This is a genomic window from Pseudomonas sp. AM14(2022) (genome assembly GCF_036346455.1).
Classification (GTDB): domain Bacteria; phylum Pseudomonadota; class Gammaproteobacteria; order Pseudomonadales; family Pseudomonadaceae; genus Aquipseudomonas; species Aquipseudomonas putida_A.
Genome location: NZ_JAOTNY010000010.1, coordinates 114757 through 172427, shown reverse-complemented (window position 1 = coordinate 172427; position 57671 = coordinate 114757). Strand labels below are relative to the sequence as shown.

Sequence of the window (57671 nt, the reverse complement as noted above, 5' to 3'; positions counted from 1 at the left end):
TGGGCGGGCGGCGTTCCGATGAGGGGTAGATCCAACACAGAACACAAGCCGACCGCATGCTTTTCCACCACTCAACAGGATGAGCGCAAGCTCGGCTGCAGCTTTTGATCTTGATCCACGGGCGACGTCGGAAGGCTGAGTGGAGGGCTTGATCCGGGGGTGGGAGCGCAGCGACCGTTTGGCGCAGCCAAACACAGCGAGAGGAGGTGCAGCGAAGCAAACCGGAGGCGCTGCGCCCGGATCAATCCCGGAGCGAAGGGACCCCGAGCCTTAGCGAGCGGGCCGAACGTAGGAGCAAGCGTTTTTTTGCTTACTTTTTTTAGGCGTTTGTAAAAAAAGTGAGTCGCCGTAAGGGCGAAACCCTAAGCCGCCGTTACCGCAGCAACGGATATGTACCCAATAACCACCAAGGCCCGAGCCCGATAACCGCCCACAAAAAAAATGCCCCGATCTCTCAACCAGGGCATTTCACTCAAACCACGTAATCAGCGCTTAGTGCGAAACCGCCCCACTCGCCCCCAACCCCGTCTGCGAACGCACAAACTGCGGGAAGAACAGCGCCCGCTCGTTTTCGGCCGCCGCCGACTTGTCAGTAATCGAGAAGAACCAGATACCGATGAACGCAATGATCATCGAAAACAACGCCGGGTACTCGTAAGGGAAGATCGCCTTCTCATGATGCAGAATCTGCACCCAGATGGTCGGGCCAAGAATCATCAGCCCCACCGCACTCACCAGCCCCAACCAGCCACCGACCATCGCGCCGCGGGTGGTCAGCTTCTTCCAGTACATCGAAAGCAGCAGTACCGGGAAGTTGCAGCTTGCCGCGATGGAGAACGCCAGGCCGACCATGAACGCGATGTTCTGGCTCTCGAACAGGATACCCAGACCGATCGCCAGCACGCCCAGGGCGATGGTGGTGATCTTCGACACGCGAATTTCATCCTTGTCGTTGGCCTTGCCCTTCTTGATCACGCTGGCATACAGGTCGTGCGACACCGCCGAAGCACCGGCCAGGGTCAGACCGGCCACCACCGCCAGAATGGTCGCGAACGCCACCGCCGAGATGAAGCCGAGGAAGATGCTGCCACCCACCGCGTCAGCCAGGTGCACCGCCGCCATGTTGTTGCCGCCGAGCAGAGCGCCCGCCGCATCCTTGAAAGCCGGGTTGGTGCTGACCAGCAGGATCGCGCCGAAGCCGATGATGAAGGTCAGGATGTAGAAGTAACCAATGAAGCCGGTGGCGTACAGCACGCTCTTGCGCGCTTCTTTCGCATCACTCACGGTAAAGAAGCGCATCAGGATGTGTGGCAGGCCGGCAGTACCGAACATCAGGGCCAGACCGAGGGAGAACGCCGAAATCGGATCTTTCACCAAACCGCCCGGGCTCATGATCGCCTCACCTTTCGGGTGAACCTTGATCGCCTCGGAGAACAGCATGTTGAAGTCGAAGTTGACGTGCTTCATCACCATCAGCGCCATGAACGAGGCACCGGACAGCAACAGCACCGCCTTGATGATCTGCACCCAGGTGGTCGCCAGCATGCCGCCGAACAGCACGTACATGCACATCAGGATACCGACCAGAATCACCGCCACGTAGTAGTCGAGACCGAACAGCAGCTGGATCAGCTTGCCGGCACCAACCATTTGCGCGATCAGGTAGAACGCCACCACTACCAGCGAACCGCAGGCAGACAGGGTGCGGATCTGGGTTTGCCCGAGGCGGTAGGACGCCACGTCGGCAAAGGTGTATTTACCCAGGTTACGCAGGCGCTCGGCGATCAGGAACAGAATGATCGGCCAGCCCACCAGGAAGCCGATCGAATAGATCAGGCCATCGTAGCCGGAGGTGAACACCAGCGCGGAAATCCCCAGGAAGGACGCCGCCGACATGTAGTCACCGGCAATCGCCAGACCGTTCTGGAACCCGGTGATCTTGCCGCCCGCTGCATAGTAGTCGGCGGCCGATTTGTTGCGCTTGGACGCCCAATAAGTGATGCACAGGGTCGCACCGACGAACACCACGAACATGGCGATCGCGGAAACGTTGAGCGGTTGTTTGTGGACTTCGCCGGTCAAGGCGTCAGCGGCCCAGACGGCTGGAGCGAACGCTGCGATGCTCAAAAGAGCCAGTAGACGCCGGATCATTGCTGAGCCTCCTTGAGAATCGCATTGTTCAGGTCGTCAAACTCGCCGTTGGCGCGCCGTACGTAGATCGCGGTCAGGATGAAGGCCGAGACAATCAGACCGACACCAATCGGAATACCCCAGGTAATCGACGAACCGGGACTGAGTTTCGCCCCGAGCACTTGCGGCCCGTATGCGATCAGCAGGATGAATCCGGAGTACAGCCCGAGCATGATCGCCGAGAGTATCCAGGCGAACTTTTCTCTTTTTCGCACCAGCTCCTTGAAGCGCGGGCTGTTTTGAATCGAGAGGTAAATGCTGTCGTTCATTGTTTTTATCCTCGCAGCACAGATTATTGTTGGAACGTATCCACTGTATGCGGCTGCGGAACGGGTTCCAGACGACCTTAGTATTAGAACGACATGACGTTTTCGCCAATTTTTGGACGGTAATTAGCCGAAAGAGTTGGAAAGAGGCTTTGAAACAGCCGTAAACCCTGCAGGTGAGGGTTGCCCAGAAACAAATGTAGGAGTGAGCCTGCTCGCGATGGCGTTGTATCAGTCGACATTTGTATCAACTGAAAGGACGCTATCGCGAGCAGGCTCACTCCTACAGGGGAGCTGCGTTGAGCGGAGTTATTTGGTCCAGTCAGCCACGCGATCCGGGTGCTTGGCGACCCAATCCTTGGCCGCCGCTTCAGGCTTGGCGCCGTCCTGGATGGCCAGCATGACTTCGCCGATCTCGTCTTTCGACGCCCACTGGAAGTTTTTCAGGAACTTGGCGACTTCCGGAGCCTTGGTCGCGAGCTCTTTGCTGCCGATGCTGTTCACGGTTTCAGCCGCGCCGTACACGCCTTTCGGGTCGTCGAGGAAGCGCAGTTTCCACTTGGCGAACATCCAGTGCGGCACCCAACCGGTGACGGCAATCGATTCGTTCTTCTTCTCCGCACGGGTCAGCTCGGCAATCATGCCGGCGCCGGAACTGGCCTTGAGCGTATATTTGTCCAGGCCGTAATCCTTGATCGCCTGATCGGTTTTGAGCATCACGCCTGAACCGGCGTCGATGCCGACGATGCGGTTCTTGAAGGTGTCATCGGTCTTGAGGTCTTCGATCGATTTCGCCTTGACGTACTCCGGCACGATCAGGCCGATTTTCGCGTCCTTGAAGTTCGGGCCGTAATCGACGACCAGATCCTTGTTCTTCGTCCAGTACTCGCCGTGGGTCACCGGCAGCCATGCCGAGAGCATCGCGTCGAGTTTGCCGGTGGCCACGCCCTGCCACATGATCCCGGTGGCGACGGCTTGCAGCTTCACGTCGTAGCCGAGTTTCTGCTTGATCACCTCGGCCGCCACGTGGGTGGTCGCGACGCTGTCGGACCAGCCGTCAACGTAACCGATGTTCAGGGTCTGTTTTTCAGCGCTGGCGAATGTGGAACTCATCGCAAGTACCAGAGCGGCACCTGCGCCTAAAAGTCGTCGCATCTTCATCGTTTACTTCCCCGAAATGCTGCGCCCGACGGATGCCGGGCATCGTCAACGTATTGTTATGGTGCACAGCGCCCCCATCACGCCTGACCGCAAACTCGCTCGAATGCCAGTGGAGTACTGACGCTTTCGATCATCGGCCTGACGCCCACAGCGACCTGCTCTGTCAGCGACCTCAATACAGCGAGAAACGACATCAGAAGGCCATTAATCGCCTCGGAATAATTGGCGCCAGACAATCCGCCCGAACTTTGCATGTGCAAAGCATGCAGGCCACCAACCCGCGGATAAATGCAGGTAACATGCGTCGCTTTGCAGCCACTCGGCCTGACCATGTCCGCGACTTCCCGCTTCCCGTTTGTTCCTTATCTCTTCGCCTGCCTGCTCGGCCTGTTTGCCCTTGGCGGCTTCTGGTACGGCCTCGGCAAACCGGTGATCCTGCCGGACGCCGCAACCCCGACGCACAAGTTGCAATGCGCCTCCTACACGCCATTCGACAAGGACCAGTCGCCGTTCGACGTGCCGTTCAAGCTGCGCCCGGAGCGCATGGACGCCGACCTCGCCCTGCTGGCGACGCGCTTCGAATGCATCCGCACCTACTCGATGACCGGCCTCGAAGCCCTGCCGCAACTGGCGCGCAAGCACGGTCTGAAGTTGATGATCGGCGCCTGGGTCAACAGCAACCCGGTGGACACTGAAAAAGAAGTCGACCTGCTGATTGCTTCGGCCAACGCCAACCCGGATGTGGTCAGCGCGGTGATCGTCGGCAACGAAGCGTTGCTGCGCAAGGAAGTCACCGGCGCGCAACTGGCAAAGCTGATCAACAAGGTCAAAAGCCAGGTCAAGCAACCGGTCACTTATGCCGATGTCTGGGAGTTCTGGCTCAAGCACCCGGAAGTCGCGCCGGCGGTGGATTTCCTGACCATTCACTTGCTGCCGTATTGGGAAGATGATCCGTCGAACATTGACGTCGCTCTGCAACATGTGGCGGATGTACGTCAGGTGTTCGGCAACAAATTCGCGCCCAAGGACGTGATGATCGGCGAAACCGGCTGGCCCAGCGAAGGTCGCCAGCGAGAGACCGCCCTGCCTAGCCGGGTCAATGAGGCGAAGTTCATTCGCGGTTTTGTCGCGATGGCCGAGAAGGAAGGCTGGCATTACAACCTGATCGAAGCGTTCGACCAGCCATGGAAACGTGGCAGCGAAGGTGCGGTCGGCGGTTATTGGGGCCTGTTCGACGCCGATCGTCAGGACAAGGGCGTGCTCGCCGGGCCAGTGACCAATGTGCCGTACTGGAAGGAATGGCTGGGCGTCGGTGGGCTGATTTTCCTCGGAACGCTGCTACTCGGCGGCCGGGTTCGCACCACGCAATCGGCGTTGGTTCTGCCCCTGCTTGCGGCCGTTGCAGCCTGCTCGATCGGCGCCTGGGGCGATCTGGCGCGAGTGACCACGCGGTTTGCCAGCGAATGGCTGTGGGTCGGCTTGCTGACAGCGTTGAATCTGTTGGTGCTGGCGCATGCCGCGCTGACCTTGAGCAACCGTCAGGGTTGGCGTGAACGGGCGTTCCATCTGCTGGAACGGCGTGCTGGATGGCTGGTTGCCGTGGCCGGTTTTGCGGCGGCGGTGATGATGCTGGAGATGGTGTTCGACGCGCGTTATCGCAGTTTCGCCAGCATGGCGTTCATCCTGCCGGCGCTGGTTTTCGTGTGCCGTCCGGTCAGCGTGCCACGCCGGGAAATCGCCCTGCTGACCTTTATCATCGGCGCCGGCATTGCGCCGCAGCTGTATGAAGAAGGATTGTTGAATCAGCAGGCGTGGGGCTGGGCGCTGGTCAGCGGGTTGATGGTGGCGGCGCTGTGGCGCTGCCTGCGGGTTCGCAAAGGCTGATCTCCCGAGGCCAGTCTGGCCCCTTCGCGAGCAAGCCCGCTCCCACATTTAATCGGGTTCCTCCATTTGGAATGCAATCGAATGTGGGAGCGGGCTTGCTCGCGAAGGCTGACTCTTAGGCGCTGCGGGACGCCCGGACCAACCGCAATCCGCCAATCACCAGCGCAAACACCGCCAACGTCGTGTTGTACAACGCCAGCGCCGGCAGCCCGAACACCAGCGCCAGCACCGCCAGCCACCACCCTGCCCGTCCCGGCAGCACAAAACCGAGCAGCGCTGCGCCCAATGCCGTCCAGCCCAGCACCTTGAAGTGAATCATCAGCCCCAGGTTCGAGCGCACCGTGCATTCCCAACGGCTCGCCTCATCGACACAGATGCCGACCCACTGCCCATCTTCCATGAAGCCATAACGCACGCCATAACTGGCGGCCAGCCACAGCGGCAACAGCACGAGCAACAGAATCACGGGCAAGCGGCGGGACATGAATCTCTCCAATCAACGAAATCGGCGGCCAGCTTAATCTGCCCGCACGCATTGGCAAACACTAACAACTGTTAACTGGTCATCCGCGCCTTGCAAAGTGTATCGTCCAGCTACTATTACTCCGAATTCTGCCTGTTTGGTGCCGAGGCATGGCACTTTGGCGCGAGCCCGGTGGTCATAGCCTGCGAACTTCATTCGGCACCTTCCTTTAAGGGATCCAGTCATGCTCCGTTCCTTGCGCTTCGCCGCGCTGTTCAGCGGCCTTATTCTGAGTGCGTCCGCACTGGCGGTGGATATCGATGCCGCCAGTTATGGCTATCCCCTGACCAACCCGTTCGAGGCGACCATCGCCACCACGCCACCGGACCTGCGCCCGGAATTGCCGTCGAACGACGAGATCAATCAGTCCGACCACAGCATCACCCTGCGCCCGGAACGGGCCTTCATCCTCCCGGACAATTTCTGGGCGGTGAAAAAACTCACCTACCGCATCGCCGAGCAGGACAAACCGGCGCCGCTGATCTTCCTGATCGCCGGCACCGGTGCGCGCTATGACAGCACGCTCAATGAGTACCTGAAGAAGCTCTACTACAAGGCCGGCTACCACGTCGTGCAGTTGTCGTCGCCGACCAGCTTCGACTTCATCAGCGCCGCTTCACGCTTCGCCACCCCGGGCATCACCAAGGAAGACGCCGAAGACATGTACCGGGTGATGCAGGCCGTGCGTGCGCAGCATCCAAAACTGCCGGTCACCGAGTACTACCTCAGCGGCTACAGCCTCGGCGCGCTGGATGCCGCGTTCGTCGCGCATCTGGACGAGACCCGACGCAGCTTCAACTTCAAGAAAGTCCTGCTGCTCAACCCGCCGGTCAACCTCTACACCTCGATCAGCAACCTCGACAAGCTGGTACAGACCGAGGTGAAGGGCATCAACAACAGCACCACCTTCTATGAACTGGTGCTGAACAAGCTGACTCGCTACTTCCAGCAGAAAGGCTACATCGACCTCAATGACGCCCTGCTCTACGACTTCCAACAGTCGAAGCAGCACCTGACCAACGAACAGATGGCGATGCTGATCGGCACTTCGTTCCGTTTCTCGGCGGCCGACATTGCCTTCACCTCCGACCTGATCAACCGTCGCGGCCTGATCACTCCGCCGAAATTCCCGATCACCGAAGGCACCAGCCTCACGCCGTTCCTCAAGCGTGCGCTGCAATGCGACTTCGACTGCTACCTGACCGAACAGGTGATTCCGATGTGGCGCGCGCGCACTGACGGCGGCAGCCTGCTGCAACTGATCGATCAGGTCAGCCTGTACGCACTCAAGGATTACCTGCACGACAGCCCGAAAATCGCCGTCATGCACAACGCCGACGACGTGATCCTCGGCCCTGGCGACCTCGGTTTCCTGCGCAAGACCTTTGGCGATCGCCTGACCGTTTACCCACTGGGCGGCCATTGCGGCAACCTTAACTACCGCGTCAACAGCGACGCCATGCTGGAGTTTTTCCGTGGCTAAATATCTCCTGCTGATTGCAGCGCTCCTCAGTGCAGGCGTGGCCCAGGCCGACAACAGCAAAGCCAACGCGCCGGTGGTGGTCGACAGCGATGGCTTCAAGGAGCCGCTGTCCAAACTCAAGTTCAACCCGGGGCTGGACCAGCGTGAGTTCGAGCGCTCGACGCTCAACGCACTCAACGTCTATGACCCGCTGGAGTCGTGGAACCGCCGCGTCTACCACTTCAACTACCGCTTCGACCAATGGGTGTTCCTGCCGGTGGTCGACGGTTATCGCTACGTGACGCCAAGCTTCCTGCGCACCGGGGTGAGCAACTTCTTCAACAACCTTGGCGACGTGCCGAACCTGGTCAACAGCCTGCTGCAGTTCAAGGGCAAGCGCTCGATGGAAACCACCGCGCGCCTGTTGCTCAACACCACTATCGGCATTGCCGGTCTGTGGGATCCGGCGACCGCCATGGGCCTGCCGCGCCAGAGCGAAGACTTCGGCCAGACCCTGGGCTTCTACGGCGTACCGGGCGGTGCCTACTTCGTGTTACCGATCCTCGGCCCGTCGAACATCCGCGATACTGCCGGCCTGGCCGTGGACTACACCGCCGAATCGGCAATCAACTACCTGAATGTGTCGGAAGTCAGCTCCAACCACCCGGAAATCTGGGCCCTGCGTGCGGTCGACAAGCGCTACCAGACCAACTTCCGCTACGGTCAGATGAACTCGCCGTTCGAGTACGAGAAAGTGCGTTACGTCTACACCGAGTCGCGCAAGTTGCAGATTGCCGAGTAACCTCAGCGACAACAAAAAAGGGCCATTCGATGCAAATCGAATGGCCCTTTTTCATGGCACAACCTGGATCAAACGGTGGGAGCGGGCTTGCTCGCGAATGCGGTGAATCAGCCAGCACATTCTTCGACTGACCCACCGCATTCGCGAGCAAGCCCGCTCCCACAGGGGTGATGTGTTTATCCTTTGATCGTGCGCCAGACTTTGCCGACCACCGAAACCACCGCCAGCACTGCCGCGCCCGCGATGATCCCCGCTACGCCATTGAGCAGCACAGGGACTGCGAACCCGGCGCTACCGGCCGCCACACCGACACTTTCAATCCAGTGATGCACCACGGGAATGCCGTGGGTGAGGATGCCGCCACCGACGAGGAACATTGCCGCCGTGCCGATCACCGACAGGCCTTTCATCATGTACGGGGCGGCGCGCAGGATTGCATTGCCAATGTTTTTTGCTGCCGCACCCGATTTCTGGGTCAGCCACAGGCCCAGATCGTCGAGTTTGACGATGCCGGCCACCAGGCCATAAACACCTACAGTCATGACGATGGCGATGCCCGACATGACGATCACTTGCTGGGTCAGCGATGCGTCGGCCACGGTACCAAGGGTAATGGCGATGATTTCCGCCGAGAGGATGAAGTCAGTGCGGATCGCGCCTTTGATCTTGTCCTTCTCGTAAGCCACCAGATCGGTGGTCGGTTCGGCCACCGCCGCGCTCAATTGCGCGTGGTCGGCATCATCTTCGGCCTTGCTGTGCAGGAACTTGTGCGCGAGCTTCTCGAAACCTTCGAAACACAGGTACGCGCCGCCGACCATCAACAGCGGCGTCACCAGCCATGGCACAAACGCACTGATCGCCAGGGCCGAGGGCACCAGGATCAGCTTGTTGAGGAACGAGCCCTTGGCGACCGCCCAGACCACCGGAATCTCCCGCTCGGCGCGCACGCCGGAGACTTGCTGGGCATTGAGCGCCAAGTCATCGCCGAGTACGCCGGCAGTCTTCTTCGCGGCCATTTTGCTCATCAACGCCACATCATCCAGAACGGTGGCAATATCGTCGATCAGCACCAGCAAACTGCTTCCTGCCATGAATCTTGTTTCCTTATGTGAATAATGCCGCGCAGCATACCGCGACTGCGGGCCACACGGGGCATTCTTGAGCCATGCGCGAGGCCGGTGCTACCATGCGCAACCGCCAGAACAGGCAAGGAACCACCGGGTTTATGAGCACAATCCGCGAGCGCAACAAAGAACTGATCCTGCGTGCCGCCAGTGAGGAATTTGCCGACAAGGGCTTCGCTGCGACCAAAACCAGCGACATCGCCGCCAAGGCAGGATTGCCCAAGCCCAACGTTTACTACTACTTCAAATCCAAGGAAAACCTCTACCGCGAGGTCCTGGAAAGCATCATCGTGCCGATCCTGCAGGCCTCGACCCCGTTCAACCCGGACGGCGTACCGAGCGAAGTGCTCAGCGGCTACATCCGCTCGAAGATCCGCATCTCCCGCGACCTGCCCTTCGCCTCCAAGGTGTTCGCCAGCGAAATCATGCACGGCGCCCCGCACCTGAGCGCCGACCTGGTCGAGCAGCTCAACAGCCAGGCCAAGCACAACATCGACTGCATCCAGAGCTGGATCGACCGCGGTCAGATCGCCCCGATCGACCCCAATCACCTGATGTTCAGCATCTGGGCCGCGACCCAGACCTACGCTGATTTCGACTGGCAGATCTCTGCGGTCACCGGCAAGGACAAGCTGGACGAGGCGGATTACGAGGCTGCGGCACAGACGATTATCCGGTTGGTGTTGAAAGGGTGTGAGCCGGATCAGTGAGACCGCGCTGACGCCATCGCGAGCAGGCTCACTCCTACAGGGAAACGCATTCCAAATGTAGGAGTGAGCCTGCTCGCGATCGAGGCGACACGGTTTCGGCTCAAACCCAAATCGCATCCCACAGCGGATAGTCGCCAAGCCTCTCCACCAGTCCAGCCCGCAATGGGTTGGCGACGACATACCTTGCCATCTTCACCAAATCCTCCTCCCGCCGCAGTGCCCGGTCATGAAACCCTCTTTGCCAGAGGCCAATATTTCTACCGGTAGCCTGATTCACCGCTTTGGTACTCAGCGATTTGGTCTTTTGCATCAGTTCGCTCAAAGACCCGCTCTGCAATTCGATTAACCAATGAAAATGATCCGGCATCACCACCCACGCCAGTGAGTTCGCCAAGCCGAGATCTTGTGCACGGCGAAATTGATGAACCACCAATCGACCCAAAGCAAAATCGGCAAAGACCGGTTTGCGATCAAGTGTGTTGGTTGTCAGTAGATAGATTCGATTGGGCTCGGCATAACGTCCGGCTCGCAATCGATGTGCAGCGGGAAAATCCGGCATTCCTTTGCCTCCCATGATCAGGTCATGAGAAGGCTAGCTCGGTGATTTCAAATGGTTGGGCAGACTGTTGGCAGGATGTGTCAGATAGATAGCTATCGCGAGCAGGCTCACTCCTACAGGGGTTTGTGGTGTTCAGACATTTTGTGTCCAACCAAGATCCCTTGTAGGAGTGAGCCTGCTCGCGAAGGCGGTTAATCATCCGCTACAAAATCAAGCAGCCACCCCCGCATCCGCCCTCAAATCCAGCGCCTCCACCGCTTTGATCGCCACCTGCTCATCAATATCCGACAGATCGCCGCTAATCCCGATCGCCCCCAGCACATTCCCCGCCTGATCACGGATCAACACCCCGCCCGGAGCCGGGACGACGCTGCCCTGGCCCATGCTGTTGAGTGCAGCAATGAAGGCCGGGCGTTGTTGGGCGTCCAGCGCCAGCAGGCGTGAGCCCTTGCCCAGGGCGATGGCGCCCCAGGCTTTGCCGATGGCGATGTTCGGGCGCAGCAGGCTGGCGCCATCTTCGCGTTGCAGGGTGATCAGGTGGCCGCCGGTATCGAGTACCGCGATGGTCAGCGGCGCGGCGTTGATCCCGCGCCCGGTGCTGATGGCTTCGTTGACCAGGTTGACTGCGACTTTCAAGGTTAAAGCGCTCATGGTGCCGTCCTCATTTTGTTATTGGGAAAGTCGTGGGGCTGCGCTCAAGTGCCGCAGACCGATGCCACAAATAGAACACAATGAATTATTTTTTTGTATACAATAATTCTCGAAAGGCGCCACATGCGACGAAAAGCCACAGCAAAACCGGCTTCCGACAAATGAAACAGACGCTTGAGAAAATGGATTGACCTGCGCCGTCCGCCGTGAATACACTCTGCGCAAAGCCACTTGTATACAATTACAAAACGTAAAGAGGCACAAAACCATGAGCAAAATGAGAGCAATCGAAGCCGCCGTTCTGGTGATGCGCCGTGAAGGGGTTGATACCGCTTTTGGCATTCCGGGTGCTGCGATCAACCCGCTGTACTCCGCCCTGCAGAAAGTCGGTGGCATCGATCACGTCCTCGCTCGCCACGTCGAAGGCGCGTCACACATGGCCGAGGGTTACACCCGCACCAAGGCCGGCAACATCGGCGTGTGCATCGGTACGTCCGGCCCTGCCGGTACCGACATGGTCACCGGGCTCTACAGCGCCTCGGCCGACTCGATTCCGATCCTCTGCATCACCGGCCAGGCACCCCGCGCCCGTATGCACAAGGAAGACTTCCAGGCAGTCGACATTACCAGCATCGTCAAGCCCGTCACCAAGTGGGCGACCACGGTTCTGGAGCCGGGCCAGGTGCCTTACGCATTCCAGAAAGCCTTCTACGAAATGCGCTCCGGCCGCCCAGGCCCGGTGCTGATCGACCTGCCGTTCGACGTGCAGATGGCTGAAATCGAATTCGACATCGACGCCTACCAGCCATTGCCGCTGGCCAAGCCAACCGCGACCCGCGTTCAGGTCGAGAAGGCGCTGGCCCTGCTTGATCAGGCCGAGCGTCCATTGCTGGTGGCCGGTGGCGGCATCATCAACGCCGACGCCAGCGATCTGCTGGTGGAGTTCGCCGAGCTGACCGGTATTCCGGTGATCCCGACCCTGATGGGCTGGGGCACCATTCCCGATGATCACCCGCTGATGGTCGGCATGGTCGGTCTGCAGACGTCGCACCGTTACGGCAACGCCACCCTGCTGAAATCCGACGTGGTACTGGGTATCGGTAACCGTTGGGCCAACCGTCACACCGGTTCGGTCGACGTCTACACCGAAGGCCGCAAGTTCATTCACGTTGACATCGAAGGCACGCAGATCGGCCGTGTGTTCACCCCGGACCTGGGCATCGTTTCCGACGCTGCTGCGGCGCTGACCGTGTTCATCGAAGTCGCCCGTGAATGGCAAGCCGCCGGCAAGCTGAAAAACCGTAGCGCCTGGCTGCAGGATTGCCAGCAGCGCAAGGCCAGCCTGCACCGCAAGACTCACTTCGACAACGTGCCGGTCAAGCCGCAGCGCGTATACGAAGAGATGAACCAGGTGTTCGGCAAAGACACCTGCTACGTCAGCACCATTGGTCTGTCGCAGATTGCCGGCGCGCAGTTCCTGCACGTCTACAAGCCGCGTCACTGGATCAACTGCGGTCAGGCCGGCCCGTTGGGCTGGACCATTCCGGCAGCGCTGGGCGTGGTCAAGGCCGATCCGAGCCGGAAAGTCGTGGCCCTGTCGGGGGACTATGACTTCCAGTTCATGATCGAGGAGCTGGCGGTCGGCGCTCAGTTCAAACTGCCTTACATCCACGTTGTGGTGAACAACTCGTACCTGGGGCTGATCCGTCAGGCCCAGCGCGGGTTCGAAATGGACTACTGCGTGCAGCTGTCCTTCGATAACCTGAACGCGCCGGAACTCAACGGTTACGGTGTCGACCACATCGCAGTCGCCGAAGGCCTCGGCTGTAAAGCCCTGCGGGTGTTCGAACCATCGGAAATCGCCCCTGCCCTGCGCAAGGCCGAACAGATGATCGAAGAGTTCAAGGTACCGGTGATTGTCGAGATCATCCTGGAGCGTGTGACCAATATCTCCATGGGGACCGAGATCAACGCCGTCAACGAATTCGAAGACCTGGCACTGGTCGGCAACGACGCGCCAACGGCGATTTCGTTGCTCGACTAACTGCTGACTGCTCTCCCTGTGGGAGCGGGCCATGTGGCGAGGGAGCTTGCTCCCGCTCGGCTGCGAAGCAGTCGTAAAGCTTTTGGGGACGCTTCGCGCCCCAGCGGGAGCAAGCTCCCTCGCCACACAAGCCCGCTCCCACAAAGGAGAACCTCACAAGATTTACGGGAGACCACCATGCCGCGTTTCGCTGCCAACCTGTCCATGCTGTTCACCGAACAGGATTTCCTTGCCCGTTTCGACGCCGCCGCCAAGGCCGGTTTCAGTGGTGTGGAATACCTGTTCCCGTACGACTTCAGCTCTGCGGAAATCAAGGCCAGGCTCGATGCCAACGGTCTGACCCAAGTGCTGTTCAACCTGCCGGCCGGTGACTGGGCCAAGGGCGAGCGCGGTATCGCGTGTCTGCCGGATCGGGTTGAAGAGTTCCGCGCCGGGGTCGATCTGGCGATCGCTTACGCACAAGTACTGGGCAACACTCAGGTCAACTGCCTGGCCGGTATCCGTCCGCAAGGCATTGATGACGCAACCGTCGAGAAGACCCTCGTCGCCAACCTCAAGTACGCGGCCGACAAGCTGCAGGCGGCGGGCATCAAACTGGTGATGGAAGCGATCAACACCCGCGACATCCCGGGCTTCTACCTGAACAACACGGCGCAAGCCCTGTCGATTCGCGAGCAGGTCGGCAGTGCCAATCTGTTCCTGCAATACGACATCTATCACATGCAAATCATGGAAGGCGATCTGGCCCGCACCCTGCAATCGCACCTGGCCGAGATCAACCATGTGCAGCTCGCGGACAACCCGGGGCGCAACGAGCCGGGCACCGGTGAGATCAACTACCGCTTCCTGTTCGAACACCTGGATCGCATTGGTTATCAGGGTTGGGTGGGCTGTGAATACAAGCCGCTGACCACCACTGAAGCAGGCCTCGGCTGGCTGAAAACCCACAACGCCATTTAAGAACACTGCAAAAAAACCTGTGGGAGCGGGCTTGCTCGCGAATGCGGTGGTTCAGTCAACACGGATATTGAATGTTCCACCGCATTCGCGAGCAAGCCCGCTCCCACCCAAAGCAACACCCCCTATTTCGCTTGAGCAAGACAAAAACAAGAGGATTTTCTCATGGCTAAAATCGGATTTATCGGCACCGGCATCATGGGCCACCCAATGGCTTCGAACCTGCAGAAAGCCGGTCACAGCCTGTTCCTGTCGGCGCACCACGACGCCGCTCCAGCCGATCTGGTTGCCGCTGGCGCGGTCGCCCTGGCCAACCCGCGCGAAGTGGCGCAGGAAGCTGAATTCATCATCGTCATGGTGCCGGACACCCCGCAGGTCGACGACGTGCTGTTCCGCGCCGACGGCGTTGCTGCCGGCATCGGCAAAGGCAAAGTCGTGATCGACATGAGCTCGATCTCGCCGACCGCCACCAAGGCTTTCGCCAAGAAGATCAACGAAAAAGGCGCGCAATACCTCGACGCCCCGGTATCCGGTGGTGAAGTCGGCGCCAAGGCTGCGACCCTGAGCATCATGGTCGGTGGCGACGCCGATGCCTTCGAACGCGCACTGCCGCTGTTCCAGGCCATGGGCAAGAACATCACCCTGGTCGGTGGCAATGGCGACGGTCAGACCGCCAAAGTGGCGAACCAGATCATCGTCGCGCTGAACATTCAGGCCGTGGCTGAAGCCCTGCTGTTCGCTTCGAAAAACGGTGCTGATCCGGCCAAGGTGCGTGAAGCGCTGATGGGCGGTTTCGCTTCGTCGAAGATCCTCGAAGTGCACGGCGAGCGCATGATCAAAGGCACCTTCGATCCGGGCTTCCGTATCAGCCTGCACCAGAAAGACCTGAACCTGGCCCTGCAAGGCGCCAAGGAACTGAACATCAACCTGCCGAACACCGCCAACGCCCAGCAAGTGTTCAGCACCTGCGCGGCGATCGGTGGCAGCAACTGGGACCACTCGGCGCTGATCAAGGGTCTGGAACACATGGCCAACTTCTCGATTCGCGACAAAAAATAAAGCCTTCATTAAACCTGTAGGAGTGAGCCTGCTCGCGATGAAATCGCCGCGGTGAGTCAGATTTACCGCGCTGCCTGAATCGCGAGCAGGCTCACTCCTACAAGATCCGAGTTGCCCTTTCGAATAACAAGAATTCCGGGAGCCCGCCATGTCGGTCGATCCGCAACAACTGCTGCGCGAGCTGTTTGCCACAGCCATCGACGCGGCCCATCCGAACCAGGTCCTCGAAGCCCATCTGCCCGCCGATCGCACCGGTCGGGTGATCGTCATCGGCGCCGGCAAGGCCGCAGCCGCCATGGCCCAGGCGGTCGAGCGCTGCTGGCAGGGTGAAGTATCCGGTCTGGTGGTGACCCGTTACGGTCACGGCGCTCCGTGCGAAAAAATCGAAGTGGTCGAAGCCGCGCATCCGGTACCGGACGCTGCCGGTCTGGCCGTGGCCAAACGCGTGCTGGAACTGGTCAGCAATCTGACTGAAGACGACCGCGTGATCTTCCTGCTCTCCGGCGGCGGTTCTGCCCTGCTCGCGCTGCCAGCCGAAGGCATCACCCTGGCCGACAAGCAGTCGATCAACAAAGCCCTGCTTAAATCCGGCGCGACCATCGGCGAGATGAACTGCGTGCGCAAGCACCTCTCGGCGATCAAGGGCGGCCGCCTCGGCAAGGCTTGCTGGCCTGCCACCGTCTACACCTACGCAATTTCCGATGTACCGGGCGACCTCGCCACGGTCATCGCCTCCGGCCCGACCGTGGCCGACCCGAGCACTTCGGCCGAAGCGCTGGCGATCCTCAAGCGCTACAACATTGAAGTCCCGGCCTCGGTGCGCACCTGGCTGCAAAGCCCGGAATCGGAAACGGTCAAACCCGGTGATCCGAGCCTCGCTCGCAGCCATTTCCAGTTGATCGCCCGCCCGCAGCAATCGCTGGATGCTGCGGCGGTGAAATGCCGCCAGGCCGGTTTCAGCACACTGATCCTCGGCGACCTCGAAGGTGAGTCCCGCGAAGTGGCGAAAGTCCACGCCGGCATTGCTCGGCAGATCATCAATCATGGGCAGCCACTCGCTGCGCCGTGCGTGATTCTCTCCGGCGGTGAAACCACGGTGACCGTGCGCGGCAATGGCCGTGGCGGACGCAACGCCGAATTCCTCTTGAGCCTCACCGACAGCCTCAAGGGCCAGCCCGGCGTTTATGCGCTGGCCGGCGACACCGACGGCATCGACGGTTCGGAAGACAACGCCGGCGCAATCATGACCCCGGACAGCTACGCCCGCGCCGCCGCCCTCGGTTTGAGCGCCAGCGACGAGCTGGATAACAACAACGGTTACGGTTACTTCGAGGCGCTCGACGCGCTGATCGTCACCGAGCCGACCCGCACCAACGTCAACGACTTCCGCGCCATCCTGATCCTTGAGAACTGCAAATCATGACGCCTGATAAAAAGGTCAAAATCCTCGCCACCCTCGGGCCTGCCGTCGATGGCATCGAAGATATCCGTGAACTGGTCGAGGCCGGGGTCAACATCTTCCGCCTGAACTTCAGCCACGGCGATCACGCCGACCACGCCAAGCGCTATCAGTGGATCCGCGAAGTCGAGCGCCAGCTCAACTATCCGCTGGGCATTCTGATGGATTTGCAGGGACCGAAACTGCGCGTCGGCAAGTTCGCCGACGGCAAGGTGCAACTGCATCGCGGTCAGGCGTTCCGCCTCGATCTGGACGCCATACCCGGCGATGAACGTCGGGTGAATCTGCCGCATCCGGAGATCATCGCCGCGCTGGAAGCCGGCATGGATCTGCTGCTGGATGACGGCAAACTGCGCCTGCGCGTGGTCAGCAAATACACCGACGCGATCGACACCACCGTGCTCGCCGGCGGCGAACTGTCGGACCGCAAAGGCGTGAACGTGCCGCAGGCGGTGCTCGATTTGAGCCCGCTGACCGCCAAGGATCGCCGCGACCTGAGCTTCGGTCTGGAGCTGGGCGTGGACTGGGTGGCGCTGTCGTTCGTGCAGCGTCCGCAGGACATTCTCGAAGCCCGCGAACTGATCGGCGACAAGGCCTTCCTGATGGCGAAAATCGAGAAGCCGTCAGCAGTTGAACAACTGCGCGAAATCGCCGAGCTGAGCGACGCGATCATGGTCGCTCGCGGCGATCTCGGTGTGGAAGTGCCGGCGGAAAGCGTGCCGCAAATCCAGAAGAACATCATCAGCACCTGCCGCGAACTGGGTAAACCGGTGGTGGTGGCGACGCAGATGCTCGAATCGATGCGCTTCTCCCCGGCACCGACCCGTGCTGAAGTCACTGACGTGGCCAACGCTGTGGCTGAAGGCGCGGATGCAGTGATGCTTTCGGCCGAAACCGCGTCCGGCGAATACCCGCTGGAAGCGGTGCAGATGATGAGCAAGATCATCCGCCAGGTGGAGAACGGTCCGGACTATCAGACGCAGCTCGACGTCAGCCGACCGAAAGCCGAAGCGACGGTGTCCGATGCGATCAGTTGCGCGATCCGCCGCATCAGCAACGTGCTGCCTGTGGCGGTGCTGGTCAACTACAGCGAGTCGGGCGCCTCGACATTACGTGCCGCGCGGGAACGGCCGAAAGCGCCGATCCTCAACCTGACGCCGAACCTGCAAACGGCACGACGTTTGAGTGTGGCGTGGGGTATTCATTCGGTGGTCAACGATCGCCTGCGTCAGGTCGATGAAGTGTGTTCGACCGCGCTGGAAATCGCCCAGGCGCAAGGCATGGCCGAGCGTGGCGATACCTTGTTGATCACCGCCGGCGTGCCGTTCGGGCAGCCGGGATCGACCAACTCACTGCGGATCGAGACATTGATCTGACTAGCAACACAAAACCTGTGGCGAGGGAGCTTGCTCCCGCTCGGCTGCGCAGCAGTCGTCGCTTTTAGGGCATGACGGTTTTCACAGAAGAACCGCATTGACCCATTTTAGGGCCGCTTCGCGACCCAGCGGGAGCAAGCTCCCTCGCCACAGTTATTGGCAAGACCTTTTGATTTTCCAACTGCCCAGATTTTCTCAACATGCCTGCCAATCATTTCAACACCCACTGCCCCGACTGGGCCGAGGCTTTGCTCAACGGTTTCAGTCAGATATTCCTTCAGCGCCACCCGCTATGCGGCCTGTTGTGCCTGCTGGCGATCCTGCTCACTGCGCCGGTGCTGTTTGCCGGCGCGCTGCTCGGGGCCGTCGCCGGATTGCTCACTGCACAGCGACGTAACTATGCCAAGGCTGATCGTCAGGCCGGTTTGTTCAGCTACAACGGCGTGCTGCTCGGCTTGTTGCTGAGTCTGTATTTCCCCTGGTCACCGCTGCTGCCGCCGCTGATTCTGGCGGCTGGCGGCGTCAGTGCGATGCTCACTCAGCAATGGCTCAAACACGTATACCGCAGTCGATCGATACCGGCTTATACCTCGCCGTTCGTGGCCATCGGCTGGATCCTGCTGCTGTTCGCCGAGCCGTCCGCGCCGACAGCGCACATCGAGATGAACACGCTGAATTTGCTCGCCGCTGAGTTGCGTGGACTGGGTCAGGTGATGTTCCTTGATCATCCACTGGCCGGCGCATTGATCGGCATCGGCTTGTTGATCGCTGATCGCCGCGCCTTTTGCTGGGCATTGTTCGCGTCAGCCATCGGCCTTGCGTCGAGTCTGCTGCACCACGAAAGCAGCACCGCGCTACTCGGGCTGGGCAGTTACAACGCGGTGCTTGCCGCCCTCACCTTCAGTGCGCAACGCCAGCAACCGTGGCTGCCGCTGCTGGGCATCGTCCTTGCGCTGCTGGTCACCCCGCTGTTCGTCGCCCTTGGTCTGGCGACGCTGACCGCGCCGTTCATCCTCGCTTGCTGGCTGATCCGCGCCGGGATCCAGATGCTTGGCAAAGCGGCCGTCGACGCCACGCCTTGCGCACAGGGGGACAATCAACCTAGGCTGCGCTGATCTTCAATTCAGGCGTTATCCATGGACAGCAGCAACAGTTGGCGCGAACGGCTTTATGTGATGATTTTCCAGAGCGACACCCTCGCCGGGCGGCGCTTCGACGGCACCTTGCTGTTGATCATCCTCGCCAGCCTGGTGGTGGTGATGCTCGACAGCATCGACAGCATTCACCAGAACTACGCCGATGTGCTGGCCTACATCGAGTGGGGTTTCACCGTCATTTTTCTCGGTGAATACATCCTGCGCCTGTATTGCTCACCGAAACCGTTGCGCTACGCCTTCAGTTTCTACGGACTGGTGGATCTGCTGGCGATCGTGCCCGGAATTCTGGCGCTGTATTACAGCGATGCGCAGTACCTGCTGATCATCCGCATCATCCGGATGCTGCGGATCTTCCGCGTGCTCAAGCTCAGCCCGTACCTCAAGCAAGCCAACTATCTGATGTCGGCGCTGCGCGGCAGCAAGCAGAAGATCGTGGTGTTTCTGGTCAGCGTCTGCACCCTGGTGACGGTGTTCGGCACCCTGATGTACGTGATCGAAGGCCCGGAACATGGCTTCACCAGCATCCCCAAAGGCATCTATTGGGCTATCGTGACCCTGACCACCGTCGGCTTCGGCGACATCGTGCCGAAGACCCCGCTGGGCCAGGTGATTTCGTCGCTGGTGATGATCACCGGTTACTCGATCATCGCCGTGCCGACCGGGATTTTCACGGCGGAACTGGCCAACGCCATGCGCGGCGAACAGCTGCAACATGACTGCCCGGTGTGCAAGAAAAACAGCCATGAACATGGCGCGGCGTTCTGCTCCCGTTGCGGTAATGCGCTGTTCAAGAAACTGGAATAAGCACAGAGCTTTTTAATCTTTAAACGACTATGCCAGCCCGGCTATAGTCGCTGGCAAAACGGTATCACCCCCGACCGTTATCACCGACACAACAAGGAATGCGCAGTGAAAAAACTCTTTGGCGCCTCACTTCTCGCCGCCGGTCTTGCCTTTGGCAGCGTGGCTCAAGCCGCACCGACCCTGCTCAACGTCTCCTATGACGTGATGCGCGATTTCTACAAGGATTACAACACTGCGTTCCAGAAACACTGGCAGGCCGAGCACAACGAAAACATCACCGTGCAAATGTCCTTCGGCGGTTCGAGCAAGCAGGCGCGTTCGGTGATCGACGGCCTGCCGGCTGACGTCATCACCATGAACATGGCGACCGACATCAACGCCCTCGCCGACAACGGCAAACTGGTGCCGGAAAACTGGGTCAGCCGCCTGCCGAACAACAGTGCACCATTCACCTCGGCCACCGTGTTCATCGTCCGTAAAGGCAACCCGAAAGCCCTGAAAGACTGGCCGGACCTGCTCAAGGACGGCGTGCAAGTGATCGTGCCGAACCCGAAAACTTCGGGCAACGGCCGCTACACCTACCTCTCGGCCTGGGGCTACGTGCTGAAAAATGGCGGTGACGAGAACAAGGCCAAGGACTTCGTCGGCAAACTGTTCAAGCAAGCGCCAGTGCTCGATACCGGTGGCCGCGCCGCGACCACCACGTTCATGACCAACCAGATCGGCGACGTGCTGGTCACCTTCGAGAACGAAGCCGAGATGATCGCTCGCGAGTTCGGTCGCGATCAGTTCGAGGTGATCTACCCAAGCGTCTCCGCCGAGGCCGAACCACCGGTGTCGGTGGTCGACAAAGTGGTCGACAAAAAAGGCACCCGCGCCGCCGCCGATGAATACCTGAAATATCTGTGGTCGCCGGAAGGTCAGGAAATCGCCGCCGCCAACTACCTGCGTCCACGGGACCCGGCGGTACTGGCGAAGTACACCGACCGTTTCCCGAAAGTCGACTTCCTGTCGGTGGAGAAAACCTTCGGCGACTGGCGTTCGGTGCAGAAGACCCACTTCAATGATGGCGGAATCTTTGATCAGATTTATACCGGCCAGTAAGGCTTAGGCCGTAACGAAAAAGGCGACCTCTACAGGTCGCCTTTTTTGTGGGCATTGGAAATCACCACACTTCCCCCTGTGGGAGCGGGCTTGCTCGCGAAGGTGGTGTGTCAGATACATGTATTTGACTGACACACCGCCTTCGCGAGCAAGCCCGCTCCCACAGGGGATTGTTTGTCAGCCAGTTACATCGGCGGGGTCACGCCATCCTTGCCGGCGGAAATCGATTGCGCGGTCAACGTGCCGTCTGCGTCCTGGGTCACGAAGCTGACAATCTTCACCCCGACCTTGAGCAAGCTGCGATCCCCCGGCGTCAGGTTGACGATCGGCACGTCCTCCGGTACCAGAATCTTCTGCTGCCCGCCCTTGTAGTTGACGGTCAGCACCCGGCCATTGCTGACCACCAGATCACCGACGCTGCCATTGGTCATGCTGCTGCCCTTGGCCAGATCAAACGGCCGATGACCGTCACCGCTGCCGGCCAGTTCCGGCGGGAATACGTGCACTTCCATTGCCTTGAGGGTGCCATCTTCCTGCGGCATGGCGGCCGAGCCAATGTAGCTGCCGGGTTTGATGTCTTCGATATTCGCCAGCGTGACGGCACGCACCTTGGTGTCCGCAGTCAACCGGATCACCACGTTCTCGCCGCTGTTGACGTGGACTTTCAGCGAGTCGGCGCCGACTCCGGTGATCTCGCCGCGCACGCCGAGACGCATGCCCGGGGCATCGGCGGCCTGCGCCGCAGTGGCACTGAGCAGGCCAATCAAGGCAATCGTGGTGGTGTGACGCAGCAGCTGGCGCAACATGGCAATCCTCCGTTGATGAACAGTAAAAGCGCAGCGGTAAACATAAGCACGCTATCGAAGAAGATGTAAGTGAATGTATCATCGACCCTCCCCGGCCGGACGCAAGGTTCGCCGATGGACGACACCCTGTTGGAAGCCAATCATTCCGCAACGGAATAACTGATATCGATACAAGGCTTCTACCGCCGCTTCGGTACGTCCCTTAGCCTCACCGCATTCCCTTTCGCTGGATCGAGAAACCTTATGAACGCCACAACTCACGCAATGACCCGAGGCATGGTGCTGCTGTTCGCCTTCTGCTGCGGCGCGATCGTCGCCAACATTTACTACGCGCAGCCGATCATCGGGCTGATCGCGCCGGACATCGGTCTCTCCGACACCATGGCCAGCTTCATCGTTTCGCTGACGCAGATCGGCTATGCGCTGGGCCTGTTCTTCCTGGTGCCGCTGGGCGACCTGCTGGAAAACCGCCGGCTGATGATCATCACCACCGTGGTGGCGATTGCCAGCCTGCTCGGTGCAGCGTTCACCAGCCAGCCGAATGTGTTTTTGCTGATCTCGTTGCTGGTGGGTTTCAGTTCGGTGTCGGTGCAGATCCTGATTCCGCTCGCCGCGCATCTGGCACCGGAAGAATCCCGTGGCCGGGTGGTCGGCGGGATCATGGGCGGTCTGCTGCTGGGCATTCTGCTGGCGCGGCCGGTGTCGAGCGTGGTGGCTGACCATTTCGGTTGGCGCGCGATGTTCATGATCGCCGCGGCGTTGATGGCAGCGATCAGCGTGGTGCTGGCGTTGACCGTGCCCAAGCGTCAACCGGATCACAGCGCGTCCTACGGCCAGTTGCTCGGCTCGTTGTGGACGCTGCTGCGCCAGCAACCGGTGCTGCGTCAGCGGGCGTTTTATCAGGGCTGCATGTTCGCCACCTTCAGCCTGTTCTGGACAGCGGTGCCACTGGAACTGGCGCGCAACCATGGTCTGTCGCAAAGCGAGATCGCGATCTTCGCGCTGGTCGGCGCCATCGGTGCCATCGCCGCGCCGATCAGCGGACGCCTGGCGGACGCCGGCCACACCCGCGTCGCTTCGCTGCTGGCCATGCTGTTCGCCAGCCTGAGCTTCCTGCCGGCCTTCATTCACCCGGCCTACAGCGTCATCGGCCTCGCGGTGACCGGCGTGGTACTGGACTTCTGCGTGCAGATGAACATGGTTCTCGGCCAGCGCGCGGTCTATTCGCTGGACGCCAAAAGCCGTGGTCGCCTCAACGCGCTGTACATGACCAGCATCTTCATCGGCGGTGCTTTCGGCTCGTCGGTCGCCAGTGCGGTGTATGAGCATGGCGGCTGGTTGTGGATCGTGATTGTCGGTAGCGCGTTCCCGCTGCTGGCGTTGTTGCGGTTCCTGAGTGCGTCGCAGCGTGGTGCTTTGGCAACGGCGTAAGATGTCGAGCAAGCTCGCTCCCACAGGTTGCTCACTGGGCCTGTGAGAGCGATGACGCTTAATACCGAACCAGCTTCTCCATCGCCGCATCTGCCAGAAACGAAGAGCGGCTTTTGACATTGTGTTCACGCACATAACGATCGATGCGCTGGATCACATAGCCTGGCAACGTCACGTTGACCTTCTCGGTCTTGCCCATGTACGGCGAGATATCCAGCTCGAGCATCCCCCAGCCCATGTCGGCAAACTCCGGATTATTGCGATGGGCCGCTGCCGACGTCGGCATCGGAATCGATTCCCCGTCCGCCGCCATCTCCTGCAACATGAGATGGGCGACTTCAACGGCTGCGTTATAGGCGTCCTCGAAAGTATCCCCGGCCGTGACAGCGCCGGGAATGTCAGGTATCTGAATACCGATGGCGGTGTTGTCGTCACCCCATTCGATGCAGATCGGATATTGCATTATGGATCTCCCTTGTAGCTGGCTGGCGGGTGGTACAACCCGGCACGCCTCCTGATGCTTTTGACCGTCCCCAGCGGCAAATCCTTTTTAGGGTGAGGAACGGGAATGGTGTACGGGTTGTAACGATGCGTGAAGATGTGATGACTGCCGGTGACTCGATCCAGCGTCCAGCCTGCCTCCTCCAGCTCCTTGATCAATAGCCTGCTTTGCACCTACCGCCTCCTTGCTTCGGCCGAATAAAAATAACCCTAGAGTTATCTTTACTCAAGCACATAAATCTGCAGGACGACGTTTGGTTGTTTTACCGCATGTGATTGAATGGACGCGGATTACACTCAACACCCTATTCCGTGTGGGAGCGGGCTTGCTCGCGAAGGCGTTGGATCAGCCAATACATGTGCTGAATGTCAGACCGCTTTCGCGAGCAAGCCCGCTCCCACAAGGGGACTACGACAACTTTCAGATTTGCAGGAAGACTGATGGACCGCCTCGCCGCCATGGAAACCTTCGTGTACGTGGTCGAAACCGGCTCGTTTTCCGCTGCCGCCCGACGCTTGAATATCGGCCAGCCCGCCGTGTCGAAAACCATCGCTCAGCTGGAAAAACGCCTGGCTGTGAGCCTGTTGCTGCGCTCGACTCGCGGCCTGACCCCGACCGAAGCCGGACTGGCGTTTTTCGAACGGGCCAGACGCGCCATCGATGAAGCCAACGAAGCCGATAACGCCGCACGTGGCAGCGCCAGTGAATTGCGCGGCAACCTGCGCATCAGCGCTGCGGTGACTTTCGGACGCCTGCACGTCGTGCCGCAGTTGGGGCCGTTTCTCGATCAGCATCCGCAATTGAACATCGACCTGATGCTCGATGACCGCAATATCAATCTGGTCGAAGAAGGCATCGACGTCGCCCTGCGCATGGGCCCGCTCAGCGACTCCAGCCTCACCGTGCGTAAAATCGCCGACTGTCGCCGCGTAGTGCTCGGCACCCCGGCCTACTTCGCCCGCCACGGCGAGCCGAGCTGCCCTGCCGATTTGGATAAGCACCAAGGCATCGTCTACAACCTCAGCGGCGGCGCCACCTGGACCTTCACTCAGGGCAGCGAACAACAGACGCAAACCCTCACCGGCCGCCTGCGGGTCAGCGCCGCCGAGGGTTTGCGCGCCGCCGTGCTGGCCGATCAGGGCCTGACCATCGCCTCGCAATGGATGTTCGCACCGGAGCTGGCAAGTGGTGCGGTCAGGGCGGTGATGAGTGACTGGGTATTGCCGGATCAGGACTTGTGGGCGGTGTTTCCCACGGGGCGGATGGTCAGTGCGAAGGCGCGGGTGTTTGTGGAATACATGGAAAATTTGCTGAAACACCCGACCTGAACAGGCTCTGTTTCGTTTATTGCGATTTTCGTTTAATTCGAATAACGTTTCAGCATCCTCTATTCAGAATGCTGGAATCCATTATGTCGATCGTCCTTCACCCCTCTATCAACCTCCCGGTGGAGCGCGAAGTCAAAGCCGCAATTGAAGGCAAACGCGCGCTCGCCGCCTACCTCGCGACCCAATTCGACACGCAGCACATTCAGATTTTCGACGAGCAGAATCAGGCGCACCAGGTCGAGCTACCCACCTCTGCACTGCGCTTGCTGGTGGATATTCTGGCGGCGCTGGCTGAAGGCAACGCCGTCAAAGTCGTACCGGTGCACGCCGAACTGACCACGCAAGAAGCCGCCGATCTGCTCAACGTCTCACGCCCGCACCTCATAAAACTGCTGGAAAGTGGCGAGTTGTCCTACCACAAAACCGGCAAGCACCGACGTGTGCGTTTCGCCGATTTGATGGACTATAAAACCCGGCGCGACACCGCCAGCGAGCAGGCAATGGCGCTTCTCGCGGAGCAGGCACAGGCGTTAAGGACAGGCTACGAGTGAGGCATTCACCTTTCACCGCTGTATACGATGCATGTGTTTTGTACCCCGCCCCATAGAGAGACTTCCTGATGTGGCTCGCGCTATCGGGGCGATTTCGGGCCCGATGGACTCAGCAGATTCACCGCGAATGGAAACGCAATTTATTGAAAAACCGAACCGATCTGACGATAGAGCAACTGGATCGCACGTCCGAGCTTATGGACCGTGCCATTCCGGATGCCTGTGTCTACGATTTTGAGGACCTGATCACCGGACTTTCCTTACCCGATACCAACGACCGCCATGTTCTGGCCGCAGCCATACGCTGTGGTGCAGGGGTGATCGTGACGTTCAACCTGAAAGATTTTCCCGATACCTGCCTCGCCCCCTATGGCGTCGAGGCCCAACACCCTGATGAGTTTGTCGAAAACCTGTTTCACCTTGATCAGGCAGTTGTTATCGCTGCAGCGCAACGGCAGCGCCAACAACTTAAATTGCCGCCAATAGCCGTTGAGCCGTTTCTGGATCTTTTGCAGCGACAGGGATTGGTTGAGTCAGTTCGGGCGCTAAGCGCCTATCGTGCGATTCTCTGAATAATCATTTTGTGAACACCAGACAAACAAACGGCGATCCAGAGATCGCCGTTTTTCATTACTGCCCGAACTGTTTGCCCAATCCCGGCGGTACGCCGTGGATATCGGTGTCTTCCCAAGGGCCGTTGGGGCTGACGGAGCGAGTCCAGCCGTTGTTCCAGCGGAAGTAGGTGCGCTGGCGGTAGAAGGTGTTGGGCTGGTCGTCGAGGACGTAGACGCCGAGCTTCTGGTCCCAGTGGCTGTTGCCGCCCGGTGGTGGGGCGAAGCTGGCTGAGGTGCGTGGGACTGGCTTGGACGGTTTGGCCGGGATGCTTTTGCCCGGTGTCGGCGAGGTCGACGGGGTCGGGCTCGGTTGTGACGGCGGGATCGGCGGCAGGTTGGTGGTCGGTTCCGGTCGGTGCACCGCACATGCGCTCATGCTCAAGGCCAATGTGATGACGGAGATGCGGGCGAGGCTGTGCATGGCGGTGCTTTCCTGTGGGTTCCGGGGTTATTTGTCGGGGCTGTCGATGGTCAGTGTTTGCGGCGAGGTGGTGCTGCTGGCCAGCGGGCCGCTGCGACCTACCCACTCCCCGGCGGTTGGCTGACCGGCGCGAGAGATGCGTGCAACCAGTTGGACTTCAGGAAAGTTCGACAGTTTCAACTGCGGCATCATGGCGTCGGCATCGCCCAGTTCGACGGTCACCGGCAGATCGGCCACGGTCAGACGCTTGGCCGCCAATGGTGCCGGTGGGCCGGAAACGGCGCGGGCGAAGATGAACACGCTGTCGCCCGGTTGCACCTTGCCTTTGAGTTCGCTGGCCAGATCGACGCGCACCTTGAGCAGCGCGGCAACCTTGGCTGCTGGCGCGGCCGCGTCCTTGCCGCCACTGGCTTGCAGGCGCTCGGTGGCTCGCTCGATCCCGCCCTGCAAGGCGGCGCGGGAGTTGTCGCCCTCTGGCAACTGCGCCAGCAACCGGTTCCAATAGTCGATTGCCTGCTGATAACGCTCACCCTCGAACGCGGCGATGCCGAGCAGGCCGAGGCTGGTGACTTCTTTCGGATCGGCTTTCAGCGCTTCATCGGTCAGGGCCTGGATCTTGTCCGACCACTTTTTACCGTCGGCGAAATACTGCGCCTGCGCCCACTGGCCGAGCAGCTCCGGCTGGCGACCGGCCAGGTTGGCGGCGCGTTCGAACATCTTGGCCGCATCTGCCGGACGATCCTGGGCCATGTAGGTGCGCCCGAGGAAGTACAGGCCTTCCGCCGAATCCGGTTGCGCGGCGACGGCACGCTCCAGACGTCGGGTCATCTCTTCCATCGACTGCGGCGCCTGGGCGAATTCGCGGGTCAGTTCGACTTTATCGGCAGCACCGAAATGCAGGTACAGCCCCAGGCCCAACACCGGCACCAGCACCGCTGCCAACAACGGCAACGGCTTGCCCAGTCTCGATACACGCGGTGCGGCAACGCCTTCGGTATCGGCGAGCAGCTCACGCGCAGCTTCCGCGCGACCGCTGTCCATTTGCGCGGCATCGAGTACACCTTCAGCCTGCTGCGCTTGCAGCTCGGCCACGCGCTCCTGATACAGCGCCACGTTCAGGGCAGTTCGATCCTCTTCACGCTGGGCGCGACGGCCACGCAAAACCGGGATCAGCAGAAAACTCAGGGCGACCAGAAGCAACAGCCCTGCGGCAAGCCAGAAATCAATCATTCTTGGTTTTTATCCAACAGTTGGTCGAGGCGCTGACGCTCTTCGGTGGACAGCGATGGCGGGGTCTCGGTGCGCTGTGCGCGACGCCGGCGAACGATCACTGCGATCACCACCAGACCGCCGAACAACAGGCCGGCCGGGCCGAACCACAGCAGTGCAGTCTTGGCATTAAGCGCCGGTTTGTAGCGGACGAAATCACCGTAGCGATCGACCATGAAATCGATGATCTGCTGATTGTCCTTGCCCTCGCCGAGCATGCGGAAAATCTCTTTGCGCAGGTCGGCGGCAATCGGTGCGTTGGAGTCGGCGATGTCCTGGTTCTGGCACTTGGGGCAGCGCAGTTCCTTGGTCAGTTCACGAAAGCGCTCGCGATCACCTTCCTTGGCGAACTCGTAGGTGTCGATCGCGGCATGCGCCACACCGGCCAGACTCAGGCCCAACAAAACGGTAGCCAGAAAACGCTTCATGGCTTGGCCTCATCGACCAGCGCCTGATACTTGGCTGCGAGTTTTTCGCGCCAGACCTGCTCGTCGATCACACCCACGTACTTGTCGCGGATGATGCCCTTGGCGTCGATGAAGAAGGTTTCCGGCGCGCCGTACACGCCGAGGTTGAGGCCCAGCGAACCTTCGTCGTCACGGATATCCAGCGAGTACGGGTTGTGGAATTCGGCCAGCCACTTCAAGGCATCGACATTGGTGTCCTTGTAGTTGATGCCGTAGATCACCACACCGCGTTCGGCCAGCTTGTTCAGCACCGGGTGCTCGACCCGGCAGGAAATGCACCAGGTGCCCCAGACGTTGACCAGCGCCGGTTTGCCGAGAATGTCAGCCTTGGTCAGGGTCTTGTCGCCCTGCACATTCGGCAGAGTGAACTCCGGGAAAGGCTTGTTGATCATCGCCGACGGTAGCTCCGCCGGATCGAGGTACAGACCGCGATACAGAAACACCGCCACCAGCAGGAAAATCGCCAGGGGTACCAGCATCAACCAACGTCTCATGCAGCCGCTCCTTGCAGGCCGAGGGCTTCACGCACCCGGGCTTTGACCTTGACTCGATAACGCCGATCCAGCGCCGCCAGCAATCCGCCCAGACCGGTCAGCAAACCGCCGAACCAGATCCAGCGCACGAACGGTTTGACGTGAACCCGCACCGCCCACGCGCCGTTTTCCAGCGGCTCGCCCAATGCGACGTAGAGATCGCGGGTGAAACCGGCGTCGATCCCGGCCTCGGTCATCATCGAACTCTGCACGGTGTACAGGCGTTTTTCCGGGTGCAGCACGCTGACTTCCTTGCCGTCGCGGATCACCCGAACGGTGCCCTTGTCGGAGGTGAAGTTCGGCCCTTCGAAGTGCTTGGCACCTTCGAAGATAAAGTGATAACCGGCCAGATCCATCGACTCGCCCGGCGCCAGACGCAGGTCGCGCTCGGCACTGTTCTGACTCGACAGCACCACACCGAGGGCGCACACGGCGATGCCCAGGTGAGCGATCTGCATGCCCCAGTAGCTGCGGGTCAGGGTTGGCAGGCCTTTGATCAGGCCCTTGTGGCGAGTCTTGTCGAAGATGTCGCGCACACCGGCGAGCAACACCCACGCGGCGAGCAGGAACGTCGCGATCACCGCCCAGTTGAAATCGCCGTAAGCGACACCAGCCACCACGGCCAATGCGACACTGCCGAGCAACACCGGGGTCAGCATGTTCGCCAGCCACTTCAGCGGGGTGTCCTTCCAGCGGACGATCACGCCGACTGCCATCACCAGCATCAGCAACGCCATCAACGGGATGAACAGCGCGTTGAAATACGGCGGGCCTACCGACAGCTTGGCGCCGCTGATCGCATCAAGAATCAGCGGATACAGCGTGCCGAGCAGAATCATCGACGCGGCCACCACCAGCACCAGGTTGTTGCCCAGCAACAGGGTTTCCCGCGACCACAGGTTGAAGCCGACCTGGCTCTTGACCACTGGCGCGCGCAACGCAAACAGCGTCAGCGAACCACCGACCACGAACAGCAGGAAGATCAGAATGAACACGCCGCGTTCAGGGTCCGAGGCAAACGCATGCACCGAGGTCAGCACGCCGGAACGCACGAGGAATGTACCGAGCAGGCTCAACGAAAATGCGGCAATCGCCAGCAACACCGTCCAGCTCTTGAACACGCCACGTTTTTCCGTGACTGCCAGCGAGTGAATCAGCGCGGTGCCGACCAGCCATGGCATGAACGAGGCGTTTTCCACCGGGTCCCAGAACCACCAGCCGCCCCAGCCGAGTTCGTAGTAAGCCCACCACGAACCGAGGGTGATGCCGATGCCGAGGAAGGCCCAGGCGACAATCGTCCAAGGGCGCGACCAGCGTGCCCAAGCAGCATCAAGACGACCACCGAGCAGTGCGGCGATGGCGAAAGCGAACGCCACAGAAAAACCGACATACCCCATGTAGAGCATCGGCGGATGCACAATCAGGCCAATATCTTGCAGCAGCGGATTGAGGTCACGCCCGTCGGCCGGAATCTGCGGCAGGATCCGCGAGAACGGGTTGGAGGTGAGGATCAGAAACAACAGGAAACCGGTGCTGATCATGCCCATCACCGCCAGTACGCGAGCGAGCATGACTTGCGGCAACTGCCGGGAGAACACCGACACGGCGAAGGTCCAGCCACCGAGGATCAACGCCCACAGCAGCAGCGAACCTTCGTGGGCGCCCCACACCGCGCTGAACTTGTAGTACCACGGCAAGGCGCTGTTGGAGTTCATCGCCACATAAACGACCGAGAAATCGTCGGTCATGAACGCGTAGGTCAGGCAACCGAAGGCAAACAGCAGGAACGCAAACTGACCCCACGCTGCCGGCTGGGCCAGGCCCATCCACATACGATCGCCGCGCCACGCACCGAACAGCGGCACCACGGCCTGCACCAGCGCAAAACACAGCGCCAGAATCATCGCCAGATGGCCGAGCTCGGGAATAAACAGTGCAGAAGTCATCGATCAACCCTCCTTCGCTTGGGTCGGTGCCGATTGACCACTGTCTTTCAGCGCTTTGGTCACTTCCGGCGGCATGTACTTCTCGTCGTGCTTGGCCAGCACTTCATCGGCCACCACCACGCCGTCGGCGTTGAGTTTGCCCAGGGCGACAATGCCCTGCCCTTCGCGGAACAGATCCGGGAGGATCCCGCGATAGGTGATGGTCACGGCTTTGTTGAAGTCGGTGACAACGAATTTGACGTCCAGCGAGTCCGGCGAACGTTGCAGCGAGCCCTTCTCGACCATGCCGCCGGCGCGGATGCGCGTGTCGTGCGGCGCTTCACCGTTGGCGATCTGGGTCGGCGTGTAAAACAGGTTGATGTTTTCCTGCAGGGCGCTGAGGGCGAGGCCGACGGCAGCGCCGACCCCGACCAGAATCGCCAGAATGATGGTCAGACGTTTTTTGCGCAGCGGATTCACTTGCCGTTCTCCCGGCGCAGACGACGCGCCTCTTGTTGCAGATAGCGCTTGCGGGCCGCGATCGGTGCGACCACGTTGAGGATCAGCACCGTCAGACAAATGCCGTAGGCCGACCAGACATACAGGCCATGATGGCCCATGGCGAGGAAGTCGCCGAATGAAGCGAAACTCATCGCGCGGCCTCCAGGCTGTTCTGCACTTCTTCTTTCACCCAACTGGCGCGGGCTTCGCGCTTGAGCACTTCAAGGCGCATGCGCAACAACAGCACGGCGCCGAAGAAGCAGTAGAACCCCAGCACCGTCAGCAACAGCGGCAGCCACATTTCCGCGGGCATCGCCGGTTTCTCAGTGAGGGTGAAGGTCGCGCCCTGGTGCAGGGTGTTCCACCACTCCACCGAGTACTTGATGATCGGGATGTTGATCACCCCGACGATCGCCAGCACCGCGCAGGCCTTGGCGGCGCTGTCGCGGTTGCTGATGGCGTTGCCCAGCGCAATCACCCCGAAATACAGGAACAGCAGAATCAGCATCGACGTCAGCCGCGCATCCCAGACCCACCACGAGCCCCAGGTCGGCTTGCCCCAGATCGCCCCGGTGACCAGCGCCACGGCGGTCATCCACGCGCCGATCGGCGCCGCGCATTGCAGGGCGACGTCGGCCAGTTTCATTTTCCACACCAGCCCGACCACGCCGCACACCGCCAGCATCACGTAGATCGACTGCGCCAGCATTGCCGCCGGCACGTGGATGTAGATGATGCGGAAGCTGTTGCCCTGCTGATAATCCGGCGGCGCGAAGGCCAGGCCCCAGACGACGCCAACGCTGATCAGCAGCAACGCGGCAATGCTCAGCCACGGCAGAAACCTGCTGCTGATGCCGTAGAACCACTTGGGCGAGCCGAGCTTGTGAAACCAGGTCCAGTTCATACTGTTTCCATCACGGGTGCCGCTCATCGGTGTGAGCAGTCTTAGGGTCTTTGCTGGTTAAATTTTAACCAGACCTCATTATTCGCCGACGCTGATCTTCAGGCCAGCAGCTATTGCAAAAGGTGTCAGGGTGATCGCCAGGGCGGTCAGGCTACCCAGCCACAGCAGATACCCGGTCGCCGGCATGCCTTGCAAGGCGGCCTGCAAGGCGCCACTGCCAAGGATCAACACCGGGATGTACAACGGCAGAATCAGCAATGCCAGCAACAGGCCGCCGCGTTTCAAACCAACCGTCAGCGCCGCGCCCACCGCACCGAGCAGGCTCAGCACCGGGGTGCCCAGCAGCAACGACAACAGCAACACCGGCAGGCAGGCGACCGGCAAACCGAGCATCAACGCCAGCAACGGCGAGAGCAGAACCAGTGCCAGTCCCGAGAACAGCCAGTGTGCCAGCACCTTGGCCAGCACCAGTAGGGGCAGCGGGTGCGGCGAAAGGACCCACTGTTCCAGGGAGCCATCTTCGAAATCACTGCGAAACAGTCCGTCCAGCGAAAGCAGGACCGACAATAACGCGGCCACCCAGACTAACCCCGGGGACAGGTTTTGCAAGACTTGAGTTTCCGGGCCGACGGCCAGCGGGAACAAGGCGATGACGATGGCGAAGAAAATCAGCGGATTGGCCAGTTCCGCCGGGCGACGAAACAGCAAACGGGACTCACGGGCAACCAGCAGGCCGAACACACTCATACTGCCCAGTTCCCCAGATCGATATCGCGATAACCGGCCGGCATCCGGCTCAGCGTGTGGTGCGTGGTCAACACCACCAGACCGCCGCGCTCGCAGTGCCCGGCCAAGTGCTCTTCAAGCTGCGCCACGCCCTGTTTGTCGAGCGCGGTGAACGGCTCGTCGAGAATCCACAGCGGCGGGCTGTCCAGATACAGCCGCGCCAGCGCCACGCGGCGTTGCTGACCGGCGGACAGGGTGTGGCAGGGAACATCTTCGAAACCGCGCAATCCTACGGCAGCCAATGCCTGCCAGATCGCTTCGCGTTCGGCCGGCCGATGCAAGGCGCAGAGCCAGGACAGGTTCTCTTCCGGGGTCAGCAGGTCCTTGATCCCGGCAGCGTGGCCGATCCACAGCAGGTTGCGCGCCAGTTCGCTCGGTTGTGCAGTCAAGGGCTGGCCGTTGAGCAGCACTTGACCGCTGGTCGGCTGCATCAACCCGGACAACAGACGCAGCAGGCTGGTCTTGCCGCTGCCGTTGGGGCCGCTGATCTGCACCATATCGCCACTGGCCAGTCGCAATTCGAGATTTTCGAAGAGCAGCCGCAGGTCTCGCTCACAGGCAAGGGCAACGGTTTGCAGGACAGGACTGGTCAAGGGATCACGGGCCTTATACGGTTCAAGTCGGCTCTGGCGCGGCCGTTAAAGAGATGCAGGATAAATGCAATGACGGTGCGAAGCAGAGAGCTGGATCAAACAATTGCTATGTTTTCTGAACGAAGCGCAAGACGCGCGGCATTATACATGCCGTGCCTTACTCCCAAGAGCGCAATTTCCTCAGGTTGTGTCCGCGTATGACAGGCGAAATGAACATCCTCCCGCTCCCGCCCACCACCCCGGCGAACGCGCGTCCGCTGGTGATGAGCGGTGAGTTGCTCAAGCTGCTGACCCCGGTCGAAGGCCTGATCGGCGCCGGGCAAAGCGCCCAGGCCGAGGTGTTGTCACTCAAGCAGGCGGATCAGACCTTTCAACTGCTGCTCAAGGTCACCGTCGACGGCGGCCGGCAGACCACCGTGCAAGCCAGCAGCAACCTGCCGTTGCCGACCGGCACCAACCTGGCCGTCACTCAGCCGTCGGCGGGCAATCTGGCGATCACCGTGCAACAGGCGATTGCCAGCAGCGTCGCCGCCCTCACCCGCATCGACACCGCGCAGTTGCCGGTCGGCACGCTGCTGCAAGGCAAGGTGCTGACCTCGCAGACACTGCCGCAAGTGCCGGGACAGCCGACGGTGTACCGCTCGCTGGTGAGCCTGCTCAACACCGCGCAGAGCGGTGCCACGCTGGACATCGACAGCCCGACGCCGCTGCGCATCGGCACTCTGCTCTCGGCACTGGTCGAAGATTCGCAAACCCTCAAGTTCGTGCCGCTGAGCAGCCGCCAGGAGCAATTGGCGGTGAGCCAGCAACTGCTCGGCCAGCAGAGTCGCCAAGGTTCGCTGGACGGTTTGCTCAATGCTCTGCAAAACCTGCCGAGCGACGACGATCAGACCTCACAGGATCTGCGCGCTGCCGTCGTGCGTCTGCTCGCCAACCTGCCCGATGTGCAGCAGATGAGCAGCGCCAAAGGCGTAGCCCTGGCCCTGGCCAACAGCGGTGCCTTTCTCGAAGCCAAATTGCTGACCGGACAGAATCCGGCGCTGGCCCCGGACATGAAAGCCGATCTGCTCAAGTTGATCGCGCAGCTGTCCCCGGGTGCGCCGGGCAATGCCAGTTTCAACGCGATCATCGCTGCCAACACCCTGGCACAGGCGCTGCCGAGTTTCGTGCGCAACGCCCTCGGCGCTCTCGGTCAGGTCAGCGCCAAACCCGTGCCGAGCAGTTTCCCCCTGCCCGACCGTCTGCTGCAAAGTCTCGACGGCGAAGGCGATCTGGAACATCTGCTGCGCCTCGCTGCAGCCGCCGTGTCGCGCCTGCAAAGCCATCAGCTGTCGAGCCTGGAACAGACCGGTGTCACCGATGACGGCCGTCTGCTCAGCACCTGGCAGCTGGAAATCCCCATGCGCAACCTGCAGGACATCGTGCCGTTGCAGGTCAAGTTTCAGCGCGAAGAAGCGCCAGAAAGAGAACCGCAACCCAACGAACGCCGTGACGAACGCGAGCCCAGACAGCAGCTGTGGCGCGTCGACCTGGCGTTCGACATGGAGCCGTTGGGGCCGATGCAGATTCAGGCGCAGTTGATTGCCGGCAGCCTGTCGAGCCAGCTCTGGGTCGAACGCCCATACACCGCCGACCTGATCGGCAATAATCTGTTCGCCCTGCGCCAGCGCATGCTCGATCGCGGGCTGAACGTCGGCGATCTCGACTGCCATCTCGGCACCCCGCCGCAAGGCAATCAAACCCGCCTCGAACACCGCTGGGTCGACGAAACCGCATGAACGATTCCACTGCTCCACGCCAGGCCATCGCCCTCAAATACGACGGCAACCACGCCCCGACCCTCACCGCCAAGGGCGACGAGGAACTGGCCGAAGAAATCCTGCGCATTGCCCGCGACTGCGAAGTGCCGATCTATGAAAACGCCGAGCTGGTACGGCTGTTGGCGCGCATGGAACTGGGCGACAGCATCCCCGAGGAGCTGTACCGCACCATCGCCGAGATCATCGCGTTTGCGTGGAACCTGAAGGGGAAATTCCCCGAGGGGCAGGATCCGGATGCGCCGATGGTCGAGAAGGACGTTACCGAACGCGGGGCTGATTACTAGGCCGCGCCGGATACAGGCTCAAGTGCACGCGTCCTCGCTCGCTATTCAATTCAAGCGCGCTCGCCACTGCAGGTTCGCCCATTCAAACCGTGGTGAACGTCCATAATCCTTGATCTCGAGGGGCATACCTTGCTCGGACAGATTCAGTGCCTTGAAGCCGATTTTCCCGATTCGCCAGTAATACTCATGCACAGGATCGTTGACGCGATAGGGAAGCAGGATCTGCCTGCCCGTCCCCAGCCCATAAGGCCGCACGTCAGCCCAATTAAGCACGCTCGTCTCGAAAGCCGGAGACGAAGGCTCTTCGAACTCTCCGCCGCCAAGATTTGCGACTTTCCAGAAATTGATATCACTACCGTCTGATCGAGCGTGCAGCACCCATACATCGGTCAGTTTGGTAATCGGCGAATCCAGCACTGCGGTCTTTGAACCCGCAGAATAGAAGCCCGGCAACTCCAAGGCTTTCTCAAAATCCAGAGAACGGCCGCTGCTCCTGTAGGTGAGCAGCTTCAAGAACTGTGCACTTAAATCAACAGCGAGCACATCATCCTTGCCATCGTTGTCCAGCCTGGCGCTGTAGAAATGGACCGGCAATGGGTTTTTTCGAGCATCTCCCCAGTGAGCAGGAACGCCCAGACTCGCCCCTTTATTCTCCATCAGCCAGAAATCGGACACTGTGTTATTCAGGGTTTGCACGATCAACACATCTTGCTTGCCGACGCCCCTGAAGTCGCCAGCCAGATATTGCTGAGCTTGCCGGTAGGCATGTCCTTGCGGAACCGAACGCCAGATAACCGGATCAGCAAAATGCCCGCCTTCATTCTTCAATAGCCTGAAAATGGTTTCGTCAGCTTTTCCGGGCGATATCGCCATCAGATCAGCCTTGCCGTCACCGGTGAAATCAGCCAGCAGATAGCGCGTAGTGTCGTAGCAAATGGCTGTAGCACACCCGGAATCAAAAGAGTCTGGATCAAATGGAAGTCTGTCCTCATACCATTTCTCGGATGCAATCGCGTCTGCGTCCAGCGACGTGACCCAAATATCGACACCTGGACCATCCTCCCGGCGCTGCACTTGCACCGTCCGGTTCGTCCCGTCACCGATGACATCCCCCGTCAGCGCCACTTCCATCGAATCATTGCTGTCGATGTTATCGATGCTGCGCACCCACAACGTAGAACCCGCAAACTCCCTGCAATCCGCTATCAAGCTCGGCTGTACTCCGTCCAGACATTGCCCCTGCGCTCCGGGAACATAAATTTTCCCGAAATCCCACGGAGTCCAGTGTTGAGAGGGCTCACTGCTTTCACATGCGCGTTCGATCAATTGGCCATTCTGACGCGCTATGCAATGGCCAGAGGCTGTTTTCAGCAGTGCAACTCCCCTGCTCGCGCCGACTGCAATGTCGGAGGGCACAAACGCCCAGCGCTGGTCAGCGTCTGGCTCACATCCATCCAGTGTCACCTGCTGCCCCAATCCATTGGAAACCAGGCACTGTTGCGTCTGGAAATTGACTAGCGGTCTGAAAGGGATATTCACCAGTGGCCCGGCGGCGTGAGCATGGCTGAGCGTGAAATTGAGTCGCGCCACCCAATTGCCATTCCAGGTGGCTTCACTGTACGCACTGCTGACTGGCTCAGCCCCTTCAAAATGAAAGTAACTGGCGACAACATGCCGTTTAGCCTGCACCGCTGCCGGGTCCACGTTAGGAGCGACGGCCGCCGAGGGATAGGTCTCGTGATAAACCACCGGGATATCTGCACTGATCCCGCGCAAGGCCAGGCGCGTCAAACGTGCCGAATAAATATGATCAGGATGCTCCGTGTACGGAACGGTATCCGGATTGAGTGCATACACCCGGGTGGCTCCTTCATTGACGATCAGCTCAGTCAAGAGCTGCACAAAAGATGTTCGACTGTAGAGGTTTACCGGACCTGAAGCCGAGTCCAGATAGGGCCAACTCCGAACAGTTTTATCGAGGTCGAGCAAATCGGCCAGCGGCACATCTCCACCACGAACGTCCCCCCCCGGCACACGCAAAAATATGAGCTTCAATCCAGGTCGCTCATTGGCCTTGACGCTCATCACAATGGCTGAATCAGTGAATATCAGGTAAGGCGTCCATCCGGTCGCAAAACCCAGCATTTTTTCATAGGCTTTTCTCGACGCGCTTTCGCGCTTCAACACATAGTCGAAACCGGCGCCAGAACTGCCACCGTTCATGAAGATACTGGTCACACAGCCGCCGGCAGCCAGAACTTGCGAAATCCGCGGATCAATAAACAGCAGATCGTCGTCCATATGCGCAACGACATTGACCAGGTGGACACCGTGACAATTTTGCCGGTCGGCAATATCGGCTTCTGGAGCAAGCCTGCTGACCTGAGCCTGACAAGCCGTCAGGAGCAGCACGACTGCCAGCCACAGGGCGGCAACACCGGGTGACCGGACTTTTTTCACGCGCTCGATTCTGGCTGGCAAATGCATACCCACTCCACGATTGGCTGGATCGGTGAATTGGCGATCAGACGCGTCTGCCTGAAAAAGCCGACGGGACTATCGCGAGTCACGAGAAGTGTGAGGAGCGATGAGCGAAATTCTCTACTGTCAGAAATACCAGTTCAGATAGACGGTCATGGGCGAATCAGGCAACAAAATCGAGCGCAAAAAAAATCGCCGGCATGACCGGCGATTCTTATTCAAATGACATGCCTCTACGCATATCAGCTTCTGTGCAGCTTGCGCATCAACTCCGCCTCGGCCTGGGTCAAGCCGCAGGACTGGGTCAGCTCATCGACGCTCGCGCCCATGCCCACCAGTTTCGCCGCCTGGGCGAACGACAGGCTCGACGGGTCGCGTTGTTCCAGCGCGACAATCTTGTCCGGCAACGGGCCGACGACCGAGCGCAGCTCGTGCAGGGCTTCGCCCATGCGCACGTTGCCGTTCTGATAGTCGTCGACACGCTTGGCCAGGTCCTTGATGCGCTGGTCACGCAGCGCATCGCCCTGGGCCTGTTGCGCAGCGATCACCCGCTGCGCCTTGATGTACGCCAGAAACATTGCCAGCGTGCCTGCCCAAAAGAGGAACAGGACAATGACCGCTACCTCGAGAATCAATCAGATGCTCTCCAGTTCCGACCATTCTTCTTCGCTCATCATCTTGTCCAGCTCGACCAGGATCAGCAACTCGTTGTTCTTGTTGCACACGCCCTGGATGAACTTGGCCGACTCTTCGTTGCCGACGTTCGGCGCAGTCTCGATTTCCGACTGACGCAGGTAAACCACTTCGGCCACGCTGTCGACCATGATCCCGACCACTTGCTTGTCGGCTTCGATGATGACGATACGGGTGTTGTCGCTGATCTCGCCGCTGTTCAGGCCGAAGCGCTGACGGGTGTCGATCACGGTGACCACGTTACCGCGCAGGTTGATGATGCCCAGCACGTAGCTTGGCGCACCCGGTACCGGCGCGATTTCGGTGTAACGCAGGACTTCCTGAACGCGCATCACGTTGATGCCGTAGGTTTCGTTGTCCAGCTTGAAGGTCACCCATTGCAGGATCGGATCTTCAGAACCTTTTGCATTCGTCGCCTGACTACTCATACCCTGACCCCTCGAAAAAACCGCACTGGGCGGTGTGTGTTCTGTGTGGAGGCATTGAACAATGCCTTCGCCTGACTGTTATGTCGGCTGCTATGTCGATTTATGTAGCGGCTTGTGGCCGCCCAAGTGCTTTGCCCCGCCGCTGGCGATCAACTCGGCCAGCGCGGCTACATCAAGTAATGCACACATGTGCTCGATCACCGTGCCGGCAAGCCATGGCCGCTGACCCCGGTGACTTCTCCATTTGATTTCATTCGGATCCAGACGCAACGAACGGCTGACCTGATGCACCGCCAGGCCCCACTCGTAGCCTTGTACCGAAATCACGTACTGCAGGCCCTGACGGAAGTCATCGCGATAGCGATCCGGCATGACCCAACGCGCCGTGTCCAACACTTTCAGATTGCCGGCCTGGCTCGGCAGAATCCCGAGGAACCACTCCGGCTGACCGAACAGCGGCGTCAGCTCATGGCCGGCCAGCGAATAGATTGAACCAAGGCACACCAGCGGCACGGCGAGAGTCAGGCCGGCAACATCGAACAACAGGCATTCGAAGGCTTCCGAAGCCCAGGCCGGACGGCCATCGGTTTCCACCGGTGGCGGAGTGTTGCTCGGTGGCAGGTGCACTTCCACCACTGGCGGCACCCGCGTCTGTTCGACGGGTGCCGGTGCCACCGACGCCGCTTCGGCCACAACCGGTTCCGGCGCGGTTTTCAGCAATTGGGTTTGCAGCAGCGGTGCGAGTGTCGATACCGGCGCGCGTGGCGGCTCGGCTTCTTCGATCAACGCCACTGGCGCCTTGGCGATCGGTGCGGCGGTAGGCGCGGCAACCGGGGCGGCAGGTTTGGTGGTTTTCTGCGCATCACGCGCCTGCTCTTCCAGTACCGCAGCCTGGAATTCATCCAGCGCCGCAGCACTTTCGACCACCTCGACCGACGCCTCGACCGGCACTTCCACCGGCGGCAACTCGTCAGGGATTTCCTGCAGCAAGCTGTCCAGATAGGACTGCAACGCCAGTTGCGGACGCGATGTCAGTTTGATCGGCCGATTCATGCTCAAGCCACCTGCGGAACAAGTTGTTGCGCCAGCAGATGCTTGAGCAGCGCGCGGTAAGCCAGCACGCCACGACTCTTGCCGTCGAACTGCGAAGGCGTGACCCCGGCCCGGCTGGCGTCGCGCAGACGGGTATCGACCGGGATGTAACCCTGCCAGATCTCTTCCGGGAATTTGTCACGCAGCACGCGCAAGGTGCCCAGCGACGCCTGGGTGCGGCGGTCGAACAGGGTCGGCACGATGCTGAACGGCAGCGCTTGTTTGCGCGAGCGGTTGATCATCGCCAGGGTGTTGACCATGCGTTCCAGGCCTTTGACGGCCAGGTGCTCGGTCTGCACCGGGATCACCAGTTGCTGGCTCGCGGCCAGGGCGTTGACCATCAGCACACCGAGCAACGGCGGGCTGTCGATGATCGCGTAATCGAAATCCTGCCACAGCTGCGCCAGACTCTTGGCGATCACCAGGCCCAAACCACTCTGCCCCGGCGACTGGCGCTCAAGGGTGGCGAGTGCGGTACTCGACGGCAACAGGGAAATGCGTTCGTCGCTGGTCGACAGCAGCAACTGCCCGGGCAAGCCTTGCGGCACGCTGCCCTTGTGCAGAAACAGGTCGTAGTTGCTGTGCTCCAGGCTGTCGGGGTCGTAGCCGAAATAGCTGGTCATCGAGCCGTGCGGGTCGAGATCGACCACAACCACGCGCTTGCCCGCCTCCGCCAGCAATCCGGCTAAAGCGATGGAAGATGTGGTTTTACCGACACCACCCTTTTGATTGGCGACTGCCCAGACTCTCATTCGGTTCGTTCCTCCCGGTCGAGATGCTCGACCGAGACATAGCTCAGCGTATTAATGCGGGCGACGGAGAATTGACGGCACTCTCGCGTCCCGGCGTCTTGACCGGAGACGGTGCAGTTTGTGTGCCAGCGCGCTTCAATGCCGCGTCCGGTTGTGCATTGGCGGTACCGGTACCGGTCAGACTGCGGCGCACATCGAGGTTGCGCGACACCACCAGCACTACGCGACGATTCTTCGCCCGGCCTTCGGCGGTGGCGTTGTTGGCCACCGGCTGAAACTCACCGTAACCCACCGAGGCCAGACGCCCGGGGTTGACCCCCTGCATCGCCAGCATCCGGACGATGCTCGCCGAACGCGCCGAGGACAGTTCCCAGTTGGTCGGGTACTGCGCGGTGCGGATCGGCTGATCGTCGGTGAAGCCTTCGACGTGAATCGGGTTGTCGAACGGTTTGAGGATCGCCGCGACCTTGTCGATGATGTTGAACGCGATATCACTCGGCATTGCGTCGCCACTGCCGAACAACAGGCTGGAATTGAGTTCGATCTCGACCCACAACTCGTTGCCGCGCACGGTCATCTGGTTGGAAGCGATCAAGTCGCCGAACGCGGCACTGATGTCATCGGCAATGCTTTTCAGCGGATCGCTGGCCCCGGCGATACCGGCATCGACCTGCTCGCTGTCCTTGACCAACGGCTTGGCCGGGGTCACGGTTTTCGGCCGTTCCTCACCGATCGGGATCGGCTTGAGCGAGCGATCGGAGTCAGTGAAAACCCCGATCAGCGCCTCGGAAATGACTTTGTACTTGCCTTCGTTGATCGACGAGATGGAATACATCACCACGAAGAAAGCGAACAACAACGTGATGAAGTCAGCGTACGACACGAGCCAGCGCTCGTGATTGACGTGTTCTTCCTGATGTCTGCGACGAGCCATGAGGTTATTCCCTTAATCCATGAAGCCTTGCAGCTTCAACTCGATGGAGCGTGGGTTTTCACCTTCGGCGATCGACAAAATACCTTCCAGCAACATTTCGCGATAACGCGACTGCCGCAACGCGATTGACTTGAGCTTGGCCGCCACCGGCAGCAACACCAGGTTGGCACTGGCCACGCCGTAGATGGTCGCGACGAATGCCACGGCAATGCCGCTGCCCAATTGGGTCGGATCAGCGAGGTTGCCCATCACATGAATCAGGCCCATCACCGCACCGATGATGCCGATGGTCGGCGCGTAGCCGCCCATGCTTTCGAAGACTTTAGCGGCCTCGATGTCGCGCGCTTCCTGAGTGTAGAAATCCACTTCGAGGATGCTGCGGATCGCTTCCGGCTCGGCGCCATCGACCAGCAGTTGCAGGCCCTTGCGCGAGTAGTTGTCCGGTTCGGCATCGGCCACGCCTTCCAGCCCGAGCAGGCCTTCCTTGCGCGCGGTGAGGCTCCAGTTGACCACGCGGTCGATGCCGCCGGCCAGGTCCACCCGTGGCGGAAACAGGATCCAGGCGAGAATCTGCATGGCGCGCTTGAACGCGCTCATCGGCGATTGCAGCAGCGCGGCACCGATGGTGCCCCCGAGCACGATCAGCGCCGCCGGGCCGTTGGCCAGCGCGCCGAGGTGACCGCCTTCAAGGAAGTTGCCGCCGATGATGGCGACGAACGCCAGAATAATCCCGATAAGGCTTAGAACATCCATCAGATACACGCCTCGACGATGTGCTTGCCGATGTCGTCCAGGCCGTAGACCGCGTCAGCCAGATCGGCTTTGACGATGGCCATCGGCATGCCGTAGATCACGCAGCTTGCTTCGTCTTGTGCCCATACCGAGCTGCCGCCCTGCTTGAGCAGACGCGCGCCTTCGCGGCCGTCGGCGCCCATGCCGGTGAGGACCACCGCCAGAACTTTGTCACCGTAGGACTTGGCTGCGGAACCGAAGGTGATGTCCACGCACGGCTTGTAGTTCAGACGCTCGTCGCCCGGCAGGATTTTCACCGCGCCACGGCCGTCGACCATCATCTGCTTGCCACCCGGGGCCAGCAGCGCCAGGCCCGGACGCAGGATGTCGCCATCCTCGGCTTCCTTGACGCTGATGCGGCACAGCTTGTCCAGACGCTCGGCAAAGGCCTTGGTGAACGCCGCGGGCATGTGCTGGATCAGCACGATCGGCGCCGGGAAGTTCGCCGGCAACTGGGTCAGCACCCGTTGCAGGGCAACCGGGCCGCCGGTCGAGGTACCGATGGCAACCAGTTTGTAGGCTTTGCGCTTTGGTGCCGGCGACGACGCGCTGGCGGCTGGCGCACGCGCAGGTGCCGGAGCAGGCGCCGGACGCGTTGGAGCAGCAGCGCTGTGCCCGCTGAAGCTCGAAGCCGCCGGGGCTGGCGCAGGCGTCGGTGCCGCGGCCGGAGCCGGCGCACTGTAGGCACTGAAACGACGATTACTGCGCGAGATGCTGTGGACCTTCTCGCACAGCAGTTGCTTGACCTTCTCGGGATTGCGCGAGATGTCTTCGAAATTCTTCGGCAGGAAATCCACCGCGCCGGCGTCCAGCGCATCCAGGGTGACCCGGGCGCCTTCGTGCGTCAGCGAGGAGAACATCAACACCGGGGTCGGGCAGCGCTGCATGATGTGCCGCACCGCCGTGATGCCATCCATCATCGGCATCTCGTAGTCCATGGTGATCACGTCCGGCTTGAGGGCCAGGGCCTGATCGATCGCCTCTTTACCGTTGGTGGCCGTGCCGACCACCTGGATGCTCGGATCCGCTGAAAGAATTTCCGAGACGCGGCGGCGGAAAAAACCCGAATCGTCCACCACCAGGACTTTGACTGCCATAAACACTCCATTAGGTGCAGCGGGACGTCGTCGCCCCGCTGCCCCGGATTCAAATACGCTTCGTCGCGTAACGCTTGAGCATGCTTGGAACATCGAGAATCAGCGCGATGCGGCCGTCACCGGTGATGGTGGCGCCGGACATGCCCGGAGTGCCCTGCAGCATTTTGCCCAATGGCTTGATGACCACTTCTTCCTGGCCGACCAGTTGATCGACGACGAAGCCGATCCGCTGGGTGCCCACCGAAAGGATCACCACATGGCCTTCGCGCTGCTCTTCGTGAGCGGCGGAGCTGACCAGCCAGCGCTTGAGGTAGAACAATGGCAGCGCCTTGTCCCGCACGATCACCACTTCCTGGCCATCCACCACGTTGGTGGTCGACAGGTCGAGGTGGAAGATTTCGTTGACGTTGACCAACGGGAACGCAAACGCCTGATTGCCGAGCATCACCATCAGGGTCGGCATGATCGCCAGCGTCAGCGGCACCTTGATGACGATCTTCGAGCCCTGGCCCTTGGTCGAGTAAATGTTGATCGAACCGTTGAGCTGGGAAATCTTGGTTTTCACCACGTCCATGCCGACACCGCGGCCGGACACGTCGGAGATCTCGGTCTTGGTCGAGAAACCCGGGGCGAAGATCAGGTTGTAGCACTCGGTATCGCTCAGGCGATCGGCCGCATCCTTGTCCATCACACCGCGTTTTACCGCGATCGAACGCAGCACGTTCGGGTCCATGCCCTTGCCGTCGTCGGAGATCGACAACAGGATGTGATCGCCTTCCTGCTCGGCGGCCAGCACCACGCGACCGCCACGGGCCTTGCCCGAAGCTTCGCGCTCTTCTGGGGATTCGATGCCGTGGTCGACGGCGTTACGCACCAAGTGGACCAGCGGGTCGGCCAGGGCCTCGACAAGGTTTTTGTCGAGGTCGGTTTCTTCACCCACCAGTTCCAGGTTGATCTCTTTCTTGAGCTGACGCGCGAGGTCGCGAACCAGACGCGGGAAGCGCCCGAAGACCTTCTTGATCGGCTGCATCCGGGTCTTCATTACCGCGGTCTGCAAGTCAGCCGTGACCACGTCGAGGTTCGACACGGCCTTGGACATGGCTTCGTCGCCGCTGTTGAGACCCAGGCGCACCAGACGGTTACGCACCAGCACCAGCTCGCCGACCATGTTCATGATTTCGTCGAGACGCGCGGTATCGACCCGCACGGTGGTCTCGGCTTCGCTCGCCGGTTTTTCCGGCGGCGGAGCAGCGGCAGCACGGGCCGGCGCCGGTGCAGCAGCGGCAGCAGGTTTTGGCGCTTCGGCTTTCGGCTCAGGCTTGGGCGCAGCCTTCGGCGCAGCGGCCGGAGCGGCAGCAGCCTTGGCGGCAGGCGCGGCCACAGTCGACGCAGTGCCCGCAGCAGCGGCGCCAACGTCGGTGAACTTGCCTTTGCCGTGCAACTCGTCGAGCAGCGATTCGAATTCGTGATCGCTGATCAGATCGCTGCCGGCAGCGGCGGCCGCCGGTGCGGCAGGCGCAACCGGTGCCGAGGCGATCGCCGACTCCAGCGCTTCCACGGCAAAGTTGCCCTTGCCGTGCAACTGATCGAGCAGTGCTTCGAATTCGTCGTCGGTGATGTCCGAGCTGTCGCCCGCCGCCGGTGCCGCTGGAGCGGCCGCTGCCGGTGCGACGGCGTCTGGCGCGAACTGGCCTTTGCCGTGCAGCTGATCGAGCAACGACTCGAATTCAGCGTCGGTGATTTCATCGCTGGCGGCCGCATCGGCAGCCGGCGCAGGTGCAACAGCAACCGGGGCTTCGGCCTCGGCCTTGACGGCGTTCAGCGAATCCAGCAGCTGTTCAAATTCGTTATCGGTGATGTCGCCCGAATCGCTCGAATCGCCTTCGACGACCAGTTCTTCGATCATCTCGGCCACTGGCGAAGCCGGTGCTTCGTCGGCCGTTTGCGGTTCGGCCAGACGCGCCAGCGCGGCCAGCAGTTCCGGGGTTGCAGCAGTGATCGGTGCACGTTCACGGACTTCGCTGAACATGCTGTTCACCGCGTCCAGTGCTTCAAGCACCACGTCCATCAGTTCTGCATCAACGCGACGCTCACCCTTGCGCAGGATGTCGAACACGTTTTCGGCGATGTGACAGCACTCCACCAGCTCGTTGAGCTGAAGGAAGCCGGCGCCCCCTTTTACAGTGTGGAAACCGCGAAAAATTGCGTTGAGCAGATCTGCGTCATCCGGGCGGCTTTCCAGCTCGACCAATTGCTCGGACAGTTGCTCAAGAATCTCGCCGGCCTCAACCAGGAAATCCTGAAGGATCTCTTCATCGGCGCCGAAGCTCATTAATGGGGTGCTCCTACAGGTCTAAAAACCCAAAAAACCTAAAATTCCAAAACACTAGAATCCGAGGCTGGATAACAAATCGTCCACATCGTCCTGACCGGACACAACGTCTTCTCGTTTATCGGCATGAATCTGCGGACCTTCACCCTGCGAGAGATGTTTTTGTGGATCTTTTTCTGCAAGCATCGCGGCACGGTCGTGTTCGATGCCCGCAAAGCGGTCAACCTGACTGGCCATGAGGACGAGTTTGAGCAAATTGCTTTCGACTTCGGTGACCAGTTGGGTCACACGCTTGATCACCTGACCTGTGAGGTCCTGGTAATCCTGAGCCAGCAGGATGTCGTTGAGGTTGCTCGACACCGCACGGTTGTCCGTGCTGCTGCGTGACAGAAAACCGTCGACCCGGCGCGCCAGTTCGCGGAACTCTTCAGCTCCGACCTCACGACGCATGAAGCGGCCCCAATCGGTGCTCAGGGCCTGGGCTTCTTCAGCCAGGCCATTGACTACCGGGGTGGCGCTTTCCACCAGATCCATGGTGCGGTTGGCCGCGGCTTCGGTCAGCTTGACCACATAGCCCAGGCGTTCGGTGGCGTCGGTGATTTGCGACACTTCCTCGGCCTGCGGCATGTGCGGATCGATCTGGAAATTGACGATCGCACTGTGCAGTTCGCGTGTGAGCTTGCCCACTTCCTGATACAGGCCGCGGTCACGGGTCTGATTGAGCTCATGGATCAGTTGCACAGCGTCGCCGAACCTGCCTTTTTCAAGGCTCTCGACCAGTTCGACCGCGTGTTTTTTCAGGGTCGACTCGAAATCGCCCTGTGAAGATTCGTTATGCTCCATAGCTCCCCCGCGCGTCATCAGCCGATGCGTTCGAAAATCTTCTCGATTTTGTCTTTCAACGCCTGAGCCGTGAAAGGTTTGACCACGTAGCCGTTCACACCGGCCTGAGCGGCCTCGATGATTTGCTCGCGCTTGGCTTCAGCGGTCACCATCAGCACCGGCAGATGCTTGAGTTTTTCATCGGCACGCACGTGGCGCAGCAAGTCGATACCGGTCATGCCCGGCATGTTCCAGTCCGTTACCAGAAAGTCGATGCTGCCGCTGTTGAGTACCGGAATGGCGGTAGTGCCATCGTCGGCCTCGACGGTGTTGGTGAACCCGAGATCGCGCAGCAGGTTCTTGATGATCCGCCGCATCGTTGAGAAGTCATCAACGATGAGGATTTTCATGTCTTTGTTCAATTCGACCTCCAAGCAGTCTTAAACGCGCCCAGCACCTGGACGCGCCACTTCAATCAATCGGCGCAGCACTCGAAGACTGTCTGGAGCACAACAGAGCAAGACCGGTGCCGTTCTCACCGCACCAGCCTCGTTCGCAGTGTCCCCACACTGCCTTCAGCGCGCTCGCCACTCCCCCAAACGCCCCCGCAAACGGGCCGCGCACTGGCTGTGTAACTGGCTGACCCGCGATTCACTGACGCCAAGGACTTCACCGATCTCCTTGAGGTTCAGCTCTTCGTCGTAGTACAGCGCCAACACCAGTCGCTCACGCTCCGGCAAATTGGCAATCGCGTCCGCCAGCGCCGCCTGGAAGCGTTCATCTTCCAGATCGCGTGACGGCTCAAGATGAGCACTGGCGCCATCCTCGTGCAGCCCTTCGTGTTCGCCGTCCTGCAACAGGTCGTCGAAACTGAACAGCCGGCTGCCCAGGGTGTCATTCAAAATCCCGTAGTAATCGTCGAGACTCAATTGGAGTTCGGCCGCAACCTCGTGATCTTTAGCGTCACGGCCGGTTTTAGCTTCAATTGAGCGAATGGCATCGCTGACCATACGGGTATTGCGGTGAACCGAGCGCGGTGCCCAATCCCCTTTGCGCACTTCATCGAGCATCGCGCCGCGGATCCGGATGCCCGCGTACGTTTCGAAACTGGCGCCTTTGCTGGCGTCATATTTGGTCGAGACTTCGAGCAGGCCGATCATCCCGGCCTGAATCAGGTCTTCAACCTGCACACTCGCCGGCAAGCGCGCCAGCAAGTGATAGGCAATGCGCTTGACCAGTGGCGCGTAACGCTCGATCAACTCGTACTGCGCGTCACGTGCCGACTTCTTGTAGTAGTTCATACCGCTCGCGGTCATAACACAGGCCCTGCTGTTTGCTGCACGAGGCGCTCGACGAAAAACTCAAGGTGACCGCGCGGGTTGGCAGGCAGCGGCCAGGTATCGACCTTCTGCGCGATCGCCTTGAACGCCAGCGCGCACTTGGAACGCGGAAAGGCTTCATAGACCGCTCGCTGCTTCTGCACTGCCTTGCGCACGCTTTCGTCGTAGGGCACGGCGCCGACGTATTGTAAGGCGACGTCGAGGAAGCGATCCGTGACCTTGGTCAACTTGGCGAACAGGTTGCGCCCTTCCTGCGGGCTCTGCGCCATGTTGGCCAGCACGCGGAAGCGGTTCATGCCGTAGTCGCGGTTGAGCAGTTTGATCAGCGCGTAGGCGTCGGTGATCGAGGTCGGCTCGTCGCAGACCACCAGCAACACTTCCTGGGCGGCGCGGACAAAACTGACTACCGAGTCACCGATACCCGCAGCAGTGTCGATCACCAGCACATCGAGGTTGTCGCCGATGTCGCTGAAGGCCTGAATCAGACCGGCATGTTGCGCCGGGCTCAGGTGCACCATGCTTTGGGTGCCGGAAGCGGCCGGCACGATGCGGATCCCGCCGGGGCCCTGCAACAGCACGTCGCGCAGCTCACAGCGGCCTTCGATCACATCGGCCAGAGTACGTTTGGGGGTCAGTCCCAGCAGAACGTCGACGTTCGCCAGCCCCAGATCGGCGTCCAGCAGCATGACCCGACGGCCAAGCTCTGCCAGCGCCAGAGACAAGTTCACTGACACGTTAGTCTTGCCGACGCCACCTTTGCCGCCGGTCACCGCGATCACCTGTACGGGATGCATGCTGCCCATGTTATTTCTTTACCTTGTCTTGCATAGACGGAGGCCACATTACTGGCTGCGCGTTCTCAACCGGAACAATGCATGGCAGACCATCGATGTAGGTACAAAAACGGTTCATTACCTCAGCCAACCTGCTTGGTCGGGCTGTGGTAGATATCAGCGAACATGTCAGCCATGGCTTCTTCGCTGGGTTCTTCCTGCATTTGCACGCTGACGGCGCGGCTGACCAGTTGATGACGGCGCGGCAGATGCAGATCATCTGGAATCCGTGGGCCATCGGTCAGGTACGCGACCGGCAGTTCATGACTGATCGCCAGGCTCAACACTTCGCCAAGGCTGGCCGTCTCATCCAGTTTAGTCAGGATGCAGCCGGCTAGCCCGCAACGCTTGTAACTGTGGTACGCGGCGGTTAGAACCTGTTTCTGGCTGGTGGTTGCCAGCACCAGATAATTTTTTGAACGGATGCCACGCCCGGCCAGACTTTCCAGCTGCATGCGCAAGGCCGGATCGCTGGCCTGCAAGCCGGCGGTATCGATCAGCACCACGCGCTTGCGCAGCAGCGGGTCGAGCGCCTGCACCAGCGACTGGCCCGGATCGACGTGGGTCACCGGCACATTGAGAATCCGCCCCAGGGTCTTGAGTTGTTCCTGCGCGCCGATGCGGAAGCTGTCCATGCTGACCAGCGCCACATTTTGCGCGCCGTACTTGAGCACGTAACGCGCAGCGAGTTTGGCCAGGGTGGTGGTCTTGCCCATGCCGGCCGGGCCGACCATGGCAATCACCCCGCCCTCTTCCAGCGGCTCGACTTCCGGTACGGCAATCATCCGCGCCAGGTGCGCGAGCAGCATGCGCCAGGCCTGACGCGGCTCTTCGATGTCAGTGATCATTGCCAGCAGATCGCGCGACAACGGCCCGGACAGACCGATGCGTTGCAGACGACGATACAGATTGGCTTGTGCCGGACGGCTGCCTTGCAGCTGATTCCAGGCCAGCGTGCCGAGCTGCACTTCCATCAGTTCGCGCAGACTGTTCAATTCGAAACGCATCGAATCCAGCGCACGCGGATCGATGCCGGCGGACGACTGGGCAGGCGCGGGCGCCGGACGCGCCGGGGCGGCGTAAGTCGGTTCGCTCAACGGTTCGGCAGCGGTCAGCGGCAGGCCGGCCGTCAATGGCAGCCCGGCGAACAACTGGCGATTGGTGTTGCCGTCGGCTTCGCCACGCAGGCTCAGCTCGGCCTGGGCGGTCACGATGCGCGACTGGGTCTTGCGCAGCTCGTCCTCGAGTTCCATGTTCGGAACCCGTGGCGCCAGCGCCGACAATTTGTAATCCAGCGCCGCCGTCAGCTCGACGCCGCCGGCAATGCGGCGGTTGCCAATGATGGCGGCATCAGCGCCCAGCTCATCACGAACCAGCTTCATGGCCTGACGCATATCGGCGGCGAAAAAACGCTTAACTTGCATAAACCACTACCTCAGCCGTTGGGCCCTACTGTCGCAACGATGGTCACTTGCTTGTTGTCCGGAATTTCCTGGTAGGCCAGCACGTGCAGCCCTGGAACTGCGAGGCGACCGAAACGCGAGAGCATCGCGCGGATCGGGCCTGCTACCAACAGGATCACCGGTTGACCTTGCATTTCCTGGCGCTGCGCCGCTTCGATAAGCGAACGCTGCAGCTTCTCGGCCATGCTTGGCTCCAGCAGAACGCCCTCTTCAGAGCCTTGTCCTGCCTTCTGCAGACTATTGAGCAATATTTGTTCCAACCTTGGTTCCAGGGTGATCACAGGCAGCTCGGAGTCAGTGCCTACAATGCTTTGGACGATGGCGCGGGATACGCCGACGCGTACTGCGGCGACCAAGGCGGCGGTATCTTGACTCTTGGCGGCGTTGTTGGCGATAGCCTCGGCAATGCTGCGGATATCGCGCACTGGCACGTGTTCGGCGAGCAACGCCTGCAGCACTTTGAGCAACTGCGACAGCGAAACCACACCCGGCACCAGCTCTTCAGCCAGTTTCGGCGAGCTTTTGGCCAGCAATTGCATGAGTTGCTGCACTTCCTCGTGGCCGATCAGCTCGCTGGAGTGCTTGTACAGAATCTGATTCAAGTGCGTCGCGACTACGGTACTGGCGTCGACCACGGTGTAACCGAGCGATTGCGCCTGCGCACGCTGGCTGACTTCGATCCACACCGCCTCCAGGCCAAAAGCCGGATCTTTGGCGGTAATGCCGTTGAGCGTGCCGTAGACCTGCCCCGGGTTGATCGCCAGCTCGCGATCCGGGTAGATCTCGGCTTCGGCCAGGATCACCCCCATCAGGGTCAGGCGATAGGCGCTCGGCGCCAGATCGAGGTTGTCGCGAATATGCACGGTCGGCATCAGGAAGCCCAGATCCTGCGAGAGCTTCTTGCGCACGCCCTTGATCCGCGCCAGCAACTGACCGCCCTGATTGCGATCCACCAGCGGAATCAGGCGGTAACCGACTTCCAGGCCGATCATGTCGATCGGCGTCACGTCATCCCAGCCCAGCTCCTTGGTTTCCATGGCGCGGGCCGGCGACGGCAACAGTTCCTGCTGACGCTGAACCTCTTGCAGGGCCTGCACCTTGGCGACGTTCTGTTTTTTCCAGAACAGGTACGCACCACCGGCAGCCAGCGCAGCCATGCTCAGGAACGAGAAGTGCGGCATGCCCGGGACCAGACCCATGACCGCCATCAAACCAGCGGCCACCGCCAGCGCTTTTGGCGAGGCGAACATCTGCCGGTTGATCTGTTTGCCCATGTCTTCCGAACCGGAAGCACGGGTCACCATGATCGCTGCCGCTGTCGATAACAACAGTGATGGCAATTGCGCCACCAAACCGTCACCGATGGTCAGCAAGGCGTAAACCTTGCCCGCGTCGGCGAAGGTCATGTTGTGCTGGAAGATACCGACGGCCATGCCGCCGATCAGGTTGATGAACAGAATCAGCAGGCCGGCGATGGCGTCACCACGGACGAACTTGCTGGCACCGTCCATGGAACCGTAGAACTCGGCCTCTTGGGCGACTTCCTGACGGCGCGCCTTGGCCTGATTCTGATCAATCAGGCCGGCGTTGAGGTCGGCGTCGATCGCCATTTGTTTGCCGGGCATCGCATCGAGGGTGAAGCGCGCGCTCACCTCGGAAATCCGCCCGGCACCCTTGGTCACCACCACGAAGTTGATGATCATCAGGATCGCGAACACCACGATACCGACCACGTAGTTACCGCCGATCACCACCTCACCGAAGGCCTGAATCACCTTACCGGCAGCGGCGTGGCCGTCCTGACCGTGGAGCATCACCACCCGCGTCGAGGCCACGTTCAACGCCAGCCGCAGCAGCGTCGCCACCAGCAGAATGGTCGGGAACACCGCGAAATCCAGCGGCCGCAGCGCATACACGCAGACCAGCAGGACGACGATCGACAGGGCGATGTTGAAGGTGAAAAACACGTCCAGCAGGAACGGCGGCACCGGCAACATCATCATCGCCAGCATGACCAGCAGCAACAACGGCACGCCCAGATTGCCTCGACTGAGGTCGGCAACATTCGAGCGAGCAGTGTTGAATAACTGAGAGCGATCCACCGGTTTTCCCCGTTCCTTTAAAGCAAACTTTTGACGCCCAAAGCAGGCGCACGGCGGCTACTGCAAGAAGCCTTCCAACTTTTGCCGGGGATTGAAATTGAGGTTTGCTTCAGGGGAATTGTCTTGCCAGAAGCTGGGCGCCATGGAGCCGACCGCAAAACAGACGCAGGACGGCTATCACCATTAGCGGTGAACAAAAATCAGAAAAAACCGCGCACTCACGGATACCCGGCAGTCAAAATCTGCTCTGGATTTATCGCACCAAGACGCAAATCGCGGCCCACCAGGTAGCGCGTACCCTTACGGATCGGCTTCCCTCCCACGTCGACAAGCGCCTCCTCAGAATCGCCCAAAGTCACGATTTCCTCAGGCTGATGAAAAGGATCTTCGGGGTATGCCTTCAACACAATCAGTGCCCAGACAAAGTAAATGTCCGGCACATCCTGTGGCTCGATCTTCCGTTCGACCTGCGGCTCGACCTCCCATCGAAAGTCCTGCCCACCCGTGACCTGTAACTGATCACCGACCATGTGAAATTGTGGTTTGTGATAACGCGCCAGTAGGCCGGTGCCATTGCTACTCCATGTGTCGGAGTAGTTGTTGGGCGAAGAGAAAACTCTGACCAACTCTTCAACAGTGCGAATGTTGCCAGCGGCACTATTGAATCGGTTGTAGAGACTATGGTGGGCTACCCCGTCCAACCTTGGCTTGATCGCATTGATATACGAACCGAGATAGCCCGGCACATACGCATCGCTCATGTGCACGAAATGCGTGAAGTCCAACACCGCATTAAAAGTGAACGTGCAAGCGATATGATCGGACTCTTTCGCCACCGACCCGGAAACGAAATCAAACCTCATTCCTTCAAGCTTTCTGTAATTCTCTGGCATGACCTTCTCCTTGGCGAATGTTAAAGACAGGTCAGAAGGCGACTTGCCCGTGAAACCTGCCAAGGAACATGGAATAGCTGAATGCCCTGTGTGTCCACTGTCAGAACTAACAGGTAGAGGTCTTTTTCAGATAAACGGAAGGTCGCGGTCTTCTGAATTATCAGGAATCGCGCCGCAATGAACACAGATTGGCGGTATCACACAGATCCTCTGTGGGAGCGGGCTTGCTCGCGAAGAGGCCATCTGCGCCACCACAGAATCATGAGCAGCACTTTTAAACGCTGGCGTTTAAAAGACACCTCCAGACACGCCTTGCGGGCTACATATTCTTGCGCCATTGCCTACAGCTACGCCAGAATCCGCCGGCTTGTGCGCCTTGGGGGCGGGTTCTATTGTGGGTCGGTCGCTGACGAATCAGCGATCGGGTCTCGCAGCCCGCTGATTTCTAGACGCACAACTTCCGTCCTCGTTTTATGGCGGCTGTACGTGGGAGACCTTTGGTCTGCCGGTTCTAGAGTCCCGGTCTGCGACCCGCGTATAGCTGCCACCTCCCTTTCGTATCGCAGCGAAATGTGGCAGCTCCGTCGACTCTAGGAGCCTCACCATGATCAAACCAACACCCAACCCACCCGAAACCGACGCCACCTCCCCTTACGAATCCCTCGATTCGAAAAAGCTCCACGAAGCCGCCGACCGCGCCCTCGACCACTACCTCTGCTCGCCCGGTGCCACGCCCATTCAACGCAAAACCCGCTCGATGTACGCCGTGACCGCAGACTTCAAAAACGAAGAACTGCTGGCCGATGCCTGCGAAACACTCGCTTCAGCCAGAACCATCGCCAATGACTTCGCCCATCTGATACCGGCGTCGCAGCGCAGGACGCTGTTGGGCATTGCGCAACTGATCATGCTTGGGGAACTGGCAGTGAATCGGGTGATGGATAATCTGGAGTTGCCGCAGTAGCAGGGATCTGTGACAAGCCCTGAGTGAGGCGTTGCGGCTGCTGACGTCTTCGCGAGCAAGCCCGCTCCCACAGGGATTGGTGTCGATCACAAACCTGTGCCTGCACGCCGAACCGGTGGGAGCGGGCTTGCTCGCGAAGGCGGCCTCACAGCCGACACATGTCTTCAGGCATAAAAAAACCGCCACCTCATTTAACCGGGCGGCGGTTTGTCGGCTCTTTCCTTCAGCCCACATGACCACTTGTCGGAAACCCGCCAGCACCTGTCAGATCTGACAGGTGCCTAATTCCTCCAACGCGCGCTCAATAACTCCGTCACCCAGCCACCCGACCTGAGTTCGCCAAATGTCCAGCCAAGCAGACCCCGCCCCTCAAGCCCTCAGACCTCCGTACTTTCCGGCGCTGGTCAGCCTCAGCCCTGCCGAACACTATGACGGCGGCATACCCATCAGAGCCGTGGAAGGCGATCTGCAAGGCATCATCCCCGCCTGGCTGACCATGTCCATTGGCGATCTGGCCGAGGTGTTCTGGGGCAATGACAGCGCCGCGGTCTGGAGCAAGACCTTAGAGCACGATGCCGAGCTCAACCAGGACCTGGTTTTCACCATTGCCAAGGGCCAGGTACTTGAGGGGGATGCCACGCCAGTGTTCTACCGGATCACGCGCAAGAACCAGGGCGCCCCGGAGGACTCGAAACCGGTCATGACCCTGCTGGTCAAACTCACGCGTCCCGGCGAGTACGATGACATTCCCGGCGATGACGGCCACTCCGATCTCAAGTTCTCCCTCTCTCATGACGAGGTCGATGAAAACCTGCCGCCCAGCGGGGTGACGATGTACATCGTGCCCTACCGCAACCTCACCCGATACGACCGCATTCTCGCCCGCTGGGGCAGCCAGCAAGTGGTGCATGTCGTTACGCCGGAACAGGCCCAGGACCCGATCAGAAACCCGATCGAGGTTGTCTTCAGCCGCGCCGTTATCGACGCCGCCGGGGACGGTGATCGTGTCGCGGTGGCTTATCAGGTCATTGACCGCTGCGGTAATTACCCGGACGAACGTGCGCCGTGGTCAGCGACGCGTGAATTGCTGGTGGACCTGGGGGGCAATCGGCTGGACGAACCGCAGGTGCTGGTCAACGGCATTCCAACCGACAGCATCGACCTCGACCAGCTCGGGGATGACGATGTGACCGCCCGCGTGTACATCACCAAGGACGATTTTGCGGTGGGCGACAAGGTTCTCCTGACCTGGATCGGCACCCCGGCGCAAGGCTCGCAGATCATCGTCGGGCCGCTGGAGAAAGAGGTGTTGTATGTGCCCTTCCAACTCGATTTCCCCATCCCCAATGCCGCCGTCAAAGCCATCGCCAAAGGCGCAGCCTCGGTCGGCTATGTGCGCCGTCGCAGCGATGAAAGCGACCGCCGCTCAAAAAATGCCAGCGTCACCGTGATTGGCGACATCAGCCAGTTAGTCGCCCCCACCGTCGACGAGGCACCGGGCGGGACGTTGCCACCCGAAACGCGCTGGGCAACCGTGCAGATCCCTTGGTATCCCGGTCGCAACAGCAGCGACCTGATCAACCTGATCTGGTCGGCCCAGGCGCCCGGTAACGACACCGTTTATTACGAAGATCCCCGCCCGGTCGGCAACGTAGCGGACAATCAGCCCGTCCTGCGCAGCGTGAGCAATGTCGAAATCCAGCGTTTCAATGGCCTGAACGTCAAGGTCTATTACGTCGTCACCAACAGCGAAACGGGGCTGTTGAGCGTTCGCGAGTCGCTGCCGTTCATGATGCAGGTCGGCGTGGCACTGCCGACGTTCGACCGGCCGGAAGTCGAGGGCGCAGATGCCAACGACGTGCTCGATCCGGACAACGTGCCACCCACCGGTGCCACGCTGGTGGTGCCGTACCTCGGCACCCGCGACAAGGATCGCGTGAGCTACCGTTGGCGCGGCTCCGCCAGTGGCGGCAGCATCAGTAGTCATGTCGACCTGATCCCCGCCACCGCTGGCCGGCCGGTACGCATCACCGTGGATAAAAAATACGTGACCGCCAACCTGAACGGCACGGTGGTCGCGGATTACAGCATTCAGCGGACGGGCGAGACGCTGGGGCATTCTCATGAGTTGACGTTGCGCATCGGGGCGGCGCTGGGGGAACTGCCGCCACCGTTTCTTGTAGCACCGGCCACCGATCCGATTGATGTCCTGGCCTACCCGGACGGGGTGACGGTGCGCATCGAATTCCTTGAAGCATTGAGCGGCGACCAGGCACGCTTGGTGGAGGTCGATCCCCCAGCAGGCACGCCACCGTTTCCTTTGGTGGAGTTCAACAACAAGCGGGTGGATACGGTATTGAGCCCGGCGTTTCTGGCGGCGCGACATGGCAAGGTGATCGAATTGCGCTGGGATTTGAATCGCGATGGTGGACAAGCGGGTGAATCAGATGCGGCCAGGGTGACTTTGCTGAAGATCACAGATGAAGATCCACGGCTACCCTCGCCGAAAATCCCACAGGCATCGGATGACAACGTGCTGGATTTGAATTCTTTTGAAGGAAACGCTGAGGTTACCGTACGGCCATGGACAGGCATCAGCACTGATAACATCGTACAACTTAAACTT

At 60.4% G+C, this 57671-nt stretch carries 55 protein-coding genes and 1 pseudogene (1 of these 56 running past the window's edge); 20 read left to right on the top strand and 36 right to left on the bottom strand.

Annotated elements, in window-relative coordinates:
* Nucleotides 1–492: 492 nt before the first annotated feature.
* From V3W27_RS19980 to V3W27_RS19970, 3 genes are all read right to left on the bottom strand, one after another.
* Entirely contained in the window at nt 493–2151 is a 1659-nt protein-coding gene (locus V3W27_RS19980; protein WP_097090116.1) for a cation acetate symporter, read from the bottom strand.
* Nucleotides 2148–2459: a DUF485 domain-containing protein gene (locus V3W27_RS19975; RefSeq protein WP_027613950.1), complete on the bottom strand. Its 312-nt coding sequence runs from the start codon at nt 2457–2459 to the stop codon at nt 2148–2150. The genes V3W27_RS19980 and V3W27_RS19975 overlap by 4 nt, the downstream gene beginning before the upstream one ends.
* 306 nt (nt 2460–2765) lie before the next feature.
* On the bottom strand, nt 2766–3617 hold the full coding sequence (locus V3W27_RS19970; RefSeq protein ID WP_098967873.1) for a glycine betaine ABC transporter substrate-binding protein: 852 nt from the start codon (nt 3615–3617) through the stop codon (nt 2766–2768).
* Nucleotides 3618–3905: 288 nt separating this feature from the next.
* On the opposite strand from V3W27_RS19970, the gene V3W27_RS19965 reads away from it, so the two are divergent.
* A complete protein-coding gene (locus V3W27_RS19965; protein WP_330207346.1) occupies nt 3906–5501 on the top strand; it encodes a glycoside hydrolase family 17 protein in 1596 nt (531 codons plus the stop codon).
* Between the two features lie 115 nt (nt 5502–5616).
* Here V3W27_RS19965 and V3W27_RS19960 read toward each other — a convergent pair whose 3' ends face one another.
* Complete coding sequence (locus V3W27_RS19960) at nt 5617–5985, bottom strand: hypothetical protein (protein ID WP_115987144.1); 369 nt, start codon at nt 5983–5985, stop codon at nt 5617–5619.
* Nucleotides 5986–6208: 223 nt separating this feature from the next.
* Between V3W27_RS19960 and V3W27_RS19955 the strand changes: the two genes are divergently transcribed.
* Together V3W27_RS19955 and V3W27_RS19950 are read left to right on the top strand one after the other, a co-directional pair.
* A complete protein-coding gene (locus V3W27_RS19955; protein WP_027613946.1) occupies nt 6209–7507 on the top strand; it encodes a serine/threonine protein kinase in 1299 nt (432 codons plus the stop codon).
* Complete coding sequence (locus V3W27_RS19950) at nt 7500–8288, top strand: MlaA family lipoprotein (protein WP_007969640.1); 789 nt, start codon at nt 7500–7502, stop codon at nt 8286–8288. The genes V3W27_RS19955 and V3W27_RS19950 overlap by 8 nt, the downstream gene beginning before the upstream one ends.
* Before the next feature lie 176 nt (nt 8289–8464).
* Here the strand turns inward: V3W27_RS19950 and V3W27_RS19945 are convergent, their stop codons facing one another.
* Nucleotides 8465–9379, bottom strand: coding sequence for a DUF808 domain-containing protein (locus V3W27_RS19945; protein WP_330207345.1), 915 nt, complete (start codon nt 9377–9379; stop codon nt 8465–8467).
* Nucleotides 9380–9513: 134 nt separating this feature from the next.
* Here V3W27_RS19945 and V3W27_RS19940 point away from each other — a divergent pair, with 134 nt between their 5' ends.
* Nucleotides 9514–10122, top strand: a complete 609-nt coding sequence (locus V3W27_RS19940; RefSeq protein WP_034151540.1) for a TetR/AcrR family transcriptional regulator — start codon at nt 9514–9516, stop codon at nt 10120–10122.
* A gap of 100 nt (nt 10123–10222) precedes the next feature.
* Here V3W27_RS19940 and V3W27_RS19935 read toward each other — a convergent pair whose 3' ends face one another.
* Both V3W27_RS19935 and V3W27_RS19930 read right to left on the bottom strand, forming a co-directional pair.
* Nucleotides 10223–10681 carry an REP-associated tyrosine transposase gene (locus V3W27_RS19935; protein ID WP_330207344.1) on the bottom strand — a complete coding sequence of 153 codons (459 nt, stop codon included), beginning with the start codon at nt 10679–10681 and terminating at the stop codon, nt 10223–10225.
* Nucleotides 10682–10891: 210 nt separating this feature from the next.
* Complete coding sequence (locus tag V3W27_RS19930; RefSeq protein WP_027613943.1) at nt 10892–11332, bottom strand: GlcG/HbpS family heme-binding protein; 441 nt, start codon at nt 11330–11332, stop codon at nt 10892–10894.
* A gap of 268 nt (nt 11333–11600) precedes the next feature.
* On the opposite strand from V3W27_RS19930, the gene gcl reads away from it, so the two are divergent.
* The 8 genes from gcl to V3W27_RS19890 all read left to right on the top strand — a co-directional run bounded on the left by gcl (nt 11601) and on the right by V3W27_RS19890 (nt 21292).
* Nucleotides 11601–13376, top strand: a complete 1776-nt coding sequence (gene gcl / locus V3W27_RS19925; RefSeq protein WP_096796234.1) for a glyoxylate carboligase — start codon at nt 11601–11603, stop codon at nt 13374–13376.
* Nucleotides 13377–13553: 177 nt separating this feature from the next.
* A complete protein-coding gene (gene hyi / locus V3W27_RS19920; RefSeq protein WP_247267689.1) occupies nt 13554–14336 on the top strand; it encodes a hydroxypyruvate isomerase in 783 nt (260 codons plus the stop codon).
* A gap of 162 nt (nt 14337–14498) precedes the next feature.
* A complete protein-coding gene (locus V3W27_RS19915; protein ID WP_003222962.1) occupies nt 14499–15392 on the top strand; it encodes a 2-hydroxy-3-oxopropionate reductase in 894 nt (297 codons plus the stop codon).
* 148 nt (nt 15393–15540) lie between these two features.
* Nucleotides 15541–16815, top strand: coding sequence for a glycerate kinase type-2 family protein (locus V3W27_RS19910; protein ID WP_330207343.1), 1275 nt, complete (start codon nt 15541–15543; stop codon nt 16813–16815).
* On the top strand, nt 16812–18227 hold the full coding sequence (pyk, locus tag V3W27_RS19905) for a pyruvate kinase (RefSeq protein WP_330207342.1): 1416 nt from the start codon (nt 16812–16814) through the stop codon (nt 18225–18227). Before V3W27_RS19910 ends, pyk begins: the two co-directional genes overlap by 4 nt.
* A 200-nt stretch (nt 18228–18427) precedes the next feature.
* The gene (locus V3W27_RS19900) at nt 18428–19342 is read left to right on the top strand and encodes an urea transporter (protein ID WP_330207341.1); all 915 of its coding nucleotides are present in this window, start codon (nt 18428–18430) and stop codon (nt 19340–19342) included.
* Nucleotides 19343–19363: 21 nt separating this feature from the next.
* Nucleotides 19364–20188 (top strand): ion transporter, encoded by an 825-nt coding sequence (locus tag V3W27_RS19895; protein WP_047292605.1) that lies wholly within the window; start codon nt 19364–19366, stop codon nt 20186–20188.
* A 105-nt stretch (nt 20189–20293) separates the two neighbouring features.
* A complete protein-coding gene (locus tag V3W27_RS19890; RefSeq protein ID WP_027613937.1) occupies nt 20294–21292 on the top strand; it encodes a sulfate ABC transporter substrate-binding protein in 999 nt (332 codons plus the stop codon).
* A 185-nt stretch (nt 21293–21477) separates the two neighbouring features.
* Here V3W27_RS19890 and V3W27_RS19885 read toward each other — a convergent pair whose 3' ends face one another.
* Nucleotides 21478–22098 carry a hypothetical protein gene (locus V3W27_RS19885; RefSeq protein WP_330207340.1) on the bottom strand — a complete coding sequence of 207 codons (621 nt, stop codon included), beginning with the start codon at nt 22096–22098 and terminating at the stop codon, nt 21478–21480.
* 243 nt (nt 22099–22341) lie between these two features.
* Here V3W27_RS19885 and V3W27_RS19880 point away from each other — a divergent pair, with 243 nt between their 5' ends.
* Nucleotides 22342–23529, top strand: coding sequence for an MFS transporter (locus V3W27_RS19880; RefSeq protein WP_330207339.1), 1188 nt, complete (start codon nt 22342–22344; stop codon nt 23527–23529).
* Nucleotides 23530–23587: 58 nt separating this feature from the next.
* Here the strand turns inward: V3W27_RS19880 and V3W27_RS19875 are convergent, their stop codons facing one another.
* Together V3W27_RS19875 and V3W27_RS19870 are read right to left on the bottom strand one after the other, a co-directional pair.
* The gene (locus V3W27_RS19875; RefSeq protein ID WP_007961664.1) at nt 23588–23992 is read right to left on the bottom strand and encodes a type II toxin-antitoxin system HicB family antitoxin; all 405 of its coding nucleotides are present in this window, start codon (nt 23990–23992) and stop codon (nt 23588–23590) included.
* Entirely contained in the window at nt 23992–24204 is a 213-nt protein-coding gene (locus V3W27_RS19870; RefSeq protein WP_027613935.1) for a type II toxin-antitoxin system HicA family toxin, read from the bottom strand. Before V3W27_RS19870 ends, V3W27_RS19875 begins: the two co-directional genes overlap by 1 nt.
* 267 nt (nt 24205–24471) lie before the next feature.
* Between V3W27_RS19870 and V3W27_RS19865 the strand changes: the two genes are divergently transcribed.
* From V3W27_RS19865 to V3W27_RS19855, 3 genes and pseudogenes are all read left to right on the top strand, one after another.
* Nucleotides 24472–25359 carry a LysR family transcriptional regulator gene (locus tag V3W27_RS19865; RefSeq protein WP_330207338.1) on the top strand — a complete coding sequence of 296 codons (888 nt, stop codon included), beginning with the start codon at nt 24472–24474 and terminating at the stop codon, nt 25357–25359.
* An 83-nt stretch (nt 25360–25442) separates the two neighbouring features.
* Nucleotides 25443–25910, top strand: a complete 468-nt coding sequence (locus tag V3W27_RS19860; RefSeq protein ID WP_330207337.1) for a helix-turn-helix domain-containing protein — start codon at nt 25443–25445, stop codon at nt 25908–25910.
* A pseudogene (locus V3W27_RS19855) lies at nt 25907–26482 on the top strand (PIN domain-containing protein). The gene V3W27_RS19860 and the pseudogene V3W27_RS19855 overlap by 4 nt, the downstream one beginning before the upstream one ends.
* A gap of 58 nt (nt 26483–26540) precedes the next feature.
* Here V3W27_RS19855 and V3W27_RS19850 read toward each other — a convergent pair.
* The 10 genes from V3W27_RS19850 to ccmA all read right to left on the bottom strand — a co-directional run bounded on the left by V3W27_RS19850 (nt 26541) and on the right by ccmA (nt 33923).
* Nucleotides 26541–26945: a hypothetical protein gene (locus tag V3W27_RS19850; RefSeq protein WP_134785764.1), complete on the bottom strand. Its 405-nt coding sequence runs from the start codon at nt 26943–26945 to the stop codon at nt 26541–26543.
* Nucleotides 26946–26972: 27 nt separating this feature from the next.
* Complete coding sequence (gene ccmI / locus V3W27_RS19845; RefSeq protein ID WP_330207336.1) at nt 26973–28175, bottom strand: c-type cytochrome biogenesis protein CcmI; 1203 nt, start codon at nt 28173–28175, stop codon at nt 26973–26975.
* Nucleotides 28172–28642, bottom strand: a complete 471-nt coding sequence (locus tag V3W27_RS19840) for a cytochrome c-type biogenesis protein (RefSeq protein ID WP_027613931.1) — start codon at nt 28640–28642, stop codon at nt 28172–28174. Before V3W27_RS19840 ends, ccmI begins: the two co-directional genes overlap by 4 nt.
* Nucleotides 28639–29175 (bottom strand): DsbE family thiol:disulfide interchange protein, encoded by a 537-nt coding sequence (locus tag V3W27_RS19835; RefSeq protein WP_330207335.1) that lies wholly within the window; start codon nt 29173–29175, stop codon nt 28639–28641. Before V3W27_RS19835 ends, V3W27_RS19840 begins: the two co-directional genes overlap by 4 nt.
* Nucleotides 29172–31160 (bottom strand): heme lyase CcmF/NrfE family subunit, encoded by a 1989-nt coding sequence (locus V3W27_RS19830; RefSeq protein ID WP_330207334.1) that lies wholly within the window; start codon nt 31158–31160, stop codon nt 29172–29174. The genes V3W27_RS19835 and V3W27_RS19830 overlap by 4 nt, the downstream gene beginning before the upstream one ends.
* A 3-nt stretch (nt 31161–31163) precedes the next feature.
* Nucleotides 31164–31619, bottom strand: a complete 456-nt coding sequence (gene ccmE / locus V3W27_RS19825) for a cytochrome c maturation protein CcmE (protein ID WP_096796249.1) — start codon at nt 31617–31619, stop codon at nt 31164–31166.
* Complete coding sequence (ccmD, locus tag V3W27_RS19820) at nt 31616–31792, bottom strand: heme exporter protein CcmD (RefSeq protein ID WP_115987129.1); 177 nt, start codon at nt 31790–31792, stop codon at nt 31616–31618. The genes ccmE and ccmD overlap by 4 nt, the downstream gene beginning before the upstream one ends.
* Nucleotides 31789–32544, bottom strand: a complete 756-nt coding sequence (locus V3W27_RS19815) for a heme ABC transporter permease (RefSeq protein ID WP_003222943.1) — start codon at nt 32542–32544, stop codon at nt 31789–31791. Before V3W27_RS19815 ends, ccmD begins: the two co-directional genes overlap by 4 nt.
* A 78-nt stretch (nt 32545–32622) precedes the next feature.
* Nucleotides 32623–33291: a heme exporter protein CcmB gene (gene ccmB / locus V3W27_RS19810; protein ID WP_003222942.1), complete on the bottom strand. Its 669-nt coding sequence runs from the start codon at nt 33289–33291 to the stop codon at nt 32623–32625.
* On the bottom strand, nt 33288–33923 hold the full coding sequence (gene ccmA / locus V3W27_RS19805) for a cytochrome c biogenesis heme-transporting ATPase CcmA (RefSeq protein WP_045122041.1): 636 nt from the start codon (nt 33921–33923) through the stop codon (nt 33288–33290). The genes ccmB and ccmA overlap by 4 nt, the downstream gene beginning before the upstream one ends.
* A 197-nt stretch (nt 33924–34120) precedes the next feature.
* On the opposite strand from ccmA, the gene fliK reads away from it, so the two are divergent.
* Nucleotides 34121–35701, top strand: a complete 1581-nt coding sequence (fliK, locus tag V3W27_RS19800) for a flagellar hook-length control protein FliK (RefSeq protein WP_330207333.1) — start codon at nt 34121–34123, stop codon at nt 35699–35701.
* Nucleotides 35698–36027: an EscU/YscU/HrcU family type III secretion system export apparatus switch protein gene (locus tag V3W27_RS19795; RefSeq protein WP_007961677.1), complete on the top strand. Its 330-nt coding sequence runs from the start codon at nt 35698–35700 to the stop codon at nt 36025–36027. The genes fliK and V3W27_RS19795 overlap by 4 nt, the downstream gene beginning before the upstream one ends.
* Before the next feature lie 45 nt (nt 36028–36072).
* Here the strand turns inward: V3W27_RS19795 and V3W27_RS19790 are convergent, their stop codons facing one another.
* The 16 genes from V3W27_RS19790 to V3W27_RS19715 all read right to left on the bottom strand — a co-directional run bounded on the left by V3W27_RS19790 (nt 36073) and on the right by V3W27_RS19715 (nt 54081).
* Nucleotides 36073–38514, bottom strand: a complete 2442-nt coding sequence (locus V3W27_RS19790) for a carbohydrate-binding protein (RefSeq protein ID WP_330207332.1) — start codon at nt 38512–38514, stop codon at nt 36073–36075.
* Between the two features lie 236 nt (nt 38515–38750).
* Nucleotides 38751–39143: a DUF2802 domain-containing protein gene (locus tag V3W27_RS19785; RefSeq protein ID WP_007961680.1), complete on the bottom strand. Its 393-nt coding sequence runs from the start codon at nt 39141–39143 to the stop codon at nt 38751–38753.
* Entirely contained in the window at nt 39144–39629 is a 486-nt protein-coding gene (locus V3W27_RS19780; protein ID WP_003222936.1) for a chemotaxis protein CheW, read from the bottom strand.
* Nucleotides 39630–39719: 90 nt separating this feature from the next.
* Nucleotides 39720–40682 carry a CheW domain-containing protein gene (locus V3W27_RS19775; protein WP_330207331.1) on the bottom strand — a complete coding sequence of 321 codons (963 nt, stop codon included), beginning with the start codon at nt 40680–40682 and terminating at the stop codon, nt 39720–39722.
* 2 nt (nt 40683–40684) lie between these two features.
* On the bottom strand, nt 40685–41473 hold the full coding sequence (locus V3W27_RS19770; protein ID WP_003222933.1) for a ParA family protein: 789 nt from the start codon (nt 41471–41473) through the stop codon (nt 40685–40687).
* Between the two features lie 43 nt (nt 41474–41516).
* Nucleotides 41517–42407 (bottom strand): flagellar motor protein MotD, encoded by an 891-nt coding sequence (motD, locus tag V3W27_RS19765; RefSeq protein WP_027613922.1) that lies wholly within the window; start codon nt 42405–42407, stop codon nt 41517–41519.
* Nucleotides 42408–42419: 12 nt separating this feature from the next.
* Complete coding sequence (locus tag V3W27_RS19760; protein ID WP_007967839.1) at nt 42420–43160, bottom strand: flagellar motor protein; 741 nt, start codon at nt 43158–43160, stop codon at nt 42420–42422.
* Nucleotides 43160–44296, bottom strand: coding sequence for a protein-glutamate methylesterase/protein-glutamine glutaminase (locus V3W27_RS19755; RefSeq protein ID WP_330207330.1), 1137 nt, complete (start codon nt 44294–44296; stop codon nt 43160–43162). The genes V3W27_RS19760 and V3W27_RS19755 overlap by 1 nt, the downstream gene beginning before the upstream one ends.
* 49 nt (nt 44297–44345) lie before the next feature.
* Nucleotides 44346–46628: a chemotaxis protein CheA gene (locus tag V3W27_RS19750; RefSeq protein WP_183781917.1), complete on the bottom strand. Its 2283-nt coding sequence runs from the start codon at nt 46626–46628 to the stop codon at nt 44346–44348.
* 54 nt (nt 46629–46682) lie between these two features.
* The gene (locus V3W27_RS19745) at nt 46683–47471 is read right to left on the bottom strand and encodes a protein phosphatase CheZ (protein ID WP_027613919.1); all 789 of its coding nucleotides are present in this window, start codon (nt 47469–47471) and stop codon (nt 46683–46685) included.
* Nucleotides 47472–47488: 17 nt separating this feature from the next.
* Nucleotides 47489–47860 (bottom strand): chemotaxis response regulator CheY, encoded by a 372-nt coding sequence (locus V3W27_RS19740; RefSeq protein WP_024012118.1) that lies wholly within the window; start codon nt 47858–47860, stop codon nt 47489–47491.
* Between the two features lie 165 nt (nt 47861–48025).
* Entirely contained in the window at nt 48026–48766 is a 741-nt protein-coding gene (gene fliA / locus V3W27_RS19735) for an RNA polymerase sigma factor FliA (RefSeq protein WP_007920004.1), read from the bottom strand.
* The gene (gene fleN, locus V3W27_RS19730; RefSeq protein ID WP_003222917.1) at nt 48763–49593 is read right to left on the bottom strand and encodes a flagellar synthesis regulator FleN; all 831 of its coding nucleotides are present in this window, start codon (nt 49591–49593) and stop codon (nt 48763–48765) included. Before fleN ends, fliA begins: the two co-directional genes overlap by 4 nt.
* A gap of 113 nt (nt 49594–49706) precedes the next feature.
* Nucleotides 49707–51047 (bottom strand): flagellar biosynthesis protein FlhF, encoded by a 1341-nt coding sequence (gene flhF, locus V3W27_RS19725; RefSeq protein ID WP_003222914.1) that lies wholly within the window; start codon nt 51045–51047, stop codon nt 49707–49709.
* Between the two features lie 11 nt (nt 51048–51058).
* Nucleotides 51059–53188: a flagellar biosynthesis protein FlhA gene (flhA, locus tag V3W27_RS19720; protein ID WP_027613918.1), complete on the bottom strand. Its 2130-nt coding sequence runs from the start codon at nt 53186–53188 to the stop codon at nt 51059–51061.
* Nucleotides 53189–53406: 218 nt separating this feature from the next.
* Nucleotides 53407–54081 (bottom strand): hypothetical protein, encoded by a 675-nt coding sequence (locus V3W27_RS19715; protein WP_330207329.1) that lies wholly within the window; start codon nt 54079–54081, stop codon nt 53407–53409.
* Nucleotides 54082–54685: 604 nt separating this feature from the next.
* Here V3W27_RS19715 and V3W27_RS19710 point away from each other — a divergent pair.
* Nucleotides 54686–55045 (top strand): DUF6124 family protein, encoded by a 360-nt coding sequence (locus V3W27_RS19710; protein WP_027613916.1) that lies wholly within the window; start codon nt 54686–54688, stop codon nt 55043–55045.
* 343 nt (nt 55046–55388) lie between these two features.
* A protein-coding gene (locus tag V3W27_RS19705) for a hypothetical protein (protein WP_330207328.1) crosses the window boundary here: on the top strand, nt 55389–57671 show its 5' portion. 663 nt of this gene lie beyond the right edge of the window; 2283 of the gene's 2946 nt are visible here — the first part of the coding sequence; its start codon is at nt 55389–55391; the stop codon falls past the right edge of the window.

Coding starts and splice junctions, on each gene's coding strand:
- V3W27_RS19980 (WP_097090116.1), bottom strand. CDS start 2,151: ATGATCCGGCGTCTACTGGCTCTTTTGAGCATCGCAGCGTTCGCTCCA.
- V3W27_RS19975 (WP_027613950.1), bottom strand. CDS start 2,459: ATGAACGACAGCATTTACCTCTCGATTCAAAACAGCCCGCGCTTCAAG.
- V3W27_RS19970 (WP_098967873.1), bottom strand. CDS start 3,617: ATGAAGATGCGACGACTTTTAGGCGCAGGTGCCGCTCTGGTACTTGCG.
- V3W27_RS19965 (WP_330207346.1), top strand. CDS start 3,906: ATGCAGGTAACATGCGTCGCTTTGCAGCCACTCGGCCTGACCATGTCC.
- V3W27_RS19960 (WP_115987144.1), bottom strand. CDS start 5,985: ATGTCCCGCCGCTTGCCCGTGATTCTGTTGCTCGTGCTGTTGCCGCTG.
- V3W27_RS19955 (WP_027613946.1), top strand. CDS start 6,209: ATGCTCCGTTCCTTGCGCTTCGCCGCGCTGTTCAGCGGCCTTATTCTG.
- V3W27_RS19945 (WP_330207345.1), bottom strand. CDS start 9,379: ATGGCAGGAAGCAGTTTGCTGGTGCTGATCGACGATATTGCCACCGTT.
- V3W27_RS19940 (WP_034151540.1), top strand. CDS start 9,514: ATGAGCACAATCCGCGAGCGCAACAAAGAACTGATCCTGCGTGCCGCC.
- V3W27_RS19935 (WP_330207344.1), bottom strand. CDS start 10,681: ATGCCGGATTTTCCCGCTGCACATCGATTGCGAGCCGGACGTTATGCC.
- V3W27_RS19930 (WP_027613943.1), bottom strand. CDS start 11,332: ATGAGCGCTTTAACCTTGAAAGTCGCAGTCAACCTGGTCAACGAAGCC.
- gcl (WP_096796234.1), top strand. CDS start 11,601: ATGAGCAAAATGAGAGCAATCGAAGCCGCCGTTCTGGTGATGCGCCGT.
- hyi (WP_247267689.1), top strand. CDS start 13,554: ATGCCGCGTTTCGCTGCCAACCTGTCCATGCTGTTCACCGAACAGGAT.
- V3W27_RS19915 (WP_003222962.1), top strand. CDS start 14,499: ATGGCTAAAATCGGATTTATCGGCACCGGCATCATGGGCCACCCAATG.
- V3W27_RS19910 (WP_330207343.1), top strand. CDS start 15,541: ATGTCGGTCGATCCGCAACAACTGCTGCGCGAGCTGTTTGCCACAGCC.
- pyk (WP_330207342.1), top strand. CDS start 16,812: ATGACGCCTGATAAAAAGGTCAAAATCCTCGCCACCCTCGGGCCTGCC.
- V3W27_RS19900 (WP_330207341.1), top strand. CDS start 18,428: ATGCCTGCCAATCATTTCAACACCCACTGCCCCGACTGGGCCGAGGCT.
- V3W27_RS19895 (WP_047292605.1), top strand. CDS start 19,364: ATGGACAGCAGCAACAGTTGGCGCGAACGGCTTTATGTGATGATTTTC.
- V3W27_RS19885 (WP_330207340.1), bottom strand. CDS start 22,098: ATGTTGCGCCAGCTGCTGCGTCACACCACCACGATTGCCTTGATTGGC.
- V3W27_RS19880 (WP_330207339.1), top strand. CDS start 22,342: ATGAACGCCACAACTCACGCAATGACCCGAGGCATGGTGCTGCTGTTC.
- V3W27_RS19875 (WP_007961664.1), bottom strand. CDS start 23,992: ATGCAATATCCGATCTGCATCGAATGGGGTGACGACAACACCGCCATC.
- V3W27_RS19865 (WP_330207338.1), top strand. CDS start 24,472: ATGGACCGCCTCGCCGCCATGGAAACCTTCGTGTACGTGGTCGAAACC.
- V3W27_RS19860 (WP_330207337.1), top strand. CDS start 25,443: ATGTCGATCGTCCTTCACCCCTCTATCAACCTCCCGGTGGAGCGCGAA.
- V3W27_RS19850 (WP_134785764.1), bottom strand. CDS start 26,945: ATGCACAGCCTCGCCCGCATCTCCGTCATCACATTGGCCTTGAGCATG.
- ccmI (WP_330207336.1), bottom strand. CDS start 28,175: ATGATTGATTTCTGGCTTGCCGCAGGGCTGTTGCTTCTGGTCGCCCTG.
- V3W27_RS19840 (WP_027613931.1), bottom strand. CDS start 28,642: ATGAAGCGTTTTCTGGCTACCGTTTTGTTGGGCCTGAGTCTGGCCGGT.
- V3W27_RS19835 (WP_330207335.1), bottom strand. CDS start 29,175: ATGAGACGTTGGTTGATGCTGGTACCCCTGGCGATTTTCCTGCTGGTG.
- V3W27_RS19830 (WP_330207334.1), bottom strand. CDS start 31,160: ATGACTTCTGCACTGTTTATTCCCGAGCTCGGCCATCTGGCGATGATT.
- ccmD (WP_115987129.1), bottom strand. CDS start 31,792: ATGAGTTTCGCTTCATTCGGCGACTTCCTCGCCATGGGCCATCATGGC.
- V3W27_RS19815 (WP_003222943.1), bottom strand. CDS start 32,544: ATGAACTGGACCTGGTTTCACAAGCTCGGCTCGCCCAAGTGGTTCTAC.
- ccmB (WP_003222942.1), bottom strand. CDS start 33,291: ATGAGTGTGTTCGGCCTGCTGGTTGCCCGTGAGTCCCGTTTGCTGTTT.
- fliK (WP_330207333.1), top strand. CDS start 34,121: ATGACAGGCGAAATGAACATCCTCCCGCTCCCGCCCACCACCCCGGCG.
- V3W27_RS19795 (WP_007961677.1), top strand. CDS start 35,698: ATGAACGATTCCACTGCTCCACGCCAGGCCATCGCCCTCAAATACGAC.
- V3W27_RS19790 (WP_330207332.1), bottom strand. CDS start 38,514: ATGCATTTGCCAGCCAGAATCGAGCGCGTGAAAAAAGTCCGGTCACCC.
- V3W27_RS19780 (WP_003222936.1), bottom strand. CDS start 39,629: ATGAGTAGTCAGGCGACGAATGCAAAAGGTTCTGAAGATCCGATCCTG.
- V3W27_RS19775 (WP_330207331.1), bottom strand. CDS start 40,682: ATGAATCGGCCGATCAAACTGACATCGCGTCCGCAACTGGCGTTGCAG.
- V3W27_RS19770 (WP_003222933.1), bottom strand. CDS start 41,473: ATGAGAGTCTGGGCAGTCGCCAATCAAAAGGGTGGTGTCGGTAAAACC.
- motD (WP_027613922.1), bottom strand. CDS start 42,407: ATGGCTCGTCGCAGACATCAGGAAGAACACGTCAATCACGAGCGCTGG.
- V3W27_RS19760 (WP_007967839.1), bottom strand. CDS start 43,160: ATGGATGTTCTAAGCCTTATCGGGATTATTCTGGCGTTCGTCGCCATC.
- V3W27_RS19755 (WP_330207330.1), bottom strand. CDS start 44,296: ATGGCAGTCAAAGTCCTGGTGGTGGACGATTCGGGTTTTTTCCGCCGC.
- V3W27_RS19750 (WP_183781917.1), bottom strand. CDS start 46,628: ATGAGCTTCGGCGCCGATGAAGAGATCCTTCAGGATTTCCTGGTTGAG.
- V3W27_RS19745 (WP_027613919.1), bottom strand. CDS start 47,471: ATGGAGCATAACGAATCTTCACAGGGCGATTTCGAGTCGACCCTGAAA.
- V3W27_RS19740 (WP_024012118.1), bottom strand. CDS start 47,860: ATGAAAATCCTCATCGTTGATGACTTCTCAACGATGCGGCGGATCATC.
- fliA (WP_007920004.1), bottom strand. CDS start 48,766: ATGACCGCGAGCGGTATGAACTACTACAAGAAGTCGGCACGTGACGCG.
- fleN (WP_003222917.1), bottom strand. CDS start 49,593: ATGGGCAGCATGCATCCCGTACAGGTGATCGCGGTGACCGGCGGCAAA.
- flhF (WP_003222914.1), bottom strand. CDS start 51,047: ATGCAAGTTAAGCGTTTTTTCGCCGCCGATATGCGTCAGGCCATGAAG.
- V3W27_RS19715 (WP_330207329.1), bottom strand. CDS start 54,081: ATGCCAGAGAATTACAGAAAGCTTGAAGGAATGAGGTTTGATTTCGTT.
- V3W27_RS19710 (WP_027613916.1), top strand. CDS start 54,686: ATGATCAAACCAACACCCAACCCACCCGAAACCGACGCCACCTCCCCT.